Annotated in this window: 62 protein-coding genes (2 of these 62 cut by a window edge); 36 read left to right on the top strand and 26 right to left on the bottom strand. The window is 67.7% G+C overall.

Annotated features, from left to right (window positions below; all coding sequences use genetic code 11):
* The 4 genes from sucC to ACOZ4N_RS03770 form a co-directional block, all read left to right on the top strand.
* Positions 1–766: the 3' portion of an ADP-forming succinate--CoA ligase subunit beta gene (gene sucC / locus ACOZ4N_RS03785; RefSeq protein WP_424018608.1), read on the top strand. It extends 377 nt beyond the left edge of the window; only the last 766 of its 1,143 coding nucleotides appear in the window; its start codon lies off the left edge, out of view; its stop codon occupies positions 764–766.
* Position 767: 1 nt separating this feature from the next.
* The gene (sucD, locus tag ACOZ4N_RS03780) at positions 768–1,637 is read left to right on the top strand and encodes a succinate--CoA ligase subunit alpha (RefSeq protein WP_424018607.1); all 870 of its coding nucleotides are present in this window, start codon (positions 768–770) and stop codon (positions 1,635–1,637) included.
* Between the two features lie 114 nt (positions 1,638–1,751).
* Positions 1,752–3,938, top strand: a complete 2,187-nt coding sequence (locus ACOZ4N_RS03775) for a PAS domain S-box protein (protein WP_424018606.1) — start codon at positions 1,752–1,754, stop codon at positions 3,936–3,938.
* Between the two features lie 194 nt (positions 3,939–4,132).
* Positions 4,133–4,369: an HVO_2901 family zinc finger protein gene (locus ACOZ4N_RS03770; RefSeq protein WP_424018605.1), complete on the top strand. Its 237-nt coding sequence runs from the start codon at positions 4,133–4,135 to the stop codon at positions 4,367–4,369.
* 21 nt (positions 4,370–4,390) lie between these two features.
* On the opposite strand, the gene ACOZ4N_RS03765 is transcribed toward ACOZ4N_RS03770, so the two are convergent.
* The gene (locus ACOZ4N_RS03765) at positions 4,391–4,813 is read right to left on the bottom strand and encodes an SRPBCC family protein (protein WP_424018604.1); all 423 of its coding nucleotides are present in this window, start codon (positions 4,811–4,813) and stop codon (positions 4,391–4,393) included.
* Positions 4,814–4,906: 93 nt separating this feature from the next.
* Between ACOZ4N_RS03765 and ACOZ4N_RS03760 the strand changes: the two genes are divergently transcribed.
* From ACOZ4N_RS03760 to ACOZ4N_RS03750, 3 genes are read left to right on the top strand one after another with little or no spacing between them, the layout of a single operon-like run.
* Positions 4,907–5,782, top strand: coding sequence for an ABC transporter ATP-binding protein (locus ACOZ4N_RS03760; protein WP_424018603.1), 876 nt, complete (start codon positions 4,907–4,909; stop codon positions 5,780–5,782).
* Entirely contained in the window at positions 5,779–7,647 is a 1,869-nt protein-coding gene (locus ACOZ4N_RS03755; protein ID WP_424018602.1) for a PrsW family intramembrane metalloprotease, read from the top strand. The genes ACOZ4N_RS03760 and ACOZ4N_RS03755 overlap by 4 nt, the downstream gene beginning before the upstream one ends.
* Positions 7,634–8,692: an ABC transporter permease gene (locus ACOZ4N_RS03750; protein WP_424018601.1), complete on the top strand. Its 1,059-nt coding sequence runs from the start codon at positions 7,634–7,636 to the stop codon at positions 8,690–8,692. Before ACOZ4N_RS03755 ends, ACOZ4N_RS03750 begins: the two co-directional genes overlap by 14 nt.
* Before the next feature lie 79 nt (positions 8,693–8,771).
* On the opposite strand, the gene hepT is transcribed toward ACOZ4N_RS03750, so the two are convergent.
* On the bottom strand, positions 8,772–9,230 hold the full coding sequence (hepT, locus tag ACOZ4N_RS03745; protein ID WP_424018600.1) for a type VII toxin-antitoxin system HepT family RNase toxin: 459 nt from the start codon (positions 9,228–9,230) through the stop codon (positions 8,772–8,774).
* Positions 9,227–9,715 carry a type VII toxin-antitoxin system MntA family adenylyltransferase antitoxin gene (gene mntA, locus ACOZ4N_RS03740; RefSeq protein WP_424018599.1) on the bottom strand — a complete coding sequence of 163 codons (489 nt, stop codon included), beginning with the start codon at positions 9,713–9,715 and terminating at the stop codon, positions 9,227–9,229. Before mntA ends, hepT begins: the two co-directional genes overlap by 4 nt.
* Before the next feature lie 233 nt (positions 9,716–9,948).
* Here mntA and ACOZ4N_RS03735 point away from each other — a divergent pair, with 233 nt between their 5' ends.
* Both ACOZ4N_RS03735 and ACOZ4N_RS03730 read left to right on the top strand, forming a co-directional pair.
* Positions 9,949–10,923, top strand: a complete 975-nt coding sequence (locus ACOZ4N_RS03735; RefSeq protein WP_424018598.1) for an aldo/keto reductase — start codon at positions 9,949–9,951, stop codon at positions 10,921–10,923.
* Positions 10,923–12,029 (top strand): alpha/beta fold hydrolase, encoded by a 1,107-nt coding sequence (locus tag ACOZ4N_RS03730; protein ID WP_424018597.1) that lies wholly within the window; start codon positions 10,923–10,925, stop codon positions 12,027–12,029. The genes ACOZ4N_RS03735 and ACOZ4N_RS03730 overlap by 1 nt, the downstream gene beginning before the upstream one ends.
* Here ACOZ4N_RS03730 and ACOZ4N_RS03725 read toward each other — a convergent pair.
* The 7 genes from ACOZ4N_RS03725 to ACOZ4N_RS03695 form a co-directional block, all read right to left on the bottom strand.
* Positions 12,012–12,272, bottom strand: a complete 261-nt coding sequence (locus tag ACOZ4N_RS03725; protein WP_424018596.1) for a hypothetical protein — start codon at positions 12,270–12,272, stop codon at positions 12,012–12,014. The genes ACOZ4N_RS03730 and ACOZ4N_RS03725 overlap by 18 nt on opposite strands.
* 25 nt (positions 12,273–12,297) lie before the next feature.
* Positions 12,298–12,882, bottom strand: coding sequence for a hypothetical protein (locus tag ACOZ4N_RS03720; RefSeq protein ID WP_424018595.1), 585 nt, complete (start codon positions 12,880–12,882; stop codon positions 12,298–12,300).
* A 61-nt stretch (positions 12,883–12,943) separates the two neighbouring features.
* On the bottom strand, positions 12,944–13,441 hold the full coding sequence (locus tag ACOZ4N_RS03715; protein ID WP_424018594.1) for a macro domain-containing protein: 498 nt from the start codon (positions 13,439–13,441) through the stop codon (positions 12,944–12,946).
* A gap of 30 nt (positions 13,442–13,471) precedes the next feature.
* Complete coding sequence (locus ACOZ4N_RS03710) at positions 13,472–16,297, bottom strand: DEAD/DEAH box helicase (RefSeq protein WP_424018593.1); 2,826 nt, start codon at positions 16,295–16,297, stop codon at positions 13,472–13,474.
* A gap of 67 nt (positions 16,298–16,364) precedes the next feature.
* Complete coding sequence (locus tag ACOZ4N_RS03705) at positions 16,365–17,111, bottom strand: metallophosphoesterase (protein ID WP_424018592.1); 747 nt, start codon at positions 17,109–17,111, stop codon at positions 16,365–16,367.
* On the bottom strand, positions 17,111–18,784 hold the full coding sequence (locus ACOZ4N_RS03700; RefSeq protein WP_424018591.1) for a hypothetical protein: 1,674 nt from the start codon (positions 18,782–18,784) through the stop codon (positions 17,111–17,113). The genes ACOZ4N_RS03705 and ACOZ4N_RS03700 overlap by 1 nt, the downstream gene beginning before the upstream one ends.
* The gene (locus ACOZ4N_RS03695) at positions 18,781–20,055 is read right to left on the bottom strand and encodes a Single-stranded DNA binding protein (protein WP_424018590.1); all 1,275 of its coding nucleotides are present in this window, start codon (positions 20,053–20,055) and stop codon (positions 18,781–18,783) included. The genes ACOZ4N_RS03700 and ACOZ4N_RS03695 overlap by 4 nt, the downstream gene beginning before the upstream one ends.
* Before the next feature lie 124 nt (positions 20,056–20,179).
* On the opposite strand from ACOZ4N_RS03695, the gene ACOZ4N_RS03690 reads away from it, so the two are divergent.
* The 3 genes from ACOZ4N_RS03690 to ACOZ4N_RS03680 all read left to right on the top strand — a co-directional run bounded on the left by ACOZ4N_RS03690 (position 20,180) and on the right by ACOZ4N_RS03680 (position 22,748).
* Positions 20,180–21,757: a Na+/H+ antiporter NhaC family protein gene (locus tag ACOZ4N_RS03690; protein ID WP_424018589.1), complete on the top strand. Its 1,578-nt coding sequence runs from the start codon at positions 20,180–20,182 to the stop codon at positions 21,755–21,757.
* Complete coding sequence (locus ACOZ4N_RS03685; RefSeq protein WP_424018588.1) at positions 21,754–22,014, top strand: DUF7513 family protein; 261 nt, start codon at positions 21,754–21,756, stop codon at positions 22,012–22,014. Before ACOZ4N_RS03690 ends, ACOZ4N_RS03685 begins: the two co-directional genes overlap by 4 nt.
* Before the next feature lie 71 nt (positions 22,015–22,085).
* Positions 22,086–22,748, top strand: coding sequence for a 2,5-diamino-6-(ribosylamino)-4(3H)-pyrimidinone 5'-phosphate reductase (locus tag ACOZ4N_RS03680; RefSeq protein WP_424018587.1), 663 nt, complete (start codon positions 22,086–22,088; stop codon positions 22,746–22,748).
* A 28-nt stretch (positions 22,749–22,776) separates the two neighbouring features.
* Here ACOZ4N_RS03680 and ACOZ4N_RS03675 read toward each other — a convergent pair whose 3' ends face one another.
* Entirely contained in the window at positions 22,777–23,067 is a 291-nt protein-coding gene (locus ACOZ4N_RS03675; protein WP_424018586.1) for a DUF7545 family protein, read from the bottom strand.
* A gap of 151 nt (positions 23,068–23,218) precedes the next feature.
* Here ACOZ4N_RS03675 and ACOZ4N_RS03670 point away from each other — a divergent pair, with 151 nt between their 5' ends.
* Both ACOZ4N_RS03670 and ACOZ4N_RS03665 read left to right on the top strand, forming a co-directional pair.
* Positions 23,219–23,356 (top strand): hypothetical protein, encoded by a 138-nt coding sequence (locus tag ACOZ4N_RS03670; protein ID WP_424018585.1) that lies wholly within the window; start codon positions 23,219–23,221, stop codon positions 23,354–23,356.
* An 85-nt stretch (positions 23,357–23,441) separates the two neighbouring features.
* Positions 23,442–24,455: a hypothetical protein gene (locus tag ACOZ4N_RS03665; protein WP_424018584.1), complete on the top strand. Its 1,014-nt coding sequence runs from the start codon at positions 23,442–23,444 to the stop codon at positions 24,453–24,455.
* Positions 24,456–24,471: 16 nt separating this feature from the next.
* Here the strand turns inward: ACOZ4N_RS03665 and ACOZ4N_RS03660 are convergent, their stop codons facing one another.
* Entirely contained in the window at positions 24,472–25,524 is a 1,053-nt protein-coding gene (locus tag ACOZ4N_RS03660; RefSeq protein ID WP_424018583.1) for an NAD(P)/FAD-dependent oxidoreductase, read from the bottom strand.
* A 48-nt stretch (positions 25,525–25,572) separates the two neighbouring features.
* Positions 25,573–26,529, bottom strand: coding sequence for a hypothetical protein (locus ACOZ4N_RS03655; protein ID WP_424018582.1), 957 nt, complete (start codon positions 26,527–26,529; stop codon positions 25,573–25,575).
* A gap of 86 nt (positions 26,530–26,615) precedes the next feature.
* On the opposite strand from ACOZ4N_RS03655, the gene ACOZ4N_RS03650 reads away from it, so the two are divergent.
* From ACOZ4N_RS03650 to ACOZ4N_RS03620, 7 genes are all read left to right on the top strand, one after another.
* Positions 26,616–26,900, top strand: coding sequence for a DUF357 domain-containing protein (locus ACOZ4N_RS03650; RefSeq protein WP_424018581.1), 285 nt, complete (start codon positions 26,616–26,618; stop codon positions 26,898–26,900).
* 168 nt (positions 26,901–27,068) lie between these two features.
* The gene (locus ACOZ4N_RS03645) at positions 27,069–27,797 is read left to right on the top strand and encodes a DUF4397 domain-containing protein (RefSeq protein WP_424018580.1); all 729 of its coding nucleotides are present in this window, start codon (positions 27,069–27,071) and stop codon (positions 27,795–27,797) included.
* 80 nt (positions 27,798–27,877) lie between these two features.
* A complete protein-coding gene (locus ACOZ4N_RS03640; RefSeq protein ID WP_424018579.1) occupies positions 27,878–28,153 on the top strand; it encodes an ArsR/SmtB family transcription factor in 276 nt (91 codons plus the stop codon).
* Positions 28,154–28,207: 54 nt separating this feature from the next.
* Positions 28,208–28,510: a hypothetical protein gene (locus tag ACOZ4N_RS03635; RefSeq protein ID WP_424018578.1), complete on the top strand. Its 303-nt coding sequence runs from the start codon at positions 28,208–28,210 to the stop codon at positions 28,508–28,510.
* A gap of 114 nt (positions 28,511–28,624) precedes the next feature.
* The gene (locus ACOZ4N_RS03630; RefSeq protein WP_424018577.1) at positions 28,625–29,431 is read left to right on the top strand and encodes a DUF4397 domain-containing protein; all 807 of its coding nucleotides are present in this window, start codon (positions 28,625–28,627) and stop codon (positions 29,429–29,431) included.
* Positions 29,432–29,671: 240 nt separating this feature from the next.
* The gene (locus ACOZ4N_RS03625) at positions 29,672–30,652 is read left to right on the top strand and encodes a transcription initiation factor IIB (protein ID WP_424018576.1); all 981 of its coding nucleotides are present in this window, start codon (positions 29,672–29,674) and stop codon (positions 30,650–30,652) included.
* An 82-nt stretch (positions 30,653–30,734) separates the two neighbouring features.
* A complete protein-coding gene (locus ACOZ4N_RS03620) occupies positions 30,735–30,914 on the top strand; it encodes a hypothetical protein (protein WP_092693039.1) in 180 nt (59 codons plus the stop codon).
* Here the strand turns inward: ACOZ4N_RS03620 and ACOZ4N_RS03615 are convergent.
* Positions 30,911–31,315 (bottom strand): translation initiation factor IF-2 subunit beta, encoded by a 405-nt coding sequence (locus ACOZ4N_RS03615; RefSeq protein WP_424018575.1) that lies wholly within the window; start codon positions 31,313–31,315, stop codon positions 30,911–30,913. The two genes, ACOZ4N_RS03620 and ACOZ4N_RS03615, sit on opposite strands and share 4 nt — an antisense overlap.
* A gap of 223 nt (positions 31,316–31,538) precedes the next feature.
* On the opposite strand from ACOZ4N_RS03615, the gene ACOZ4N_RS03610 reads away from it, so the two are divergent.
* Complete coding sequence (locus ACOZ4N_RS03610) at positions 31,539–31,775, top strand: UPF0058 family protein (protein ID WP_424018574.1); 237 nt, start codon at positions 31,539–31,541, stop codon at positions 31,773–31,775.
* A 110-nt stretch (positions 31,776–31,885) separates the two neighbouring features.
* Here ACOZ4N_RS03610 and ACOZ4N_RS03605 read toward each other — a convergent pair whose 3' ends face one another.
* Positions 31,886–32,380 (bottom strand): DUF555 domain-containing protein, encoded by a 495-nt coding sequence (locus ACOZ4N_RS03605; protein ID WP_424018573.1) that lies wholly within the window; start codon positions 32,378–32,380, stop codon positions 31,886–31,888.
* A 142-nt stretch (positions 32,381–32,522) separates the two neighbouring features.
* On the opposite strand from ACOZ4N_RS03605, the gene ACOZ4N_RS03600 reads away from it, so the two are divergent.
* The 7 genes from ACOZ4N_RS03600 to ACOZ4N_RS03570 all read left to right on the top strand — a co-directional run bounded on the left by ACOZ4N_RS03600 (position 32,523) and on the right by ACOZ4N_RS03570 (position 37,781).
* Complete coding sequence (locus ACOZ4N_RS03600; RefSeq protein ID WP_424018572.1) at positions 32,523–33,431, top strand: DNA-3-methyladenine glycosylase family protein; 909 nt, start codon at positions 32,523–32,525, stop codon at positions 33,429–33,431.
* 36 nt (positions 33,432–33,467) lie between these two features.
* Complete coding sequence (locus tag ACOZ4N_RS03595; protein ID WP_424018571.1) at positions 33,468–33,746, top strand: acylphosphatase; 279 nt, start codon at positions 33,468–33,470, stop codon at positions 33,744–33,746.
* Between the two features lie 2 nt (positions 33,747–33,748).
* Entirely contained in the window at positions 33,749–35,185 is a 1,437-nt protein-coding gene (locus tag ACOZ4N_RS03590; protein ID WP_424018570.1) for an NAD(P)H-hydrate dehydratase, read from the top strand.
* Entirely contained in the window at positions 35,178–35,729 is a 552-nt protein-coding gene (gene moaC, locus ACOZ4N_RS03585) for a cyclic pyranopterin monophosphate synthase MoaC (RefSeq protein ID WP_424018569.1), read from the top strand. Before ACOZ4N_RS03590 ends, moaC begins: the two co-directional genes overlap by 8 nt.
* Positions 35,730–35,870: 141 nt before the next feature.
* Positions 35,871–36,662: a M48 family metallopeptidase gene (locus tag ACOZ4N_RS03580; RefSeq protein WP_424018568.1), complete on the top strand. Its 792-nt coding sequence runs from the start codon at positions 35,871–35,873 to the stop codon at positions 36,660–36,662.
* Positions 36,662–36,886 carry a hypothetical protein gene (locus ACOZ4N_RS03575; RefSeq protein ID WP_424018567.1) on the top strand — a complete coding sequence of 75 codons (225 nt, stop codon included), beginning with the start codon at positions 36,662–36,664 and terminating at the stop codon, positions 36,884–36,886. Before ACOZ4N_RS03580 ends, ACOZ4N_RS03575 begins: the two co-directional genes overlap by 1 nt.
* A gap of 64 nt (positions 36,887–36,950) precedes the next feature.
* Positions 36,951–37,781 (top strand): M48 family metallopeptidase, encoded by an 831-nt coding sequence (locus ACOZ4N_RS03570; protein WP_424018566.1) that lies wholly within the window; start codon positions 36,951–36,953, stop codon positions 37,779–37,781.
* Here ACOZ4N_RS03570 and hflX read toward each other — a convergent pair.
* Positions 37,773–39,083 carry a GTPase HflX gene (gene hflX, locus ACOZ4N_RS03565; protein WP_424018565.1) on the bottom strand — a complete coding sequence of 437 codons (1,311 nt, stop codon included), beginning with the start codon at positions 39,081–39,083 and terminating at the stop codon, positions 37,773–37,775. The genes ACOZ4N_RS03570 and hflX overlap by 9 nt on opposite strands.
* Positions 39,084–39,251: 168 nt before the next feature.
* Between hflX and ACOZ4N_RS03560 the strand changes: the two genes are divergently transcribed.
* Positions 39,252–39,587: an FUN14 domain-containing protein gene (locus ACOZ4N_RS03560; protein ID WP_424018564.1), complete on the top strand. Its 336-nt coding sequence runs from the start codon at positions 39,252–39,254 to the stop codon at positions 39,585–39,587.
* Positions 39,588–39,596: 9 nt separating this feature from the next.
* Here ACOZ4N_RS03560 and ACOZ4N_RS03555 read toward each other — a convergent pair whose 3' ends face one another.
* From ACOZ4N_RS03555 to ACOZ4N_RS03530, 6 genes are all read right to left on the bottom strand, one after another.
* Entirely contained in the window at positions 39,597–40,658 is a 1,062-nt protein-coding gene (locus ACOZ4N_RS03555; RefSeq protein ID WP_424018563.1) for a DUF4350 domain-containing protein, read from the bottom strand.
* A complete protein-coding gene (locus ACOZ4N_RS03550; RefSeq protein WP_424018562.1) occupies positions 40,651–41,586 on the bottom strand; it encodes a S49 family peptidase in 936 nt (311 codons plus the stop codon). Before ACOZ4N_RS03550 ends, ACOZ4N_RS03555 begins: the two co-directional genes overlap by 8 nt.
* Before the next feature lie 128 nt (positions 41,587–41,714).
* Positions 41,715–42,440: a ribosome assembly factor SBDS gene (locus ACOZ4N_RS03545; RefSeq protein WP_424018561.1), complete on the bottom strand. Its 726-nt coding sequence runs from the start codon at positions 42,438–42,440 to the stop codon at positions 41,715–41,717.
* A gap of 114 nt (positions 42,441–42,554) precedes the next feature.
* A complete protein-coding gene (gene psmA, locus ACOZ4N_RS03540; RefSeq protein WP_424018560.1) occupies positions 42,555–43,343 on the bottom strand; it encodes an archaeal proteasome endopeptidase complex subunit alpha in 789 nt (262 codons plus the stop codon).
* Positions 43,344–43,345: 2 nt separating this feature from the next.
* Complete coding sequence (locus ACOZ4N_RS03535; RefSeq protein ID WP_424018559.1) at positions 43,346–43,822, bottom strand: Rpp14/Pop5 family protein; 477 nt, start codon at positions 43,820–43,822, stop codon at positions 43,346–43,348.
* On the bottom strand, positions 43,819–44,454 hold the full coding sequence (locus ACOZ4N_RS03530) for a class I SAM-dependent methyltransferase (RefSeq protein WP_424018558.1): 636 nt from the start codon (positions 44,452–44,454) through the stop codon (positions 43,819–43,821). Before ACOZ4N_RS03530 ends, ACOZ4N_RS03535 begins: the two co-directional genes overlap by 4 nt.
* 143 nt (positions 44,455–44,597) lie before the next feature.
* Here ACOZ4N_RS03530 and ACOZ4N_RS03525 point away from each other — a divergent pair, with 143 nt between their 5' ends.
* The 3 genes from ACOZ4N_RS03525 to ACOZ4N_RS03515 all read left to right on the top strand — a co-directional run bounded on the left by ACOZ4N_RS03525 (position 44,598) and on the right by ACOZ4N_RS03515 (position 47,792).
* Positions 44,598–45,602 carry a nicotinate-nucleotide--dimethylbenzimidazole phosphoribosyltransferase gene (locus tag ACOZ4N_RS03525; protein ID WP_424019929.1) on the top strand — a complete coding sequence of 335 codons (1,005 nt, stop codon included), beginning with the start codon at positions 44,598–44,600 and terminating at the stop codon, positions 45,600–45,602.
* Complete coding sequence (locus ACOZ4N_RS03520) at positions 45,599–46,903, top strand: cobyrinic acid a,c-diamide synthase (RefSeq protein ID WP_424018557.1); 1,305 nt, start codon at positions 45,599–45,601, stop codon at positions 46,901–46,903. The genes ACOZ4N_RS03525 and ACOZ4N_RS03520 overlap by 4 nt, the downstream gene beginning before the upstream one ends.
* Positions 46,904–46,991: 88 nt before the next feature.
* Positions 46,992–47,792 carry an SDR family NAD(P)-dependent oxidoreductase gene (locus ACOZ4N_RS03515; RefSeq protein WP_424018556.1) on the top strand — a complete coding sequence of 267 codons (801 nt, stop codon included), beginning with the start codon at positions 46,992–46,994 and terminating at the stop codon, positions 47,790–47,792.
* 9 nt (positions 47,793–47,801) lie between these two features.
* Here the strand turns inward: ACOZ4N_RS03515 and ACOZ4N_RS03510 are convergent, their stop codons facing one another.
* A complete protein-coding gene (locus tag ACOZ4N_RS03510) occupies positions 47,802–48,626 on the bottom strand; it encodes an alpha/beta fold hydrolase (RefSeq protein WP_424018555.1) in 825 nt (274 codons plus the stop codon).
* Positions 48,627–48,780: 154 nt separating this feature from the next.
* Between ACOZ4N_RS03510 and dacZ the strand changes: the two genes are divergently transcribed.
* Positions 48,781–49,593, top strand: a complete 813-nt coding sequence (dacZ, locus tag ACOZ4N_RS03505; protein WP_424018554.1) for a diadenylate cyclase DacZ — start codon at positions 48,781–48,783, stop codon at positions 49,591–49,593.
* Complete coding sequence (locus ACOZ4N_RS03500; protein WP_424018553.1) at positions 49,593–50,372, top strand: mechanosensitive ion channel domain-containing protein; 780 nt, start codon at positions 49,593–49,595, stop codon at positions 50,370–50,372. The genes dacZ and ACOZ4N_RS03500 overlap by 1 nt, the downstream gene beginning before the upstream one ends.
* On the opposite strand, the gene ACOZ4N_RS03495 is transcribed toward ACOZ4N_RS03500, so the two are convergent.
* Complete coding sequence (locus ACOZ4N_RS03495; RefSeq protein ID WP_424018552.1) at positions 50,369–50,962, bottom strand: acyltransferase; 594 nt, start codon at positions 50,960–50,962, stop codon at positions 50,369–50,371. The two genes, ACOZ4N_RS03500 and ACOZ4N_RS03495, sit on opposite strands and share 4 nt — an antisense overlap.
* A gap of 56 nt (positions 50,963–51,018) precedes the next feature.
* Here ACOZ4N_RS03495 and ACOZ4N_RS03490 point away from each other — a divergent pair, with 56 nt between their 5' ends.
* Positions 51,019–51,183 carry a hypothetical protein gene (locus ACOZ4N_RS03490; RefSeq protein ID WP_424018551.1) on the top strand — a complete coding sequence of 55 codons (165 nt, stop codon included), beginning with the start codon at positions 51,019–51,021 and terminating at the stop codon, positions 51,181–51,183.
* Positions 51,184–51,288: 105 nt separating this feature from the next.
* On the opposite strand, the gene purD is transcribed toward ACOZ4N_RS03490, so the two are convergent.
* Both purD and ACOZ4N_RS03480 read right to left on the bottom strand, forming a co-directional pair.
* The gene (gene purD, locus ACOZ4N_RS03485; protein WP_424018550.1) at positions 51,289–52,578 is read right to left on the bottom strand and encodes a phosphoribosylamine--glycine ligase; all 1,290 of its coding nucleotides are present in this window, start codon (positions 52,576–52,578) and stop codon (positions 51,289–51,291) included.
* Positions 52,579–52,643: 65 nt separating this feature from the next.
* Positions 52,644–52,672, bottom strand: the final stretch of a protein-coding gene (locus tag ACOZ4N_RS03480; RefSeq protein ID WP_424018549.1) for a hypothetical protein. Its footprint extends 721 nt past the window's final position; the window shows 29 of its 750 coding nt (coding positions 722–750); its start codon lies off the right edge, out of view; the stop codon is at positions 52,644–52,646.

Here is a 52,672-nt window from a genome sequence, read left to right as displayed (position 1 = left end):
GGAAGTCGCGGCCGAGGACCCCGACGCCATCGCCCGCGAACACGTCGACCCGGCCTTCGGCATGCACCCCTACCAGGCACGCAAGGCCGTCTACGACGCCGGCGTCGACCGTGACGTGGCCAACGACGTGGCCTCCGTACTGACCACGCTGTACGACCTCTGGGAGGCCAAGGACGGCTCCGACGCGGAGATCAACCCCCTGATGGTCACCAGCGACGACGAGGTCATCGCCGCCGACGCGGTCATGAACATCGACGGCGACGCGCTGTTCCGCCAGCCCGAACTGGCCGAGATGCAGGAGGAAGCCGCCGAGGACGACCTCGAAGCCAAGGCCAACGACTACGGCTTCGACTACGTCCGGCTGGACGGCAACGTCGGCATCATCGGCAACGGTGCGGGCCTGGTGATGACGACGCTGGACCTGGTCGACCACTACGGCGGCGCGCCCGCCAATTTCCTCGACATCGGCGGCGGCGCGAAGGCCGAACGCGTCACCAACGCCCTGGACATGGTGTTCTCCGACGAGAACGTCGACGCCGTCGTGTTCAACATCTTCGGCGGCATCACCCGCGGTGACGAAGTCGCCCAGGGGATCAACGAGGCCCTGGAACAGTTCGACGAGATCCCCAAGCGGGTCGTCGTCCGACTCGCCGGGACCAACGCCGAGGAAGGCATGGAGATTCTGAACACCGATCTCGTGACCGTCGAGAAGACGCTGGAGGACGCCGTCCAGCGTGCGGTCGAATACGCGGAGGAGGATTCATAACATGAGCGTACTCGTCGACGAAAACACCCGCGTCGTGGTGCAGGGCATCACGGGCGGGGAAGGCAAGTTCCACACCGAACAGATGCTCGACTACGGCACGAACGTCGTCGCCGGTGCGGTGCCGGGCAAGGGCGGCCAGGAGGTCGCCGGCGTGCCCGTCTACGACACCGTCCACCGCGCGGCCCGCGAGGAGGACGCCAACGCGGCCGTCGTGTTCGTCCCGCCCGCGTTCGCGGCCGACGCCTGTTTCGAGGCCCTGGACGCCCCGGTCGATCTGGTCGTCGCCATCACCGAGGGCATCCCGACCCAGGACATGAGCAAGGTCTACCGCAAACTGCAGGAGACCGACACCCACCTCGTCGGCCCGAACTGCCCCGGCGTCATCACCCCCGGCGTCGCCAAACTCGGCATCCTGCCGGGCAACATCTTCTCGTCGGGCAACGTCGGCCTGGTCTCGCGGTCGGGCACCCTGACCTACCAGGTCGTCGACAACCTGACCGAGCGCGGCCTCGGCCAGACCACCGCCATCGGTATCGGCGGCGACCCGATCATCGGGACGGACTTCATCGACGCCCTCGAACTGTTCGAGGCCGACCCCGACACCCACGCGGTCGTCATGTGCGGTGAGATCGGCGGCGAAGACGAGGAGGAGGCCGCCCGGTACATCGGCGCGAACATGGACACGCCGGTCGTCGGCTTCATCGCCGGCCGGACCGCGCCGCCGGGCAAGCGGATGGGCCACGCCGGTGCCATCGTCTCCGGCAGCGGGACCGGGACCGCACAGTCGAAGATCGACGCCCTGGAGAATGCGGGCACGCCCGTCGGTGACACGCCCGAGGAAGTCGCCGACCACGTCGAGGACATCATCTAGACCAGCCGACCCGACCGCCGGGCCCACCGGGCTGGCGGCGTTCCCGGCCGTTCGAGGATGGTTCCGATAGTTTTACGGGATAGATTAAACAATTGCGTTAGCAATCCAAGCACAATGACAGCCTCGTCTGTGGAGCCGCTCTCGATCATCGGTGTCGGGACCGACGGCCGGTTGTTGAACCGGTCTACGTCCCTGGTTTCTGGGTCGGGAGCCGCCGCTGTCGAGACCGTCGCGACCGGTGACGAGGCCCTCTCGCGCGTCTCCGAAGCCGACTGTCTCGTGACGACCTATCGGCTGCCCGACACCGACGGTGTGACGTTGATCGAGGAGGTCCGGGCCGAGTACCCGCAGGTCCCGGTCGTCATGGTCACCGAGCAGTCCGACGACCGGGTCGCCAGCGAGGCCATCAGTGCGGGCGTGACCGACTACGTCAGGCGCGACGGTGACGACCCCGCGGCCGCACTGGCCACCGCCATCGAGGACTGCGTCGACGCCTACGAGAGCGAGCAGGCCCTGCGCGAGAGCGAACAGCGGTACCGGACCCTGGTCGAGCGCAGTCACGACGGCATCTACATCTATCACGACGACAGCTTCCTGTTCGTCAACGAGCGGATCACCGAGATCACCGGCTACGAGCCCGAGGAGCTGTACGAGATGGAGATCTGGGATCTGGTCCACCCGGACGACCGGGAGTGGGTGAAAGAGGTCGGCGCGCGCCGTCGACACCCCGATCAGGAAGCGCCCAACACGTACGAGGCCAAGGTCGTGCGCAAAGACGGGGAGACCCGCCACCTGGAGTTTTCCGTGCAGACGACGACCTACGACGGCGAGGCGGCCGTCCTGGGGTCGGTCCGGGACGTGACCGAACGCCGTCGCCAGGAGCGGGAACTCGCCGAGACCAACGAGTTCATCGAGACGATTCTGGACACGCTCGAAGACGTCATCTTCGTGTTCTCGCTGGAGGGGGAGCTGATGCGCTGGAACGACCAGCTCTGTGCGGTGACCGGCTACACCGACGAGGAACTCGACGAGATGCGCGCGTTCGACCTGCTCCCCGAGGAGTACTACGACGAGGCCGTCCGGAAGGTCCGGGACGCCGTCGCGAGCGGGAGCGCGGTGATCGAAGCCGAGGTCCAGACCAAGGACGGCCGGCGGCTCCCCTTCGAGTTCCGGGGCGCGCCGCTGTCGGACGAGGACGGCGAGGTCGACGCCATCGCTGGGGTCGCCCGGGACATCAGCGAGCGATTGAACCGCGAGGAGGAACTCATCCAGTACCAGACCATCGTCGAGGCGGTCGGGGACGCGGTGTACACGCTCGACGAACAGGGCGAGATCACGTTCGTCAACGACGCCTTGCTGTCGGTGACGGGCTATCAGGAGGAGGAACTGCTCGGGGAGTTCGTCGGGAAGGTGATGCGCCAGCAGGACGTGGAGACGGCCCGGGAACTCATCGGCGAACTGCTGGAGAGCGACGAACGGACCCGGGCGACCTTCGAGATGGAAGCCATCGACAAGGACGGCCGGCACATCCGCTGTGAGGATCACGTCGCCTTGCTCATGTCCGACGGGGAGTTCCGCGGCACCGCGGGCGTCGTCCGTGACATCTCCCAGCGGAAGGCCCGCGAACAGCAGTTGCGCCGGCAGAACGAACGCCTCGACCGGTTCGCCAGCGTCGTCTCTCACGACCTCCGGAACCCGCTGAACGTCATCCTCGGCCGGGTCGACCTCGCTCGCGACCGGCCCGGCGAGGAACACTTAGACGCCATCGAGCGGTCGGCACTCAGGATGGAGCGGATGATCGACGACCTCCTGACCCTGGCCCGGGACGGCCAGACCGTCGGCGAGACCGAACCCATCGACCTGGAGTCGGCGGTCCGGCGCGCCTGGAAGAACGTCGAGACCTACGAGGCGTCACTCCACCTCGAAGACGACCTCGGGACGCTCCCGGCCGACGACGCCAGACTGGCGTCGTTGCTGGAGAACCTCTTTCGGAACGCGGTCGAACACGGCGGCGAGACGGTCACCGTCTCCGTCGGCCCGATCAGTGATCCCGAGAGCGTCGCCGACGGCGGCCACGCGGCGTCGGGCTTCTACGTCGAGGACGACGGGCCGGGCATCCCCGACGCGGAGCGGGACAACGTGTTCGACTCGGGCTACTCCACCTCCGACGAGGGGACCGGTCTCGGCCTGGTGATCGTCGAGGACATCGCCGAGGCCCACGACTGGACGCTCCGGGCGACCGACGGGTCGCTCGGTGGGGCCAGGTTCGAGATCGGCGGGATCGACTGGACCGACCGCTGAGGGACGGAAAGCAGTCCATACCGTTCCGTAGTGTCCCGTTGAACCCCCGCGGCGAGCCCCGTGATCGGCGCTGCTGTCCCCCTCGCCCGGACCGTCCCGGCGCCGTCTGTGGACTGGGACCGGGCCGTCCGTTCGAATCCGGAGGCATGAACGTTCCGGTGCAGATATAAGGTTCGATTTGAATTGTGTCTAGTATGGCTCACACCTGCAGGAACTGCAAGCGGACGTTCGCCACGGAACTCGAGCTCGACCTGCACCGAGACACGTGTTCCGAGGGCCAGTTGTTCTGTGACAGCTGTGGCGAACGCTTTACAGAGCGGTCGGCGACGACGGACGGGTGGCACTATCGCTGCCCGACCGACGAGTGTGACGGCGAAGGTATCGGCGAGGACATCCACAAGGTAGCGAACGCACGCGTCGCGAAACAGTAACTCACTGCTCCCTTCTGCGGTCTACGCCTCGGCTAGCCGCGCCAGGTCCTGCAGGGCCCGCGCACACACCGGCGCGTACCCGCCGGCCAGCACCGGAATCTCGAACACCACCCGACAGGGCCGCCCGCCCTCGACGCGGTGTCCGGTCGCCGGCACCTTCGCAACACGCCAGGTCCATCGCCGGTCCCGGCAACTCGTGATCTCGAACGGGACCCAGACGCCACCCACCGTCTCGATCCGGCCGGTCGTCCCGGTCGCAATCTGCCGGCTGTCGCAGTCGACGGCCCGGACCGACGGCCCCCACTCCGGCCAGCGGTCGGTGTCGGTCAGGAAGTCCCACAGGACATCGGCGGGCGCGTCGATCTCCCGGCTCACACAGAGCCGTCGCCCGTCGGGCGTCCGCTCGATGCCGGCGGTCACGTTCGCGAATTCGCGGCCGAGCATACCGAACCGCGGGCCGCCACGGGCAAAACGCTTTCCAGGCGCTGATAATCGGGTGCCAAGTTATACGGTGTCGGTGTACTTAGCGACAGCAGAATGATCGAGGTCCGGGACCTGCGCAAGGAGTACGGCGGGTTCACCGCCGTCGATGGCAGCACGTTCTCCGTGGACACGGGCGAAGTGTTCGGGATCATCGGCCCGAACGGTGCCGGCAAGACGACGACGCTGAAGATGCTGGCCGGCCTCCTCGAACCGACCGCGGGCGACGTGTCGGTCGCCGGCCACGACGCCGGGACCACCGAGATGCGCCGAAAGCTGGGCTTTCTCCCCGAGGAATCGCCGCTGTACGAGGAGATGACGCCCCTGTCGTACCTGCACTTTTTCGCCGACCTCTACGACGTGGCCGACGGCGTCGCCGACCGGCGCATCCACGACACGCTCGACGAACTGGACCTCGAACACCGCGAGCGCCAGCTGGGCGACATGTCCAAGGGGATGAAACGGAAGGTCGCCATCGCGCGCTCGCTCATCAACGACCCCGACGTGCTGGTCTACGACGAACCCGCCAGCGGCCTGGACCCGCTGACGACCAACTACGTCATCGACTTCACGAGCGACCTGGCCGAACAGGGCAAGACCATCGTCTTCAGCGCCCACAACCTCTATCACGTCGAGAGCATCTGTGACCGCATCGCCATCATGAACGAGGGCCGTGTCGTCGCCCAGGGTGCCCTCGAAGACCTGCGGGCCGAACACGGCGAGACGGAGTATCACGTCTTCACCACCGTCGAAGTGCCCGGCAGTGTGCAGGAGAACGGGCGCTACCGGAGCGTCGTCGAGTCCATGGACGGCGTCGAGCGGATTCGCACCGACGCCCAGGCCGCCGACGGCTCGGTGGTCGACATCCGAACGGAGGAGTCCAGCCTCGAAGAAGTGTTCCTCGATCTGGCCGAGTCGGGGGCCAAGGCGTGAACCTGCGGAAACTCCTGCGGATCGCCCGCTGGGAAGTGACCAAGAACGCGGGCGGCGTCGACCGCCGGACGGTCGTCGTCGGCGCGCTGGCGCTGTTGACCGTGGGAATCGCGGCCCCCTACGCGGCGACCTCCGGCGTCGCCGTCGACAGCGGCATCTACCGCGTCGGCATCACGAACGACAGTCAGTACTATCCGGTCGTCAGCCAGGACCCGACCTTCGCCGTCCGGAACCAGCAGGCCGACCTCGGCGAGGAGATCGAACTCCGGATCGACGGCCAGGATATCGACGCCGCGCCCACGCCGAAAGCCGCGGCGGCACAGACGGAGTTGCGCGCCTCGGTCAGGGCGTACAACAACCGACAGATGCGCCAGGAGAGCAACCAGTCCGCCGCCTTCCCGGTCGTCGTCTCGCTGGGCTACGCCGAGCGCACACAGGTCAGGGAGGTCATCTCCACCAGCGGCGGACCGGAGTCGACGGCCGACGACGATGGCGGGAGTGACGGCACCGGCGGCGACGGTGACGGCGACGGTGGCGGTGCGGACGGCGGTGGGAACACGGGGACTGCCGACGGCAACGGGAGCGACGGGACGGCCAGCGGCGGCGGGGAGAACATCGACGACGTGGCCGGTGGCGCCGGCGGCGTCGGCGGGATCGCGGGCCAACTCGCCGGCGGGAACACCTCCGGAACCCCGGCGGACATCTCGCCACCGTTCCCCTTCCAGTCGCTCGTGCTGGCCTTCCTCTTCGTCCTCCCGCTGAACTTCATCATCCAGGCCTACGGGAGTACGATGCTCTCGGAACGGCTGAACCGGCGCGGGGAACTCCTGCTGGTCGCGCCCGTCTCCCGGTTCGACATCATCGGCGGGAAGACGCTGCCGTACCTGACTGCGGCCGTCGGTATCGCCGCGGTGATCGCCGCCGCACTCGAGTTCCCGGCGGTCGCCCCCGTGTCGGTCGCCATCTCGGTGCTGGCCGTCGTCCCGATCGCCCTGCTGTTCCTGGCGGCGACCTTCCTCGGCGCGATGTTCGCCCGCTCGTTCAAGGAGTTGACGTTCGTGACGGTGACGGTGACGGTGTCGCTGACGACCTACGCGTTCGTGCCGGCGATCTTCACCGACGTGGGCGCGGTCGCGCTCATCTCGCCGCTGACCATCGTCGTCCGCAACCTGCAGGGCCAGGCGATCGGCATCGGTGAGTTCGCGTTCTCGCTCGTGCCGCCTCTGCTCACTGCGGGCGTCCTGTTCGGCCTCGGCGCGGGCATCTACCGCGAGGAGGACATGTTCACCCAGCGGTCGATCCCGCTGAAGGCGCTGGACGCGCTCGCGGCCCGGGTCCACGGCAAGTGGTCGGTCGCCGCGGTCACCGCGATCCTCCTGCCGTTCGTGTTCGTCACGGAACTCGTGGGTGTGGCGACGCTGTTCGCCATCCCGAACGCGCTGTCGATCCCGACGATACTCGTGGTGGTCGTCGTGGTCGAGGAACTCGCCAAATCCCTGCACGTGTACGCCGGCTACGCCCACGACCGGTTCGAGGCCGGCCTCGTCCCCGCGCTCGTCGTCGGCGCGTTCTCGGGACTGGGCTTTTTCGTCGGCGAGAAGCTCACGCTACTGGCCCAGCTCGTCGGGCTCCCCACGTCGGTGGTCGAGGGCCAGGCCGCGCTCGCGACGGGGACTGGCGTTCCGTCGGCACCCGTACTTGTCGGATTGCTACTCGCCCCGCTGCTCTTGCACGTCGTCACCGCCGCCATCTCGGCGGTCGGCGCGAGCCGGAACAAGCGGGCCTACGCCGTGGCGCTCGTGGTCGCCATGGCCATTCACTTCGCCTACAACTACACGGTGGTGATGATCAGTGGACTCGTCTGATCCCCGCGTCGCCATCGCGCGACGTGACCTGGCGTCGCTGTCCCGCGAGAAGACCATCGTCCTCGCCCTGCTCATCCAGCTGTTCGTGGCGGCGTTCTCGTCGTTCCTGGTCGTCGGCCTGACCTCGCTGTACGACCCCGGGGCCACCGCCTCCGGCGAGGTCGACATCGGTATCACCGGCGAGGCGAACGAGAGTCTCCTGCGTGCCATCGAGGAGACCGAGGGCGCGGACGCGGTGGTGTACCGGAGCAACGCCACCGCGTTCCAGGGGTTCCAGAACGGCGCAGTCGACGCGGTGATGATCGCGACCAGACAGCCGGATAGCCGCATCTCCGTCCAGGCCACCGCGCCGGAGGGCAGCATCAGGACGACGCTGATCGTCGTGCAGTTGCGGGAAGTCCTCCAGACCTTCGAGCGCCAGCAACGCGACGTTCGCTCGGCGTTCCTGAACGACCCACCCGTGTCCCTGCCCGCGGAGGTGTCGGCCAGCCCCTACTTCGGGTTCACCTACACCATCCTCCTGCCCCTCCTGTTGTTCCTGCCCCCCTTCATCAGCGGCTCCGTCGCCGTCGACGCGATCACCGAGGAGATCGAGCGCGGCACGCTCGACCTGCTCCGGGTCGCCCCCGTCGATCTCGTGGACATCGTGGACGGCAAGGCCGCAGCCATGGCCGCGCTCGCGCCCGTGCAGGCGCTCCTGTGGATCGTCCTGCTATCCTTCAACGGGATCAACGTCTCGAACGTCCCGCTCTTGCTCGTCACCGTCGGCGCGATGGCCAGCATCGTGGTCGTGGTCGGCGTGACCCTGGGGCTGGTGATGGGCGAACGCCGCTCGGCACAGTTGCTCTACTCCATCGGCGTCCTCGGCCTGTTCGCGTCGGCAGTGTTCCTGCCCGAACATCCCGCGACGACGGTGGCGAAACTGGCCGTCGACAGCGCGACGACGACGACCTACGTGCTGGTCGTAGTGTACGTCGCGGTGGCCGTTGGGCTGTACGGACTGGCGCGGCGGTACACGCGCGGGCTGGACGTGGAGAGTCTGTGAAGCATCGGAACTCGATATCAGCCTCTGAGACAGGCAAAACGAATCAGAGGCAGGTCGTGTCGGAGACTGCTCTGATTTCTCAGTCGTCGAGCGCACCGATCGAATCCAGGTAGACCCGAACAGCCTTCACGAAGTCCCGATATCGCTCCAGATCCTGGAGTGCGTTGTAGACGACATCGTGATCGATGATGTTCCCGTACGTGTGAGCCAGCACGTTTCGGAACCGTGCACCCTGTGCCATCTCTTCGGCCAGTGACGCCGAGAGCACGTCCAGTTCACCGAGCATCCGCATGGACTCGGGATTACTCCTCGGCGGCTGTTCGCGCTCGTGTTTCACGAGTTCCTCGGCGATATCGATGGCCGCTTCGGTCATTTTGACGAACCGACGTTCGACGATGTCCTGGGTATCCGAGTCGTTCTCGTACTCGCTGCGGGAGAGGCGCTGTTTGCGAGCGAGGACACCGAGACTCGCCTCTATGGTCTCGACGGCAGTCAGAATCCTGCTGAGACGGTCTGCTGGCAACCCGTTCTCGGTCATCGCTCCTCCGCGGATCCCCCAGTAGCAGACACCTCCGTGTCGTCCGTATCGAGATGGTCGTCGATTCGAGCTACTGCCGCGTCCAGTCGTTCACGGGGGGATCGCGCATCCGATTCGGACTGCGTGACCTGCCGACGAAGTTCGACAGCGTGCTCGTGCTCACCGACGAGTAGGACGCCGTTCTCGAAGATCGCCGTCGCCAGGTCCGGAGACACCGTCCGTACGTCGACGAGATCGACGGCATCGGTCTCCAGCGTCTCGCTGAGGTCGGCGCTCAACCCGAAGAACGTGTCGTTGTAGTTCGGGTCTGCTGGCCGCTGATCGCTGAATTCAACCGCGATATCGATATCACTCGCTTCGTGTGCCGTGCCAGTGGCGTGTGAGCCGAAGAGAATTGCCAGCTTGACCGGATGCGCTCGGAGAACCGCCCGGAGCGTATCGAGATCCAGAGACGTATCGACGGAAGCTGACTCGACGGTCCTCATTGTCCCTTTCTAGACGGGCGGAGAATATAAAAAGCGGGTGCCGGATCGTCCCTTCGACCCGGAGGAAGCGTCCACACACTCGCGTCACCGTCTCTCCACAGGAGCTGTGGATCAGTCGATAACCGAGCAGAACGTCGCCACGGGAGCGAGGTACGTGTCGGGATCGCGAAACTGATGCTCTTCTTCCAGGGGGGAGCCCGACCCTTTTTGACGCCACCACCCGACCGCCCGCCATGGAGTACACGACCCTCGGATCGACGGGGATGGAGGTCAGCCGGCTCTGTCTGGGCTGTATGAGTTTCGGCGATCCGGACTGGCGTGAGTGGGTGCTGGAAGACGACGAGGCTCACGAGATTATCGACCGCGCCATCGACCTCGGGATCAACTTCTTCGACACGGCCAACATGTACTCGACGGGCGAGTCCGAGCGCGTCCTCGGCGACGCGCTGGAGGGCCGCCGCGAGGAGAACGTGGTCGCCACGAAGGTTTTCTTCCAGATGGACGAGGACGACCCCAACTCGGGCGGGCTCTCCCGGAAGACCGTCGAGCAGGAACTGGACGCGAGCCTCGACCGGTTGGGCATGGACACGGTGGACCTCTACCAGATCCACCGCTGGGACTACGACACGCCCATCGAGGAGACGCTGCGCGCGCTCGACGACGCCGTGCGGCGCGGGAAGACCCGCTACGTCGGCGGGAGTTCGATGTGGGTCCACCAGTTCGCCGACGCTCTGCACACGAGCGACCGGCTGGGCCTGGACCGGTTCGCCACGATGCAGAACCACTACAACCTCGTCTACCGGGAGGAAGAACGGGAGATGCTCCCCTACTGCGAGAAAGAGGACATCGGCGTCATCCCGTGGAGTCCGATGGCGCGGGGCTACCTCACGCGACCCCACGAGGACGTGGACGCCACGGCCCGCGGGGAGAGCGAGGAGTACCTGTACGAACACCCCTACATGGAGGGGGGTGGCCCGGAGATCAACCGCCGGGTGCAGGAACTGGCCGACGAGTACGACGCCACGATGGCCCAGATTTCGCTGGCCTGGGTGCTTTCCAAGGACGTGGTGGACGCGCCGATCATCGGCACGACGAGTATCGAACACCTCGAACAGGCCGTCGAGGCGCTCGACATCGACCTCGCCGAGAGCGACGTCGAGTGGCTGGAGGAACCCTACGAACCGGTGCCGGTGTCGGGCCACGAGTGATGTCGGTCTGGTACGATCAGCCCGGGGATACGCCGGTCGCGGACGTGCCGGCCGACTACTACCCCACCGACTGTGGCTCGTGGTTCGAGCTTCCCGAGGGTCGGGACACGGGCAAGCGGCTGTTCGTCCGGGACAGCGTCCACGGCGACGGGCGCATCGAACCGGGCCGGAGCGCCGACGCCGACCCGGACCACACCGTCGTCTTCGTCCACGGGAATCCCGAGTGTAGCTACACCTACCGGCACGTGATCACGAATCTGCTGAACGAGACGGACGAGACGGTGCGAGTCGTGGCGATGGATCACGTGGGCTTCGGCCTCTCGGACACCGCCGACTACGAGCTGGTCTGTATGGACCACGCCGAGAACCTCGCCAGTCTCGTGCCGGCGCTCGACCTCGAAGACGTGACGCTCGTGATCCACGACTGGGGCGGCCCCATCGGCGTCGGCGCGTTCCTCCAGTACCCGGATCTGGTCTCGAATCTCGTGATCTGCAACAGCACCGTGCTCCCGATGCCGGCCGACGAACCGACGTACACGAACTACCCCGCACGCTGGCTGCCCTGGGCGCGGACGCCGGACGTGATCCCCGACGCGCTCTGGGGCGATCTGGCGGCGTACGTCCTCTTTCACGCGTCGCCGACGCATCCGGCCCGGCTCTACGCCGAGTGGGCGCGCTACGCCGCGGCCCGGCGACTCGGCCTCTCGCCCGCGCGAGACCCCGACGCACACCGCGTCTTCCGACAGCAGTTCCGCGACCCGGTGAACGTCCGCAGTTCCAAGCGACTCGTGCGGCAGACGCCCTACTGGGGCCACGGGAACGTCTACGAGGAGCCCGAACTGGGCCAGCGGGATACCGCCCCCTTCTACGAGCGCATCCGGCGCTCGCTCGGCAAGACCTGGGGGCCACGCGGGCGGGAGATCGGCGTCCGGGCGGTCGTCGGCCGCTGGGACCCCTGCGGGAAACCCTCCGTGCTGGGCCGCTGGCAGGAGGCACTCCCGCAACTGGCGGGCAACGTCACCGCCTTCGACGACGTGGGCCACTTCGTCGAGGAGGAACGGCCGCGCGCGGTGGCGGCGGCTATCCGGTCAGCCGCCGGGCTCTGAGTCGGCCGTCGCGTCCGCCTGCGAGCCGTCGGTCCGCTCTCCGTCGGCGTCGGTCTGTTCGTGCGTGTGGTGGTAGAATCGCATCACCGAGCGGCCGCCCCGAGTCGTCGGCTCGAAGCAGACCCGGCGGTACCGGTCGTTGTCGAGCAGGTTGACCATCACGCCCTCCTCGTGGACCGACACCGAGTCGTAGGCCGTCTCACAGACGGGGCACTCGACGGGCGGGTCGTCCGGAACGTCCATCGTCAGAAGTGGGGTCGCCGACCACTCAGGCGTTTTGCTCGAACCGGTGTTCGAAGGCCCCGGTCGCGCTGAACTGCCCCACGCCGAACCCGGAGAACGTGGCCAGGGCGTCCACGGCGAGGTCGAATCCCTCGACCTCCGCGGCGGTGTCGGCCAGGAAGTCGAGCGTGACCGTCCCGATCCCCTGTCGGCCCAGGTCGTCGACCGAGACGAGCGTCCGCGATGGGCCGTCGTCCCGCCGGAACGTGATCGGCGGCCACGGGTCCCCCGACGGGCGCTGCAGGTAGAGGTCGACGGCCGTCTCCAGATCACCCGCCGGCGCACGGAGCCGATACCGGAGCCGTTCGGCCCGCAGATCGCCGTCGTGCGAGACCGACAGCCGAAACCGTCCCTGCCCGTCCTCGCGGTCGAACCCACGCCCCAGGAAGCTCATCGTCGCGACCGGCTCGCCGCCACGGTCGAACTTCAGGTGTGTCTCCGCGCCCTCGCTGGTCCGTCTCGGCCCGGAAAGTGCCGTCGTCCCCACGACCGGTTCGCCACCGACGACACACCCCGCGAGCGGGAGCGAGAGTGCGCTCCCGACGGTGGCGAGTGCCCTCCGTCTGTCCATACCACCTCGTATCGGCGGCACCGTCAAGACCTTATTGGCGAGTGATCGACGACCGGCACCGTCACCGCACCGACTCGGCGACCGACTGGATCGTCTCGTAGTCCTCCTCGCTGTACGCGATGACGCGCACGTCGCGCAGACTCGACGGCGCGAACGCTGCGATCTCCTCACAGATGATCTCGGCACCCTGTCGGAGCGAGAACCCGGCGACGCCGGTCCCCAGCGCCGGGATCACCAGCGTCTCGCAGTCCAGCAGGTCGGCCTCTTCGAGCGTGTTCCGGGTGGCGGCCCGGATTGATTCCGCGGTGGCCTGCCCGCCGGCCGGCATCGCCGCGGCGTGGATCACGTACTCGGCGTCCAGGTCGTAGGCGTCGGTCGTCGCCACCCCACCGAGATCGACCGGCCCCTTCGAGACGGCCTCGTCGTTCAACGCGTCGCCGGCGGCCCGGCGGAGCGCGCCCGCGACGCCCGATCCCATCCGCAGGCCCGTGTTCGCCGCGTTGACGAGGGCGTCTGCCTCCTGTGCCGCGATGTCTCCCTGCACGACCTCGAAGTCCATGTGCGGAGTGTCGGGTGCCAGCCCGAAAAATCAATCCCAGAACGACTGGGTGCGCGCGTACTGCCGTTCCTGGGCCAAAATGTCCCGGTAGAACTCCTGTTCGTCCTCCCGCAGTTTGCTGATGATCCGGGCGGCGTTGTGCGGCCCGACGCCGCGGGCCGCCAGCGCGATCACCGCCTGCTTCCCGTGACTCTGGACGAGATTCGCCGCCTTGTACGCCCGCTGGGTCCGTTTCTCCTCCTCGTCGTCTTTCTCGGACTGTTTGACCGCCGACACCACCTCGTCGGCCCAGGGGTTCAGCGCGGCGATGCGGGTCGAGCCACACTGTGGACACTTCGGCTGGTCGGACACCCGGGAGACCTGCCGCTTGGTCTCCCAGTCCTGGCAGTGCAGGCAAAAGAGGAGGACGCGGTCGTTCTGGATGCGCTCGCGCACGGTCTGAATGACGCTGGCGTCGGCGTTCTCCGGCGCGAGCAACTCCTGGCCCGACGAGCGCCCGCCCAGGCCGACCGGCGTGCGCTCGGCGACGGTCGCGATCTCGATCTCCCCGGCCTGGATCGCCGCCAGCACGTCGCTGGCCCCCTCGACGGCCAGTTCCTCGTGGAGCAACTCCCGCAGGGCCTCGTCGTAGATCGGCGTGTCCTCCAGGGCCTCCAGCAGACGGCGCTTCCCGAACCCGCCGCTGGACCCGCGCTGGTAGCTCTTGAGCGCGCCGAACTTCGCGGCGACCTGTGCGAGTTTGAACTTCAGCGCGTCGGCGTTCTTCAGCGAGAGTTCGACGATGCCGGCGACGTGTTCGGGGTCGGTCTCCCGGAGCGTCGCCAGCACGTCGTTGACGGTGATCCCGCCGGGGACTTCGAGTTCGATCCGATACGGGTCGATCTCCATGCCGACCGACGAGCCGGTGCGCTGGCCCAGCAGGGCCGAGAGGACGCGCCCGAGCGTCTCGTTGATCGTGTGCCCGAAGTGGGCGTTCAGGACGACCTCGCGCCCGTGAGACTCGACGAGGATGCGGTCGCCCGAGGGAACGGGCGCGTCGTGGCGAGCCAGCTGGTCGAGCGCTTCCCCGATGGTGTACTCGTCCGCCGGATACCGGCGCGTGAGATCGCGGGCCACCGCGTCGGTCCCGACCGCGCCGTCGAGTTGGCTCCCGCCGACCTCGCGAACCTCGCCGACCTCCTGGGCGACCTCGTAGGGGACGGGAATCTCCTGGCCGATCCAGGACGGGACCTCGCCGGCCGGGTCCTCGACGGGCGTGACGAGGACTTCCTCCTCGTCCTCGTCGACCTCGGTGATGCGCCACATCTCGCCGCGCTGGATGAAGATCTCGCCGGGCTGGGCGAAGTTGACCACGAACCGCTCGTCGAGGGTCCCGACCTGGTTGCCGCTGGCCATGTCTTTGACCTCGAAGGTCGCCTCGTCGGGGATCATCGAGAGGTTGTGGTAGAAGTACTGCCAGGTCCCGCGGCGCTTCTCGATGCGGTCCTCGCCCTCTTCGAGCCAGACCACGCGGTTCTCGGCCAGTTCGCGGACGACCGACTTGAACTGCTCCGCATCGAGGTCCCGGAACGGATACGCCTGGGTGACGATCTCGAAGGCTTCCATCGCCGAGATCTCGCCGAAGTCCATGACGAGACCGGCGATCTGGTTGGCGACGGTATCGAGACTGCCGTGGTGGATGTTCGCTGGTTCCACGTCCCCGTCCTGTGCCTGCCGGGCGATGGCCAGCGCCTCGAAGGTGTCGTCCGGTCTGGTCGTGATCACCGTCCCCGAGGAGACCTCGTCGCGGCTGTGGCCCGCCCGCCCCACGCGCTGGAGGAGCCGCGAGACCTGCCGCGGGCTCTGGTACTGGACGACGTGGTCGATGCTCCCCACGTCGATCCCCAGTTCCATCGAGGAAGTACAGAGCAGACCCGACAGCTCGCCGGCCTTGAACCGGTCTTCGACCTCGATCCGCGCCTCCTTCGAGAGCGACCCGTGGTGAACCTCGATGTCCGTCCCTAGCTCCTTGAACCGCGAGCCGAGCGCCTCGGCGGTCTGGCGGGTGTTGACGAACACGAGCGTCGACTCGTGGGACTCCACGATCTCGTCGATGGCCCGGACGTGACTCGCCACGTCCACGTCGGTCATCAACTCGCTGGCCAGTCGCTCGTCTTGGTCGGTCACTCGCGGTTCCCGCACCGCGATATCGAGTTCACTCCCCACCTCGACCTCGACGACCGTACAGCCCCGGTCGCCCGTGAGGAACTTCCCGACCTCGCCGGGGTCACCGACGGTCGCGGACAGCCCGATCCGCTGGAACGGTCCCGAGACCTCCCGCAACCGCTCCAGTCCGAGCGTCAACTGCGCGCCGCGTTTCGAGGCCGCGAGTTCGTGCACCTCGTCGACGACGACGTGGTCCACGTCCTCCAGTGCGATCCGCAACTTCTCGCCGGTGAGCATCGCCTGCAGCGTCTCCGGCGTCGTCACCAGCACGTCCGGCGGGTTCTCGGCCTGCTTCTGTCGCTGGTAGTCCGTCGTGTCCCCGTGGCGCACGTCCACGTCGAGGTCGAGGGTCTCGCCCCACCACTCCAGCCGGTCGCGCATGTCGCGGTTCAGCGCCCGCAACGGCGTGACGTACAGCGCGCCGATACCGAACCGTTCCGTGCCTTCGAGGGCATCGAAAACGGGAAGCATCGCGGTCTCGGTCTTGCCGGTCCCCGTCGGCGCGACGATGAGGCCGTGGTCGCCCGCGACGAGCGGCGGGATCGCGCGGCGCTGTGGCTCCGTCGGTGTCGCAAAGCCCCGTTCGGAGAGTGCCGCGCGGACCGCCGACCCGAGTTCGGCGAAGGCCGCCGCCGACCCCGATTCTGCCATCGACCGCGCTAGCGGTTTCAACCGATTAAGCACACCGCTTTCGTTCACCTGCGCCGGCGTGGACCCCTCAGACCCGACGGTACGCACCCAGCCGCGTCCCGTCCAGCAGGTACGCCTGGCCGTCCGCGAGTCCCGCCGGCAGGAACGGTGCGAGAAAGTCCTGCCCGGCGACGTTGATCCAGGTGCCGCCCGTCAGGTCGTTGACCGACGGGAACACGACGAGTTCGCCGTCGATGGCGAGGTCGGCGTCGTGAAAGTCCGCGAACGGTTCCGGGTCGAGCGAGCCGCGCAACCAGGCACGCTCGGCCCGTGCGCCGCCGACCTCGTCCTCCAGTCGGACCATCGGGTGTTCGTGGCCCATGCAGACCACGTCCGCGGCCAGCACGTCCGGCGACGGCCAGGTGTGCCCGTGGACGAACCCCACGTCGCCCAGCCGGACGCCGTGGCCCGGCGTGAGGTCGACGCCGTCGCGGTCGTCCAGCAGGCCCCCGAGGTCGCCGTCGTGGTTGCCCTTGACCACCGTGACGGGAACCGAGAGCGCGTCCAGCAGGGTCTCGATCTCCTCGCGCTCCTCGCCGCCGGGGTCGCCGATGGCGTGGCCGAAGTCACCGAGGACGACCAGCCGGTCGGCGTCGGTCCGGCCGAGCAGGTCGCGGACGGTCTCGCGGCGGTCGTCGGCGCGGCTCCGGAGTTCCACCCCGTCGTAGCGCAGGCCCACTTCGAGGCCGGCGTGGTAGTCGGCGATCACCAGCGCCTGCCCGTCGGGGAGATCGGCGACGGCGGCGGGCTCGCCGGGCACCGGTTCGACCGCCATCAGATGGGTTTCAGCGTCGCCTCGTCGGGCTCGTAACAGCGCCCGTCCATCAGCGCGTCCTGCACGGCGTCCTCGACCTCGTCGGGGTCGGCCCCCGTGCGGTCGGCGACCTGCTCGATCAGGGTCTCGCGGTCGGCCCCGTCGCCGTCGTCGAGGTCGTTCATCGCGTCCATCACGGCGTCTTCGAGGTCCACGTCCTCGGCGGGTTCGGCGGCGGTCTCCGCGTCCGTTTCGTCGGCTTCGCTCGTCTCGTCCGCATCGACGGTATCGGCGGACTCCGTGTCGGTCTCGGTCGCGGCGGCGGACTCCTCGGTCGCCTCGGCTGCGCTGTCCTCGGTCGCGGTCGCCGTCCCGCCGGCCGCTTCCGCCGGTTCTGCCTCGGGCTCGGCCGGTTCCGCCTCGGCCGGGTCCGGGTCCGGCGTCTCGATGTCGGCTTCGCCCGGCTCGCTCACTTCGGTTCCCGTCGAGAAGTCGGTGCCGTACTCCTCCTCGATCTCCTCGCGTTCCTCGTCGTCGAGTTCGAACTCCCCGGGGTCGAAGTCACCCACGTCGTCCTCGGCATCGCCGTCGTCGGCGTCTCCGACACCGCCGGTCGGCTCGAAGTCGCCGATGTCGTCGTCGGCCGGCTCGGCGGATTCGGTCGATACGGGTTCGGAGTCGACGGAGTCCGTGGCCGGCTCGTCGGTCGTCTCGACCGGTTCGGCCGGTTCCTCGTCGGTCTCCACGCCGGCCGTCTCGGTACCGGCGTCGCCGGTGACGGGCTCCGGTTCGGGCTCGTCGGCCGCCGCAGTCTCTGTGTCGACGGTCCCGGACTCAGCAGTCGACGGTTCGGCATCGTCGGTCGTCGACGCGGCCCCACCAGAATCGGCCGTCGCGGTCGCCGTCTCCGCCTCCGGTTCTGCCGTCTCGGTCGGGTCGGCGGTCGTGCCGGCCGCGATCTCCAGGCCGTCGAGGTCGGCGACCGTGACGCTGCCCTGATCGCCGGGGTCGGTCACCAGACGGTCCACCTCGTCGACATCACCGGAGACCACGCGGGCGGCGTCCAGCGCGGTCTCCCGGAGGGCGTCGAGGTACGTCGGCGTCGTCCCGTAGTGTTCCAGCGCGAGCGCGGTGCCAGCGGCCAGCCCCTCGTCGACGCCGCTTTCGATCAGGGCGTCACTGAGGGCGTCGCCGCGTTCCTCGCGGGAGAGTGCGCCCGCCATCGTGGCGATTCGGTCCAGCGTCCGCTCGGCCGTCGCGACGGTCCAGCGGTCCCGCGTCTCGGCGTCGACCTCGTTGATGCTCTCGGGCCTGACCGAGGTGTACACCGTGTCGGAGTCGTCGGGCTGGAAGGTCCGGGCCTTCCCGGTGAGCGCGACGAACGTCGGTGGCTCCGCACGGTCGAGGAAGGCCATCTCGTCGGGCTGGTACTGCCCGGCGTAGGCCACGAACGCGCCCGTCGGGTCGACGATACGGGCGCGCAGTACGTCTTCGTTGACCTGCTCGACCTCGGTGAGGACGCCGACGACGAACAGTCTGTTGACGCGCGCGCCGCTGGGCGTGACGACGTAGTTCGGGGCGCGCTCCTCGTCGCTCTCGGAGTACGAGAAGTCGGCGTCGTCGTACTCGGCGGCGAAGATGCGGTAGGCGACCTCGCGGCGGCCCGCACCGCCCTGGTCCTCCGATTCGCTCATCCGTCCACCTCCGCGAGCAGGTCGCGCGCACGCTCGGCGGGATCGTCGGCGCTCTGTGCGAACGCGGTCGCGTCGAGGTTCGCGCCGTACTCGTCGACCGACAGCGAGCCACGCACGGCGTACTCGTGGCCGACGACGCGCTCGGCGATTGTCTCGGCGACCACCGACTGGTCCATCGCGTCGCGGGCGTGTTCTTTCGCGTCGTCCAGCCCGCCGCCGTAGACCTGGGCGGTGAGTTCGTCGTCCAGCACGACGGTCACGGTCCCGGTCCCGTCGTCGAGGATGGCCTTCGTCCGCAGGTCGTCCTCGCCCTCGACCGCGCCGTGGCTCCGGCACTGGCCCTTCTGGATGACGCGCCCGCAGTCGGGACAGCGTTCGATGAGCCCCGACCCGTCGCGGATCGAGATGACGTTGCCGACGAGTTCCACGTCGTAGGCCCCACCCCGCTCGACGGCCTCGCGGATCGGCAGGCGTTCGGGGTCGTCCCGGGCGTCGACGCCGCCGTCCATCGGCGCGGCCGTCGAGAACTCCGAGAGGTTCACCGAGGGGACGCCGCGGAACTCGCGAACGTAGACGTTTTCGAGGCGGAGTGAAGCCCCCGCTTCGAGTTCCGGTCGGGGTTCCCAGTCGGTGAAGGGGAGGCGGGCGCTCTCGTCGGCGAGCGTCCCGCTGAGGATCTCGGTCTCGCCGTCGCGGCCGTCGATGGTCTTGCGCTCGCACTCGACGACCTGCACTTCGACGTTGACGCCGCGGTCGCCGGGCGAGAGGTCGGCGAGGTCGGCGTCGCCGCCGACGGGGTAGGCCACGTCGAGATCCTCGTCGACCCGGGAGAGGGTCGTACTCTCGCCGAGGTTCAGTTCGGGGTTACCCTCCCACTCGCGGACGCCGGCGTTGCCCATCTCGACGACTTCGCCGGCTTCGAGGCCGAAGTCCTCCCACGCGGTGTAGGAGATCTTCCCCGTCTCGTCGGCGAGTTCGCCCTCGAAGATGACGTGGTCCTCGCCGCGGTAGTGGATTGGCCGTTTCCCCACGGTGAGGACGCGGGCCGTCACCGTGACGTTCGAGTCCTCGGGTGACACGTCGGCCACGTCGACGGCGCTGGGTGCGCCGGTCGAGCCCGTGGAGCCGTCGCCGTACTTCCGGCGGAGGCTCTGTTTGGCCTCGTCGACGGGCACGCTGTAGCTCACCAGGTTCTCAAGGTCGGATTTGACCTCCTCTTTGTCGACGCCGAGGTCGGAGGCGAGGTCCTCGGCATGGTCGTCTAACTCCATGCCCGCCCGTTCGGGAGGGTGGGATAAAAATCGTGGCGTGCCCGGGCGCGTGCTGGCGTCGACCCACCGTTCCAGGGTCGGACCGACCGCCAAGCTTGTATCGGTGGTCCGAGAACGACCCCCGATGGCACGGAGCGACGACGACGGCGACACCGGTGAGGAACCGTTCGAAGCCGAGCTGGCGGAGCTGGCCCAGCAGGACGAACCCGCCATCGAGTTCTACGGCGGGAAAGGTATCAGTGCCCTCCCCATCGGCCTGTTCATCGTGTGGGCAATCGTCCAGAGCGGCCTGTTCGGGATCTCCGACACGACCGGACTCGTGATCGGGATGCTCCTCTCGCTCATCGTGGGCATGCTGTTCGTCCGCGGTGACTGGAAGGGCTACGCCAACACCATCTTCGAGGGGATGACACAGCGCGTCGCCGCGACGGCCATCGTCGCGTGGCTGTGGGCGGGCATGTTCGCCTCGACTCTGCAGGCCGGCGGCTTCGTCGACGGGCTCGTGTGGGCCGCCACCGCGCTCGACGTGGGGGCCGCCCTGTTCCCCGCCGCGACCTTCATCCTCGCCGCCTTGCTGGCGACCGGCATCGGGACCGGCTACGGCACCGCCGTCGCCTTCACGACCCTCTTTTTCCCCGCGGGGGTCCTGCTCGGCGCGAACCCCGTCCTCGTGTTCGGCGCGATCCTCTCGGGCGCGGTGTTCGGCGACAATCTCGCGCCGGTCAGCGACACCACCATCGTCAGCGCCGTCACGCAGGACGCCGACATCGGCGGCGTCGTCGCCTCCCGGTTCAAGTACGCTATCGTCCCGGCGATGATCGCGTTCGTCGCCTACGTCGTCGCCGGCAACCTGATGCCCGGCATCGAAGTGGCCGGACAGGCCCGCGAGATCTTCGTCGAGAGCGCCAACCCCGCCGGCCTCCTCCACCTCGTCTCGATGGGCGTCGTGATCGCCACCGCGGTCCGGGGCCGCCACATCGTCGAAGCGATATCGTGGGGGCTGATCGTCGCCGTCGCGTTCAACCTCCTGTTCGACCTGGCCGCTCCAGCGGACATGCTCCTGTTCCGCGCACCCGCTCGCTCGGGCGTGGCCGAGGCGGTCTCCTGGCTCCCCATCGTCGAGATCGCGGGGCCGGGTGCGTCGCCGGGCGTCGCCGGTAGCCTCTACAGCGGGGCCGCCGGCTTCTTCCCGCTGATCGTCCTCACCCTGCTGATCGTCGCCGGCGCGCGCATCATGATCCGTGGCGGCGGGTTCGCCGCCCTCCAGAAGTGGTTGCTCTCGAAGGTCGCCACGACGGTCACCCGCGCAGAGACGACGATGGTGCTGGGGACCGCCGCGGTCAACGCGATGATCACGATCAACACCGCCGCCGAGATCGCCATCGCGCCGTACATCTCGACCATCGGCCGCCGGTTCAACCTCAACGGCTACCGCCGGGCGAACATCTTGGACGCCAACACCTCCGCGCTGGGCTACATCTTCCCGTGGGCCGGGGGCGTGCTGGTCGGCGTCGCCGCCATGCAGGGCCTGCCCGAGCAGTACGCCTGGTTCGAGCCCAGCATGATGGTCAACCCGGTCGCGGTCGTGCCCTACGTGTTCCACGGCTGGCTCCTGGTAGGCATGTTCCTGTTCGCCGCCTGGACCGGCTTCGGGCGTGAATACGTCTCCGACCGCGAGGCCGGGGAGGTGGGTCGCGTATGAGTTCCCTCGGCAAATTCCTGGCCGGCTGGCGGTTCCGGTCCCGGACGCCGACCTTCGAACCGGGCGCGGAACTCGTCGCCTACGTCACCGACGCCGACGGCGGGACCAGCGTCCTCAGGATCGGTGACTCACGAATCGAACTCGACGACCACGTCCCCGAGGACACGCAGGTTCGCGTCCGGGTCACCGCCTTCGACGACGCGACCAACCGGGGCGAGGCGGAACTGCTGGACGTACTGGGGACCGCGACGTTCTGAGCGGGAGCGGCCCGCTCGCGAACGCCCTGCTGTTCCGTAAGAGGGTTGTCTCCCGCCTCGGAACGGGAGGTATGCGCGTGGTCGTCAATGCGGCGATGAGTGCCGACGGCAAGCTCTCCTCGCGGGAGCGGACGCAGATCGAGATCAGCGGCCCCGACGACTTCGACCGGGTCGACCAGTTGCGGGCCGACAGCGACGCCGTCATGGTCGGCGTCGGGACGGTGCTGGCCGACGACCCGTCGCTGACCATCGATAGCGACGAACGCAAGCAGGCCCGCCGGGACCGCGGCGACCCGGAGAACCCCGCCCGCGTCGTGGCCGACTCGCGCGTCCGGACGCCGCCGGACGCAACGGTGCTGAACGAAGCGGCCCACACCTACCTGCTCGTCAGCCAGGCCGCACCGACGGACTTCGTCGAGCAGATGGAGGAGGCTGGCGCGACCGTCCTCGCGACCGGTGAGGACCGCGTGAACCTCACGACCGCGCTGGGCAAACTGGAGGGCGAGGGCGTCGAGCAACTGATGGTCGAGGGCGGCGGCGAACTCATCTTCTCGCTGTTCCAGGAGGGTCTGGTGGACGAACTCTCGGTGTTCGTCGGCCCGAAGGTGATCGGCGGCCGGGACGCCCCGACGCTGGCCGACGGCGACGGCTTCACCGAGGACTTTCCCGAACTGGACCTCCAGTCGGTCGAGCGACTGGACGCGGGCGCGCTGCTGGAGTGGGACGTGTCCTGAACAAAGAGCGGGGTCGATTGGTCGCCGTTCAGTGATCGTGGCCGGTCATGTCGGCGAAGGTCTGGCCGAAGCGCTCCTCGAACAGGTCCATCGTCACGTCTTCTGCGGCCTCGACTTCCGGGCCGGGGTCGCCCTGGGCGTGATGGATCGCGCCGTGGATGCGCTGGGCCATCCCGATCATGGCGATGTCGCCGACGATCTGGGGGTCGGACTCGTCGCCCTCGCGGAGCATGTTCAACAGTCCCGTCGGGACTTCGAGTTCGTCGCTGGTTCCGTCCTCGGTCTGGATGGTGAGCGTCGCAGTGTCCTGTTCTGCCATGGACCTCCTTGGCAGACCGGCCTAAAGCATCTGTTGGGTTCGGCAGGCCAGGCCGGTCACCCCAGAGAACCCTACTGACGGCTCTGATGCCTCCATAGTCCTCAATATCCCTGTTAGCGAGCTATTTACCGCGGGCTCGGAATACTCACCTATGATCGGGTCCGGCATCCTGCTCGTGCTGACGCTCGCGATCACCGTGGGCTGGCTCTACGTCGAGATTACGGACGCGCTGGGGACAGGTGACGGCGAAGCGAGTCCCCGGGACGGCGACACGGACGTCGAGGTGTAGACCGACCCCGTACCGCCGCGCCGAAATCTACTTCACCGCCGCCGACGTGTCACCGCCCGTACCAGTGGTTCGCCCGCCCCGCGCGATGGCCCTCCTCCTCGCGCTCGCCGCCCTGGCGGTCGTCCCCGCCACCGCGGCCCCGCCGCCGGAGTCGGTCTGTGCCCCCTGCCAGGAGGGGCTGGAGTGGAACGCCCATCGCCACGACATCGCCCTCGACGTGACGCACAGCAACGCGACCATCCAGGTTCACCGGAACGGCAGCGCCACCTGGACCGTCACCAGTCAGTTCGTGCACCGAGTGCCCGACAGGTACGCGACCGGCCCGAACGAGTCCCTCAGTGACCCGTCCGTCCTCGCGCGCGACGAGGGGCTCGCCCGGACCATCGCCGACGGCGCGGCCGACCACACCGACGACAGCGTCCCGGAGGAGATCCGGCACCAGTCGGTCAGCGTCGAGAACGACACGATCAGGTTCCAGTTTCTGGAGCCGACGGTCGCGAGACAGGCCCCGGGCGGCGTCGTCCTCGTCGACGAGTTCCGCCCGGACGGCCCCCACACCGGCTGGTTCGTCGACGTGGACCGACTCCGGATCGTCGGCCCGCCCGGCACGACGCTGGTCAACGATGTCGAGAGCGCGGTCGGCGACCACGGCACGGTCGACGGCCGGACGCTCACGCTCACTGGGAACGCGACCGATCCACCCACCTTGCCGGCGGACCGGTTCTTCCTCGCGTTCGCGCCGCCGGGACAGTGGGACGAGGCGATGGGGACTGTCGCCATCGCCTCGGTGACGGTGCCGCAATTCCTCGGCGGACTGGTCGCGACGCAACTCGTCGGTGCCGTCGCGCTGGCACTGTCGCTAGGGGCGGTCCTCTGGCTCCGGCGTCGGCGCGGTGAGTCGCTCGATCGGAAGTCACTCGTGATCTGGCTCGGCGTCGCGGTCTCGATGTACCTGCTCCCCACACTCTCGCTGTTCGGGTGGGTCTACCGGCCGGTCGGTCTCTACCTGGGACCGATCCCCGACCTCGTCCGGATCGCGGTCGCCGTCGCCGTCGGTATCGGTGCCTGGTACGGCTTCGGCGTCCTGCACGGTTCCTGAAATCAGCGGCGGAACGTCAGTCGTCGGCCTCGGCGCTGACTTCCTCACCCTCCGCGGCTTCGGCGGTCACGGCGTCTTCGAGGTAGTCGTCGGCGTCCAGCGCGGCCTTCACGCCCATCCCGCCGGCCGTCGCCGCCTGCTGGTAGTGGTGGTCGACCACGTCGCCGGCCCCGAAGATGCCTTCGACGGCAGTTTTCGTCTGGCCGCCGCCGTCGCCGCCCTGCGTTTCGAGGTAGCCCGCGTCGTCCATCTCGACGCCCGTGCCTTCGAGGTAGTCGGTGTTGGGCGTGTGGCCGATGGCGAGGAACACGGCACCCACGTCGAGTTGCATCTGCTCGGTATCGGGGTCGTCGAGTTTGTCCGTGGGGTGGCCCTCGGGGTGACGGACCAGATCCACGTGGTCCACACCATCTTCCTCGGAGCCGTGGATCTCGACGGCCTCGGTGTTTTTCATGATCTTCACGTCGCCGGCCTCGACTTTCTCCTCGATGCGGTCGATCCAGTAGTCCTCGGCGCGGAACTGTTCGCGGCGGTGGGCGATGTAGACCGTATCGGCGAACTTCGTGAGGAAGTTTGCCTCCTCCATCGCGGCGTCGCCGCCGCCGATCACGAGCATGTCCTCGCCGCGGAAGAACGCGCCGTCGCAGGTCGCACAGGTCGAGACGCCGAATCCCATCAGTTCGTCCTCGCCGGGGATGCCCAGCGTGCGGGCGCTCGCACCCGAGGCGACGATGAGTCCGTCGCAGGTGTAGACCGTCCCGTCGCGGAGTTCGACGCGGAAGGGGCGGTCGTCCGTTTCCACCGACTCGACGATTCCGTGGTCGATTTCGGCCCCGAACTGCGTGGCCTGCTCTTTCATGTTGTTCACCAGTTCGGTCCCGCCGATCCCGTCGGGGAAGCCGGGGTAGTTGGCCACGTCGGTCGTCAGCGTGAGCTGGCCGCCCGGCTCGTCGCCCTCCAGGACGAGCGGATCGTTGTTCGAGCGAGCGGCGTAGATCGCGGCGCTCAGGCCCGCGATCCCCGAGCCAGCGATGATGAGCCTCCGGTGTTCGACGGCCTCGTCAGTCATGTGATAGGCTAGTCGGGGGCGGCGTATTAAGCCTACGCTGTCCACTACTCACCACGTCGCGTACCGGCGATACACCTCGACGAGGGCCCAGACGGCCAGCACCGGTGCGCCGACGACGACCACCAGAAACAGGATGCCGGGGACGACGAGCCCCCATCCGTACAGACCGTTGCGCTCGCAGTCCTCGTCCGGGTGGACGGACGCGGTGTCGCCGGTCCGCTCCCAGCCGTCGGTGAACTCGACAACGCGTTCAGCGCCGGTCAGGACCCACCAGGACCCGTCGCTCGCTCGTTCGACATCCAGCACCGTCGCCTCGACGGCCGCGGTCGACCGGTTTCGGACCCGAACGGTCCCGTTCCGGCGACGGTCGTAGGTCACGAGGTCACCGTTCGCTCCGATCACCGTGAGCGTCTCGTCCGTTCCGGCGAGGCCAGTGGGGTCCCTCGGTGTCGTGCGCCGGATGGTGTCGGGCACCGAATCGTCGTGACCCCAGTCGGCGCCGCCCGGAGCGTCACTGTCGGCTCGGATGGCGACGAGTTCGCTCTCCCAGACGGCCCACCACCGACCGAGTGCGTACTCGATATCCGCTCCACGGTCCTCGGTCGGGTCGAGAGTGGTCTCGGTCCACTCCGCCTCGACCGTCGCGTTCCGGTCCAGCGGCGCGACGTGCCCGTCGTCGAACAGGATCCAGGCCCGACCCCCCGGCCCCCAGTCGATTCCGACGGCAGTCGCGCGGATTTCGTCGGCCCGTCGCCACTCCCCGGGGAGGAGTTCGCTCAATTCAGTCTCGTTCGTTCGCTCCCACGCGTCGTCGAACGCGACGAGCGACTCGTCCCTACCGCCGACGAGCCACCGCTGTTCACCGCCGGCCTCGGACCCCGTGAACCCGAACACGTCGGTCGTCTCTACACAGGGCGAGTTGCCACCGACCGGCTGGACGGCTATCTGGGCCACCACGACGAACGCGAGCAGCGTGACGATGGTCCACCGCCGTCCGACCGCCATGTATCACTGGTTCTAGAGGTAGTCCGTAAATACCGGTCCCGTTTCGACGCGCAACACTCAGGCATCTGCCGGACACACTCGACACCATGCCCGCCGACCTGGCCGAGAAGACCGACCGCTACGAGGACCTGCTCGCCGAAGCGCTCGACGCCGCGGAGGTGGCCGTCCCCCCGGACTCGCCGCTGGGCGACGCCGCCGCCGAGTGCGAGGAGATGGCCCGCTCGTATCTGGAGGACGGCCGCCACTTTCGGGCCGACGACGACCCGGTCAACGCACTCGCCGCGTTCTCCTACGGCCACGCCTGGCTCGACGCCGGCGCGCGCATCGGCCTGTTCGACGTACCCGACGAGGGGCACCTTTTCACGGTCTGACACCCCACCGCACCCGTCGCGTGCGACGCCTGCGCCGCTTTCGAGACAGTTTTCCGATCCAACCGGGTGGAATTTGGGTGAGAACCGGGAAAGTGATTATTATTCGACATTCGAGAGCAACGACCGGGGATACAGATGGAAAAGACTCGACGCGAGACGATACGGTGGATGGGAACAGGAACGGCGGCAGTCGCGGGCCTCAGCGGGACCGCGAGCGCGCGGTTCGGCGACGACGAAGACGAGGACGACCCCGCCGAGGTGCGCGTGATCCACGCCTCACCGGACGCGCCGGCCGTCGACGTGTTCGTCGGTGGGAACCCGGTGCTAGAGGACGTTCCGTTCAAGACGGTGAGCGACTACCTTGAACTCGACCCCGGGAGTTACGACGTGGCGGTGGCCCCCGCCGGCGCGGGCGCGGGGTCCGCGGTCATCGACACCGAAGTGACCGTCGAGGCGGACACGGACTACACGGTGGCTGCGACGGGGCGACTCGCCGACATCCAGGCGACGGTGCTTGTCGACGACAACGACGACGACTTCCCGCCGCTCCCGCGGGTCCGGGTCGTCCACCTCTCGCCGGACGCGCCGGCCGTAGACGTGGTAAAGGACACCTTCTTCGGCGACCTGGACCTCGTGGAGGACCTCGAATTCCGAGGGCAGAGCGAATACCTCGACCTGCCGCCCCTGGAGTACGACCTGTCGATCCTCCCGGCGGGCGGCGACGAGAGCGTCTTCGACTTCTCGGCGGACACGGACGTAGGGGCGACCTACACTGCCTTCGCAGTCGGGTTGCTGGAACCGCCCGAGGACGCCGACGACCAGGCGTTCGACGTGGTGCTGGCCGAGGACGTGGCCCCGCTGTCCGAGCGGTTCGGTCGAAAGAAGCGCGGCCGGTAGGTCCCGGTCCGAGATTCTTTCTCTGGAGTCCGACGCGTGTCGGTATTATTAACTGGCGTGGGGGTGCTTTCTCCGTGGGAATGGAGGGTGTCCTGTGGTACGTGCTGACTGGGACGCGTGGCGGTGCGAACCGGGCACGCATCCTCCAGACGATAGAGGCGCGTCCGCGGAACGCGAATCAGTTGGCCGAGGAGCTGGATCTGGACTACAAGACGGTTCGCCATCACCTCGACGTGTTGACCGACAACGGCGTCGTCGAGAAAAGCGGGGACGACTACGGTGCAGTGTATCTCCTGACCGACCGGGCACGACACCACTGGGACACCATCGAAGAAATCATCGCGGAGGTCGATTAGTATGGCCGAATTTGGGAAAGACTATATTCGCGGACACGACGAACGGAGGGACAGATGGGAGTCTGGTTGACGGCGGCGGGCGCTGCGACCGCGGTGAACGTGGTCCTGCTCGTGGCCTTGCTCGGCATCTGGGGCCGGAACTATCGGCAGTTCCGCTCGAAGCACGCCCTGGCGCTCTCGCTGTTCGCCCTCCTCTTGCTCGCGGAGAACGTTCTGGCGTTCTACTACTACGTCCTCGATCCGCAGGTCGCGACGCTCCTGAACAGCGCCGCGCCTATCGCCGGCCGCGCGATGATGTTCGTCCAGGTGCTTGAACTCGGTGCCCTGCTCGTTCTCACCTGGTCGGCGTTCGACTGACTGTCCGTATCGACCACCGCCGTCCGATTCTCGACGGTTTCTGCACGAATTTGGGTGAGAGTGCGGTCGATTTCCGGCAAATCCACTTTTGGGTGTCCTCGCTCTACCCTGGTGATGGCAGACAGAACACGGCGACGCGTACTCGCAGCACTGGGTGGAACAGTCGCGGTCGGCCTGGCAGGGTGTAGCCAGGGCGGCGACTCCGGGGCCACGCCCACGGAGACGGACGCGATGACCGAAGGCGAGATGACCGAGGGGATGGACGACGAGATGACCGAGGGCGACATGGACGGTGAGATGGACGGCAACGCGTACGTCCGGGTGGCACATCTCTCGCCGGACGCGCCCAACGTCGACGTGTACGTGGACGGGTCGGCCGTCCTCGAAGACGTGGCGTTCACCGACGTGAGCGGTTACCTCGAACTCTCGCCGGGGACCCACACCGTCGAGATAACCGCCGCGGGCGACATGAGTACGTCCGTCTTCGAGCAGGATCTCGAACTCGCCGCCGCCGACTACACCATCGCGGCGGCCGGCGAACTGGCCGAGGACGGGAAGGCATTCTCGCCGCTGGTACTCGAAGACAACCGCGAGAGCCCCGGGGGCAACATGTCCCGCGTCCGGCTGGTCCACGCCGCGCCTGACGCGCCCGCGGTCGACGTGACGGTGAACGCGACCGGGGCCGCCATCTTCGACGACGTGGCCTACGGCGAGACCAGCTCCACGACCGTCGAAGCCAACGACTACACGATCCAGGTCCGGGCGGCCAACGAGGAAAACGACGGCCAGATCGTTCTGGATCAGGACCTCTCGCTCAACGGCGGGACCGGCTACACGGTCTTCGCCGCCGGGTACCTGTCGCCCGACGACGAGCCGGCCGACGAAGCCCTCCAGCTCGTCGTCGCACAGGACACCCAGTAACGCACTCGGGCTCCCGGCCCGTCCCCGCTGGCCTGGCCCCGACGAACCGTCGGTGGTGGCTGACTGCGACGGTAAGCCGGTGTAAATCACCCGACTGCACCACGTCAACGTGCCCCACAGTGGTCGTGGGGGACCCTCAAATTAGCGAAACATTTATATGCTTTTCGCACTTACTAACAGTTAGGAAGTCGCCGGTAATTTCTTATGGCTTTCGCCGCCGGCAACCCAGGATACACCCCCATGAGCGACACCACAACCCGGACGATATCGACCGAACGTACAGAGAAAGAGATCACAGAGGAGACGGGCGAGACGGAATCGACCACGACCTGCCCCGAGTGTGGCGGGAATCTGGTGACGGACACGGAACACGGCGAGACGGTCTGTGGAGACTGCGGACTGGTCGTCGAAGAAGACGAGATCGACCGCGGGCCGGAGTGGCGCGCGTTCGACGCCAGCGAACGCGACGAGAAGTCCCGGGTCGGTGCCCCGACCACCAACATGATGCACGACAAGGGGCTCTCGACCAACATCGGCTGGCAGGACAAGGACGCCTACGGGCGGTCGCTGAACTCCAGCCAGCGCCAGAAGATGCAGCGGCTCCGCACCTGGAACGAGCGGTTCCGCACCCGTGACTCCAAGGAACGCAACCTCAAGCAGGCGCTGGGCGAGATCGACCGCATGGCCTCCGCGCTCGGCCTCCCGAAGAACGTCCGCGAAACGGCGTCTGTCATCTACCGCCGCGCGCTCGACGAGGACCTCCTCCCGGGCCGCTCCATCGAGGGCGTCGCGACGGCCTCGCTGTACGCCGCGGCCCGACAGGCGAACACGCCCCGGAGCATCGACGAGATGATCACCGTCTCCCGCGTCGGCGAGATGGAGATGACCCGGACGTACCGCTACATCGTCCGCGAGTTGAACCTCGAAATTCAGCCCGCCGACCCCGAGAGCTACGTCCCCCGCTTCGCCTCCGACCTCGACCTGTCGGACGAGACCGAGCGCCGCGCCCGCGAACTGCTCGACAGCGCCCGCGAGACGGGCCTGCTCTCGGGCAAGTCCCCGGTCGGCCTCGCCGCGGCCGCCGTCTACGCGGCCTCGCTGCTCACCAACGAGAAGGTCACCCAGTCGGAGGTCTCCGAGGTCGCGAGCATCTCCGAGGTCACCATCCGCAACCGGTACAAGGAACTCCTGGAAGCGGAACACGACCTGACGGCGGCCTGAACGGCCGTCTCGCTCCTGGGCCGTCACGGCAGGCGAGCCAGCGACAACCTTTTTCACCCTGCCGCTTGTCAACAGGCCACACATGACCGAGACCTACGTCCGGTTGCTCTGTCCGGAGTGCAAGAAAGGGTGGGAGTCCTCGCCGAACGACCTACCTTCGCACAAGCGGACCTTTCACTGCCCGAACTGTCACGCGAGCCGGCGGCTCGCGGAGTTCACGCGCACTGAACACGACCTGGAGACACTGAAGACGCTGAGTTAGCCGCTCGTCGAGGAGATCGCACCGCACGCCTCACACCGTAGCACCAGCGCCCCGCGCTCGCGTTCGAGTTTCGTATCGGGCAGCCCACACTCCGAACAGAGGACGAACTCGTCGACGTACTCGTCGAGTGCGTCCTGGATGCGGCGCTGCCTGAACTCCCCGGTCAGACGCGCGCGCCCGCTCTCGTCGATGTGACCGCTCGTCCCGAGTTCGTTCTGCAGGAACTTCACGACGTGATCGTCCTCGCGGCCGAGACGTTTGGTCGTGTCCTGGAAGTTCTCGTAGACGGTCGTGTTCCCTTCCTGGCGGACCTCCGGCTCCGGCACGTCGAACCGGTCGCTGCTGCCCTCGATGTCGGGAGTCTGTTCCATCGCCCGGTCGAGTTGGTCCTCGTAGTCCATATCGGGTCATGCCGTGCGCGAGCCAAAAACCTTTCAACCGAGCGCGCGCCAGCGTCGAACCCCGAAAATACACGGATTGTCGGGGAGTAAACAACTCGTTGCCAGTTCCTGCCCGATTGCGAATCACTTGAAAACCCGTGTATGGACGGCGCTACGCCAGGGCCGTGTGTTAACGGGCCTCAGAGTAGTACTATAACCCTTCAGTTGTAACGCATGGGTGACCATGAAAAAGCAGGAGCTCATCCATCTTCACGGCCTGCTTGCACAGGTGCAGAACCACTACGAAGAAACGACAGGTAACGAGGTCGAACACGACGAGTACGAGCGTGTCAACGTTCGACCGACCTCGATCCACATGTCGAAGGACGACCACAAGGACGCCGTCTTCGCGCTCGCCGGAGGTATCACCTCGGAGATGGGCGACGACAAGTCCGAACAGGTTCCGGCCGCTGCCGACTGAGCCGTCTCTCTCCGTTCTCGCGACGTTACCGACCCCGGAGCGACGGCTTCGTCCGGATGGCCGTGGCTACAGACGTGGCTTCGATGTCGTACGCTCCGGTGAAAACGGCGCTATTCGTCGATGAGCTCCTCGAACTCCGGTAGCACTTCGCCGTCTTCCCCCCCGCGCTCGCCGATGTCCGTGTCCGACGTGATCTCGTCCATCGTGGTTTCGGTCTCGGTCTCCGTCTCTGCCTCGGCGTCCTCGGTCTCGTCCTCGTCTGACTCCTCGTCGATGGGTTCGATCTCGAGGACGTCCAGCGGGATGTTCTCCAGTCGCTGTCCGATCTCTTTGCGAGCGATCCGGGCGGCGTGTTCCTCGCGCTCGACGTTGAAGACCGTCATCTCCAGTTCGAGTGCGACCAGACTCTCGTCGGCGGCGATGAAGGCGGGCTCTTGCTCCTCGCCGCAGTGCGGACAGGACCGCTGTCCCATGTTGATCTCGACGTAGTTGAGATCCGGGTTGAGCATCTCACCGGTTTTCGAGATGGCGATCCGGACCGCCTCGTCCGGTGTTTCGACGTCGTAGACCGGAACTGCGGCCTCTACGACAACTCTGCAGTTCATAGTTTGCTGTTAGCTGTCCAACGGTAAGAAGATTGGTGTCCGTTCACGCGGTATTCAGTGCCTTCTCACGGGAGTCGCTCCCGTCGCGTCGGTGGATTCGAACTCGAAACCCCCAAGCCGCTCCGATCCCTCCCGACCGACGATGCAACGGGGTCGAATCGACGCGACGACACTCGCCGGCGGCGTCGATCTCCAGTCGACCGTCGAGAGCGGCCAGTCGTACCTGTGGGCCCGCGAGGACGGCACCACATACGAGGACGACCGGGCACACGGCGGCGACGCCTGGTACTGGACCACGATCCGCCCCGAGGACCGGAGCGATCCCGCCGTCGTGCGCGTCCGACAGGTCGAGGGCGCGCTGGAGTGGGAATCACACGTCGACGCCGACCCCCACCTCCGGCACCTGCTCCGACTCGACGACGACCTCGACGCCATCCGCACCGCGACCCCGGACGACCGCCTGCTTCGCGAAGCCTTCGAGACCTACCGCGGCATGCGACTGGTCCGGGACCCGCCATTCGGCGCGCTGATCTCGTTTATCTGTTCGGCCCAGATGCGAGTGCGCCGCATCCACGACATGCAGATGGCGCTCCGGCGCGAGTTCGGCGACCCCGTCGAGTTCGACGGCGAGACTTACCACGCCTATCCCACGCCCGAGGCTCTGGCCGACGCGACGGAGTCCCAGCTCCGCGAGGTAGGCCTGGGTTACCGCGCGCCCTACGTCCAGCGCAGTGCGGAGATGGTCGCCGACGGTGTGGCCAACCCCGCCGAGGCGCGTGACCTGCCCTACGAGGCGGCCCGCGAGTACCTCACACAGTTCGTCGGCGTCGGCGAGAAAGTCGCCGACTGCGTCCTGCTGTTCTCGCTCGACTTTCTGGAGGCAGTCCCGCTGGACACGTGGATCAGGACGACCATCGAGGACTACTACCCCGACTGTGATCGGGGGTCCTACGCCGAGACCTCGCGGGCGATCCGCGAGGCCTTCGGCGACGAGTACGCCGGCTACGTGCAAACCTACGTCTTCCACTACCTCCGCAACGGCGGCGAGTGACCAAGGTTTTCGTCGGCGGCGAGAGAAGGGTGGGCTATGAGCGAGCGCGTCCGTGCACACGTCTACGTCACCGGCAAAGTCCAGGGGGTATATTACCGCGCCAACACGCGCGATACCGCCCGCGAGCAGGGCCTCGACGGCTGGGTCCGAAACCTGGACGACGGCCGCGTCGAAGCCGTCTTCGAGGGCACCGAGGCGGACGTGGAGACACTGGTCGAGTGGTGTCACGACGGGAGTCCCCGAGCGCGGGTCGACGAGGTCGCGGTCGAGTACGAGGACCCGGAGGGGCTGGACGGATTCGAGGTGAAGTGGTGATGATGGGCGTCCAGGACCAGGCCGTCCTCGACGAGAACGCCGAAGCGCTGGGCGTCCCCCGAAAACAGCTGATGGAGTCCAGCGGCAACGCGGTCGCGCGGGTCGTCCGCGACGTGGCCGACCCCGGGAGCGAAGTCGCAGTCGTCGCCGGCCGCGGGAACAACGGCGGCGACGCGTTCGTCACCGCTCGCTTTCTGAAGGGCTACGACGTGACCGTCCACCTGCTGGGCCGCGCCGAGACCATCACGACCGACATCGCCCGGGAGAACTGGGACGCTCTCCAGCGCGCCGAGGTCGACGCCCACGAGGTCCGTGACTCGACCGGACTCGACCTGGGCGACCCGGACGTGGTGATCGACGCGATGCTCGGCACCGGCGTCACCGGCGCGCTCCGCGAACCCGAGGCGACCGCGGCCGAGCGAATCGCCGAGACCGGCGCCACCGTCGTCGCCGTCGACGTGCCCTCGGGGATCGACGCCGACACCGGCGAGGCCGCCGGCGCGGCCGTCGACGCCGACCACGTCGTCACCTTCCACGACCAGAAGCCGGGCCTCGTCGATCTGGACGCCGACGTGACGGTCGCAGACATCGGCATCCCGGACGCGGCCGAACGGTTCGTCGAACGCGGCGACCTTCTCAGGCTCTCCCGGGACCCACAGAGCCACAAGGGCGATCACGGCGAAGTGCTGGTGATCGGCGGCGGCCCCTACACCGGCGCGCCGGCGCTCACCGCCCAAGCCGCATTCCGGGCCGGAGCCGACCTGGTTCGGGTCGCCTGTCCCTCATCGGTCGCCCGCGAAGTCCAGAGCTTCTCCGAGGGGATCATCGTCCGGCCGTTCACCGGCGATCTGCTCGAACCGGGCCACGTCGACCAGTTGCTGGACCGGGCCGTCGAACACGACGTGGTGGTGATCGGCCCCGGACTCGGCAACGCGACGGGCACACTGGAAGCGGTGCGGGAGTTCCTCGCCGAGTTCGACGGGCGGGCCGTGATCGACGCCGACGCGCTGGAAGTCGTCCCCGGCACCGAGACCGACGCCACCCTCCTCTGTACGCCCCACCAGGGCGAACTCCGGAAGATGGGTGGCGAGACGGACGACGACTGGGAGACGCGCGCGGAACTCGTCGAGTCCTTCGCCGCCGACCTCGGGGAGACCATGCTCGTCAAGGGTGCCTACGACGTGATCAGCGACGGCGAGCGGACGCGGATCAACCGGACGGGCAACCCCGGGATGACAGTCGGCGGCACCGGCGACGTGCTGGCTGGCGCGTCGGCCGCACTGATGGCCACCCAGGAGCCGATCCACGCCGGTGCCATCGCCGCCTACGCGAACGGTCGGGCCGGTGACCTCGCGGTCGAGGAGTACGGCCACGGCCTCGTCGCTCCCGACCTCGTGGACGCCCTCCCGACGGCGCTGTGGGGTGACGACGATGAGTGAGGACTCGGCGGGTGAGAGCGGCGAGAACGACGACCCCCTCGACGAGGTCGGGGCGACCGCCGTCGAGGGCAGCGAGGAGTTGACCCACACGGACGAGGAGGGCGACGTGCAGATGGTCGACGTGGGCGACAAGCCGGACACGGAGCGTCGGGCGGTCGCTCGCGGGGAGATCGGACTCCAGCCCTCGACCATCGAGGCGATCCGGGACGATCAGGTCGAGAAGGGCGACGTGCTGGCGACGGCCCGGATCGGCGCGATCCAGGCGGTCAAACACACCTGGGAGACGATCCCGATGTGTCACCAGATCCCGATCACGAACGTCGACTGCGAGTTCGACGTGCGCGAGGACCGGGTGATCGCGACCGTGGCCGTCGAGACCACGGGGAAGACGGGCTGTGAGATGGAGGCCCTGGAAGGGGTGACGACGGGGCTGAACGTCGTCTGGGACATGGTGAAGGCCGCCGAAAAGGACGCCGACGGACAGTACCCCGACACGGCGATCCGGGACGTGCGCGTGCTGGACAAGCAGAAACGGGAGCTGTAACGACGACCGGCCCGCGAGCCGACCGCTCGGCCCCGTTCCGGGCCTTCGAGTACTTTTTGGTTGTGCCCCGACCACGAAACATAAGTTCGAGAGCGACGAACCATCTGCACAGCAATGCGCAACCTCGGACTCAAAGTGCGAATGGCGATCGTCGGCTCGATCCTGTTCGCCTTCTACACCATCGCGATATCGTTCTTTTACCTGGTGTTCCAGGTACCGATCCCGTTACTGATCGGGCTGAGCGTCCTGTTCGTGGCCGCCCAGTACAAGATCAGCAAGTGGTTCACGCTCCGGTCGCTCAAGGGACAGGAACTCCCGGAAGACCAGTTCCAGGACCTCCACCGGTTCGTCGAGCGTACCAGCGAGGACATGGGCATCGAAAAGCCCGACCTCTACCTCGTCGAGATGGGCGTGCCAAACGCCTTCGCGCTGGGTCGGCAGGGCAGTGGCACCGTCGCGGTGTCGCGTGAACTCCTCCAGTTGCTCGAACAGGACGAGGTGGAAGGCGTCGTCGCACACGAACTGGCCCACCTCAAGAACCGCGACTCGATCATCATGCAACTCGGGCAGGGGATCGCCTCGATCATCGGCTTCGCCGCCTACTTCGCGGTGATCCTGACCGGCGACAACGAACTCGTCGACATCTTCCTGGGCATCATCGTGAGCAACATCGCCCAGTTGCTCGTCATGCTGTTCGTGTTCGCCATCTCCCGGCACCGCGAGTACGTCGCCGACCGCACCGCCGCAGAGACGCTGGGTCGTGGCGACCCGCTGGCGCGGGCCCTCGAAAAGATCTCCGCGGGCGCACAGCGCAGTGAGCCGACCGCCGAGGCAAAGGAGGTCAGCGCGCTCTGTATCTTCGGCGGCGGCATGAGCTTGCTCTCGACCCACCCCGACACCGAGAAACGCATCGAACGACTCCGCAGTTACTGATGGTCACCCGAGAACTGCTCGCGGCAGTGCTCGGCGTCGCGCTCGGCCTCGGCTTCCTGGCCTTCCCCCAGGCCGTCGTCCGGATGTACACCGCCGGCTGGACGGGTGACAGACACGGGAAGTACGGCGAGACCGGCGCGCCCGAGACCTGGCAGTGGGTCGTCCGCGGCGTGGGCGTCCTGTTGCTGGTGGGTGGCGGCTACTTCGCCTACACACTGGTGTAGCGCCGGGAATCGTCCGCCAAAGCGGGCGAAGATTTTTTATCAATTCAGTATACAGTCAGACGGTATGAGACATCCTGGACTGAAGATCCGGATGGCCGTCTCCGGCGTGGTGCTGTTCGCGTTCTACGCCGCACTGGTAACGTTTCTGGAACCGCTGGCCGACCTGCCGATACTGGTCGGACTGACCCTCCTGTTCGTCGCCGGCCAGTACAAGTTCGCCAAGTGGATGGCGATCCGTAGCGTCGACGGCGAGGCGTTCCCCGCCGAGGAGTACCCCGAGGTCCAGGAGCGATTCGACCGCCTCTGTGCGGACATGGGCGTCGAAGGGACCCGGTTGCTCGTCGGCGAGATGGGCGTGCCGAACGCCTTCGCCGTCGGCCGGAAGGGTGGCGGCGTGGTCGTGGTCTCGGATACCCTGCTCCAGTTGCTCGACACTGACGAACTGGAAGGGGTGCTGGCCCACGAACTCGCCCACGTCAAGAACCGCGACTCCATCGTGATGTTGCTGGGCCAGTCCATCGCCACGCTGGTCTCGATGACGGTCTTTTTCGTCGTCGCGCTGGCCGACGACAGCATCGTCGGAACGCTCGTCGGCTGGCTGTTGAGTATCGTCGTCAACGCGATCGTGATGATCTTCGTGCTGGCCATCTCGCGGTATCGCGAGTACGTCGCCGACAGCGACGCCGCCGAGTACACGGACGACCCCGAAGCGCTGGCGCGTGCGCTGGTCAAGATCGACGAGGTCGGCCACCACGAGGACGCGCCGGACGTGGACGACAGCGTCGGGGCGCTCTGTATCTTCGGCGGGAAGCGGGGCCTGCTCTCGATCCTGTTCGCGACGCACCCACCGATGGAGAAACGCGTCGCGAAACTCGCGCCGTCGCTGCTAGACTGACTCGGCGGCCACGAGGTCGCCAGCCTTGGCCCGTGACTGCTCGACGATCTTCGGCCGGGCCTCGAACTCGATGACGACCTGATCGCCGTAGTCGACGGTGTCGACGTGGGCGTGGTCGTGAATCCACGAGACGACGCTCATCGTCTCGTCGGTCATCGGCATCACGAGGCGTTCGCGCTCGAACGGGGGGAGTTCGTGGTCGATGCGATCCCTGAGCGCGTCGACGTTCGCGCCCTCCTTCGCGCTGATCGCCACCGGATTCGGGGCCAGCGCCGACAGCGCCTCCCGCTTGCGTTCCAGTTCCTCGTCGTCCACGCGGTCGATCTTGTTCAGGACCGTGACGATGGGCGCCTGATTGCGTTCCGAGAGTGTGTCGTGGCAGGTGACGAGTTTCTCCCGGATCTCCTCGACGGGTTCGCTCACGTCCACGACGAGGAGGACGAGATCCGCGCGGTAGACGGCGTCCAGCGTCGACTTGAACGACTCGACCAGCCAGTGAGGGAGGTCGGTGATGAACCCCACCGTGTCGGTCACCAGCACGTCCCGGCGGTCCATCTCGGCCTTCCGGGTGGTGGTGTCGAGCGTCGTGAACAGGCGGTCCTCGCTCTCGGCGGTCGTGTCGAGATCGGGGTGTAGCTCCTCGTTCTCGTCGATGTCGAGGTCCTCGGCCAGGCGGCGCAACAGCGTCGACTTGCCGGCGTTGGTGTAGCCGGCCATCGCCACGAGGTCGAAGCCGGACTCGCGGCGCTGTTCGCGCCGGTGCTGCTCGGTCTGCTCGATGTCCTCGAGTTCGTCCCGGATGCGGGAGATGCGGGCCTTGATGTCGCGTTCCCGGCTCTCGTCGTACTCACCGAGCCCCATGAACCCGGGCCGCTCCTCGCGTTTGGCGAGGCTGGCCTTGGCCTCCGCCCTTGGCAGTTCGTAGCGCAACTCCGCGAGTTCGACCTGTAGCTGTGCCTTCCGGGTCTGTGCCCGCTGGCCGAAGATCTCGAGGATGAGCCGAAATCGGTCGATGACCCGTGTCTCCTCCGGGAGTTCGTTCCCGAGGTTGTACGTCTGGTAGGGACCGAGCTGGTTGTCGAAGATGACGACCGTGGCGTCCTCGCGAACGGCCGTCGTCGCGATGGTCTCGGCTTTCCCCTCCCCGACGTGCATCGCGGGGTCTTCCGTCCGGGTCTGGGTCACCTCACCCACGACCTCGTACCCGGCCGCGCGAGCCAACTCGCGGATCTCGCTGGTGTCGGGCGTTCCGGAGTCCACGCGCTTGGCGATGACCGCTCGCTCTGTCTGTGTCGCCGTCACTCGTCCGAACCTACGGCGCGATGCTATTTAAACACAGGGCCACCACCCCAGAAGACGTCCTGTCGCCGCAGGAGAGTCTGTCTCCCGGTGATTGCGTCTGACGGGCGTCAGCGGGTCGGAGACGGGCACAAAAGCCTTATACTGCCGTACTCAGTTAGCTGATGTGACATGGTAGACCCAACGTTGCTTCAGGTCGCCGGGCTGGACCCCCAGCAGATCGGCCTCGAGATCGGGGGCGGCGCGGTCATCGGTGGCGTCATCGGCTTCGCCGCCAAGAAGATCGCCAAGATCATCGCCATCATCGTCGGCCTCGAACTGGCGCTGTTCAAGTTCCTCGAAACCAAGGGCGTCCTCCAGGTCAACTGGGGTGCGATCACCGGTGCGGCGAGCGACGGCGCGGATCAGGCGGCCGAAGCTCCGGGCTGGATCATGAGCCTGCTCGCGGCGCTCCCCGTGACTGCGGGCTTCGCCGGCGGCTTCATGGTCGGCTTCAAAAAAGGATAACGCGGTTCTTCAGGGCGCTGCCGGCGTCGCCGTCGTCGGCGGTGTCGAACCGTTCGTCGGCGGACGCGGCTGGCCCGGTCTGGGCGGGACGCCCGGACGCTCCGTCGTCGGCTTCGGTTTCGGCTCTTTCTCACCGGACACGAGGAACTCGGCGAGGTTGCCGATCAGTTCCTCGTTGTCCGCGTACTGGTAGTTCGCGGGCGTCAGGAACGACGTGTCGCCGACGAGAGCGACGTTGCCGTTGACCGCCGCGACCGGATACCCGCCCTGCTGGCGGGTCGTCGACAGTGCGGTGCGGTCGGTGGCCGACAGCGCCACCGAGGCGTCGCCGCCGACGGCGACCTCCGTCGCCCGGTCGAACAGCACTCTGTCCACGCCCTCGGTGAGCGGGCCGTCACCGGACGCGGTGGCGTAGACGTTCTGGAAGTTGTTCCCGTTCTCGTGCATGTTGTACAGGTAGCCCGTCGACAGGCTCATGCCGAACCGGGAGGACAGCGGCGTCATCTGGCTCGTCGCGGTCGACCGCGGTGCGGGACCGAAGATGCTGATGACGGACGGACTCGCCGACGTGGGCTCGCCCAGCAGGGCGACGCGCCCGCCGCGCTCGGCGAAGTCCGCGATGCCACGTTGGGCCGCGTCCGTGAAGGGACGGTCCGGCGAGATCACGACGAACGCGTCCGCGTCGCGGAGCGACTTGTTGAGCGGACTGCTCGACCCGGGCCCGGCCGAGCGCGGTGCGCCGCCCGGCCCGCTACCGCCGTGGAACCGAACCTCGTAGCCCTGCGCGACCAGCGCGTCGACCATCGGTTCGATCTCCTCGCGGTCGAAGTCGTTGTCGTGTGCCCGGTCGATCAGAACGACCTTCCCGCTACTGTCGGCGTCGATACTGACCGACCCGTTCTGCCCGAGCTCCTGTGGCACGATGTTCTCGGGCTGGAACGAGGCGGGGTTCTGCGGTCTCGGGTTCGCGTCCCCGCCCGGCGACGCGAGCAGCGGGATAGCTGCTGCGACGACCAGCACGAGCGCCAGGACGAGGGCGAAGACACCGACGAGTCTGGGAACGTTAGCCATCGGTTCTCACCTCCCCCTGCTCGGGCATCCCGTACAGGGCGAGATAGTGCGGCGTCTCGACCCCGTTGTAGTCGAACGGCGACTGCTCGACGACGACCGTCCGGGTCCCGGAGTTGTTGCCGGCGCCAGCCTCCTGACTGCCCAGGATGATCCCGAGGCCGGGCTGTTCCGGCGGGTCCATCCGGGTGACGGCGTAGTCGTCGAGGTCGGCATTGTCCGCGGCCCGCTGGATCGCCGCGTCGATGCCGCCGATCTCGTCGGCGACGCCGTTGCGCTTGGCGACCGACCCGGCGTACACCTTCGCGTAGGACAGTTCCTCGCGGCTCAGTTCGAGGCGGTCGCCGCGTTCGTTCATCACGGTGCTGACGAACTGCTGTCTGAGCATCTCGACCCGGTCACGGAACTCGGCCTCGGTGCCGCCGGCGCCTTTGTCCGGACCGGTGATGATCTGACTCCCGGCCGCGCCGCCGGCGGGCTTGGTACCGATGACGCCCACGCTCCCGACGATGGAGCCGGGCGTCACGTAGATGCGGCTGGCGGGCATCATCGCCCAGTACGCGCCCGAGGCACCCTGGCCGTTGACGCTCGCGACCACGGGAATGCCGGCCGCTGTCGTTCTGTTCACCGCGAGGTAGAGTGACTCGCTCGCGGGGACTGTGCCACCGGGGCTGTTCACGTCGAGGACGACAGCCTCGATCGAGTCGTTCCGGCGGGCTTCGCGCAGGTTCGCGCTGATCTGATCCGCCGTGGAACTCGTGATGGGCCCCTCGACTGGGACCACTGCGACCGAATCCGGTGTGTCCTGGCCGGCCCCCTGCGTGAGGCGCATCGCCTGGGGTGCCAGGACGAGACCAATCAGGACGGCGGCGACCGCGACCGCCACGTACAGCCACGTGGCAGTCCCGCCCGCCCCATTTTCTGCTGACATGATGCAGGCCCAGCGTCGATACACTCACGTAGAAAGTTTTCTAAACCAACAACAAGTTCCCGAGCGTTTCCGGATACCGAACCGGTTCACCCGCAGTGATACCTCAGAATCGTTGTCAGCTCACGCTCTCAGCGCGTCGGGATGTCGTCCTCGTCGGAGATGATCCGGGTCTCGGCTTCCCCGCTCGTGTGTTCGTTGACCACGTCGTAGAACTCGTTTTGCATGCCGGCGGGGAAGGTGATGACGCCGACCCAGGAGCCGTCGGACTGCCACTCCTCGCGTTCGAGGTCGCCGAACTGGCGGATCTGGGCCTGTGCCGAGCCGGCGTAGTCCGGAGGGACCTGCACCGCGACAGTCATCTCGTCGAACCGGATGGGGATCACCGGGCGCAGGAGATCGAGGGCCTCGTCGACCTGGTTCTCGACGGGTTCCATCGGGTCGATCTTGAACCCCGCTTCCTCGAGGGCGTTCTCGATGCGTTCGGGCGGATGGGGGGCGTCGTCCATCTGCGGGTTGACCGCGTTGCGCGTGATGTGCTGGACGAGCTGTTTGTGCTTCTGTTCCTGCATCTCCTTGCGCTGTTCGGCCGTGATCTGGATCTCCCCGTCTTCGACCACCTGCGGGATGATCTCCAGGGGATCGGTAGTGTCGAAGACTTCTTCGAGGGCGTTCTCCGGCGGGCGGTCGCCGCGGGAGGCGTCCTCGAACACGTCTTCGGCGGCGATGACGTCCTCCAGATCGCCGTCGAACTCGCCGCGCTTGATAGCGAGAGCCGCGTCCGGATCGATCAACACCTCGAATCGCTCCCCGTGGGACTCCAGTCGGGCCGTCACCGCCTCGTCGAGCGAAATCATACCTGGGGGTTGTGTGGCCCGGCTAAAAGGTGTTTCCCGGCTCCCGACCGGAGTTTTCGCCACCCCGCGGGGAGAAATCGTGATCGACCGGTTCGCCGACGGCCCGCGACGGCGCTACTCCTCGGTAGTCTCGTCGTCGGTCGTCTCGTCGCCCTCGACGGCGTCCTCGTCGGCCAGCAGGTCCAGCTCGACGAGGTAGTCCTCGACCTCGTCGTCGGTCAGTTGGCCGAACTCCCGGTCGTCGACGCCGACGGTCGCCAGCCCGACGGCCTCGGGCCGGAGCGCGTCGTCGTTGACCGATCCGAGTGCCGAAAGCGCCAGCCCGACGGCCTCGTCCAGGCCGATCCCCTCGTCGTAGTGTTCTTCCAGGTAGTCCCGGACCTCGCCGCGGTCGGCACCCACGGCCAGGGCCTTCCACTCGTAGGGCGTCCCCGAGGGATCGGTCTCGAACAGGCGCGGTTCGCCGTCGGCGTCGATGCCGCCGATGATGAGCGCGACGCCGAACGGGCGTGCGCCGCCGATCTGGGTGTACTGCTGGATGTGGTCGGTGACGTCTTTGGTCAGCGTCTCGACCCCGATGGGCTCGCCGAAGCGCAACTGATTGACCTGGGCGTTGCGGCGCGCGAAGTCGATCAACTGGCGGGCGTCAGCGACGTGGCCGGCACTGGCGATCCCGATGTGGTCGTCGGCTTTGTGCAACTTCTCGACGCTCGACCGTTCCATCAGCGGCGACCGGATACGCTTGTCCACCGCGAGGACGACGCCGTCGTCGGCACGGATGCCGATGGACGCGGTCCCACGCTTGACGGCTTCGCGTGCGTACTCGACCTGATAGAGGCGGCCGTCCGGGGAGAAGATGGTGATCCCCCGGTCGTAGGCCTGCTGTTGTGATTGTCCCTGCATGGTTACAAATCGAGTGTGGTCGCGCCCGCGAACGCCGATTCGAGCCGGACCTCGGCGCGGCCATCCCGCACCACTGCCGTCCGCTCGGCGCCCTCGAAGCCGACCGTTCTCTCTGTGCTGACTTCCGGAGCGCTTCGTATATACTTTTCTTCACAGGCACGGACGGTCCCGCTCACGCCCGCCACTCGCAGCCCCACGGGCTGGCCGTCGACCGACTCGACCGCCGCGACCGCGGCCCGTGCCCGGTCGACCTCGTCCCGGCGCGTCCGCACCGCCGCCCAGCCGTCGCCGTCCGCGAACGAAAACCGAACCACCGTCAGGTCCACGTCCGCACTCGCCGCGTCGCCCAGCAGGTTCTGGGCCGCGTACCAGAGGTGGCGCTGGAAGTCCCCGCGGTCGAAGTCCGCGTCGGGCCACCCCTCGATGCGTACCGCCAGGTACCGCCACCGCGGCCGGAGGTGTTTCGGGAGGTGTTTCATCGGTCCTGCGGCACGACGGCGCGTTCGGCCGGGACCCGTTCGGCGACCAGCACGCCGACCTGCTCGTGGACTCGCTCGACGCGCGTCAGCGCGAACCCGGCGTCCGTCAGGGCGTCGGCCAGCGTGCCGACCGTCGCCGGATCGTCGACATCGGGGCTGTAGAACGGTTCCTCGGGGTCTGGCTCACCGAAGAACATCACGTCACCGAGGACGAACCGGTCCGGGTCCAGCTCCGCGATCACCTCGATGGCCTCGCGCTTCTCCGCGTCGCTGAGGTGGTGCATCGCGAAGTTCGTCGTCACTACGTCGACCGGTTCGTCGACGTTCGGTTCGCGGAACCGACCCGTGCCGAAGGAGACGTTCTCGACCCCGCGCTCCGCTGCTTTCTCTCGGGCCCGGTCGAGCATCCCGTCGCTGATGTCACGACCGATCACCCGCCCCGCGTCGGGCGCGATCTGCAGTGCGATAGCGCCGGTTCCGGTCCCCAGGTCCAGCACCGTATCGTCCGCCTCGGGCGCGGCGAGTTCGACGACCAGCCCCGCACAGGCGCGGTACTCCGGGGTCTCGTCCTCGTCGTACGCCTCGGCCTTCTCGTCGAAGCGAGCGGCGTGTTCTTCGAGACTCTTCTTCATACTCCCGCCACGGTGGGGCCGTCAAAAAGTCTGCTGACGACGGCCCGACGCCGCGCCCGCCCGCCACGGCGACCGAACGAATTAAATCTGACTTGGGGTAATCACACTGGCATGGAACTTCGGGTGCGTCGGCCGTGCGTCTGATGCTCGTCGCGGGATCGACGCGGACGGCCCAGATCGAGGGAATCAGCGCGGCTGGCGCGGATTCGGACCTGCTGGTCCACACGCCGAGTGCGGACGCCGAGATCCTCACGTACGGCGAACCGATCCGCGCGCCGGTCGTCCCGGTGAGTCCGACCGGCTGTCCGACGCCGGCGGTCGTCACGCGCGCCGTCAGGGAACTGCTGGGACTGGACGTGACCGTGGTCGACGGTGGACTCGCGGAGCCGACGGGCGCGCCGACCGTGACCGTCGGTGCCCGTCCCGGGGACGACGTTCGAGAGCAGGACCCCGTATCGACCGCGCCGGGCGTCCTCGCGGCGGCCCGGGAGTTCGGTCGGGCCGTCCCGGACGACGAGGTGTACCTGGCCGAGACCATCCCCGGCGGGACGACGACGGCGCTGGGCGTCCTCCGCGCGCTCGGTGAGACGCCCGCCGTCTCGTCGTCGCTCCCGGAGAACCCGCTGGACCTCAAGCGGAGCGTCGTTCGCGACGGCCTGGAAGCGAGTTCGCTCGACCCCGGCGACGCGGGTGGCGAGCCCGCCGTCGCGCTCCGCCGGATGGGCGACCCCGTGCTGGCGACGATCACCGGCCTGCTGGTGGGGCTGGTCGAGGGCGACACCGCGGTCACGCTCGCCGGCGGAACGCAACTGCTGACCGCCGCGGCGCTGGCCCGCCACGCCGGAATCGAGACGCCCCTCAGGCTCGCGACAACCTCGTTCGTCGCCGACGACGAGAGCGTCGACCTGGGGGCGGCGGCCCGGAATCTCGACGTCGACCTGACCGTCACCGATCCCGGATTCGAGAACCGGGATCACCCGGCGATGGACGCCTACGTCGCCGGCGAGGCCAAGGAGGGCGTCGGCATGGGCGGCGCGCTGGCGCTGGCCGACGCCGCCGGCGTCCCGATGGAAGACGTTCGCGACCGGATCGTGGCCGTCTACGACCGACTGCTCGACGCCCGGGAACCGGCCGAGCCAGAGACATGAGAGGGCTCGTCCTCGGCGGCACGAGTTCCGGCGTCGGCAAGACCGTCGCGACGCTGGCGCTCCTCCGGGCCGCAGAGGAGGCCGGGCACGCCGTCCAGCCCGCCAAGGCCGGCCCGGACTTCATCGACCCGAGTCACCACGCCGTCGTCGCGGACCAGCCCTCCCGCACGCTCGACGCGTGGCTCGAAGGCACTGACGGCCTCCGACGGAACTACCACCGCGGCGAGGGCGACTGCTGTGTCGTCGAGGGCGTCATGGGCCTGTACGACGGCGACGGTTCCAGCACGGCGATGGTCGCCGAGGCACTCGACCTGCCCGTCGTCCTCGTCGTCGACGCCACGGCCGGCATGGAGAGCGTGGCGGCGACGGCGCTCGGGTTCGAGGAGTACGCCGCCCGCGCGAACCGCGACATCGACGTGGCCGGCGTGATCGCCCAGCGGGCCCACGGCGGCCGCCACGCCGACGGCATCCGCGACGCACTCCCCGACGAACTCACGTACTTCGGCCGGATTCCGCCGACGCCCGACCTGGAGATTCCGGACCGCCACCTCGGGCTGGAGATGGGCGAGGAGTCACCCGTCGACGACGACGCGCTCGCGGCCGCCGCCGAACACCTGCGCGTCGACGCCCTGCTCGACGTGGCGCGGGAACCGCCCGAACCCGAATCCGAGCGTGGCGCTCCCGCCGACCCGACCGACGCCCGGATCGCCGTCGCCGACGACGCCGCCTTCTGTTTCCGCTACCCGGCGACGCTCGAACGACTGCGCGAGCGTGCGGAGGTGGTGACGTTCGCACCGACGGCGGGCGACGACCTGCCCGACTGCGACGGGGTCTACCTCCCCGGCGGGTACCCCGAACTCCACGTCGACGCGCTGGCAGGGAGCCCCGCACTCGCAACCATCGGCGAGCGCGCCAGCGAGGGTCTGCCGATCCTCGGGGAGTGTGGCGGCCTGATGGCGCTCGCGGAGTCGCTGACGACGGCCGACGGCGAGACGGGGGCGATGGCGGGCGTCCTCCCCGCCGAGATCGAGATGCGCGACCGGTACCAGGCACTGGATCACGTCGAGATGCGGGCCACGGACCGGACGCTCACGGCCGACTCCGGCCAGTGCCTTCGAGGGCACGAATTCCACTACAGCGAGGCGTCGGTCGGCCGGGACGCCAACTTCGCCTTCGAGATGGAACGGGGCGACGGCATCGACGGCGAGCGCGACGGCCTGACGGAGTACCGGACGCTGGGGACCTACGGCCACGTCCACGCCGAGAGCGGCGCGTTCGACCGGTTTCTGGATCGGGTCTGACTGTCTGATCCGTACGCTTAACCGGGGCCGATTCGCGACGGCTACTCGTGAGCTATCGTATTCGTCGCGGACGGGCGGAGGGACAGCGATGACGGTACTCGATCAGTTCCGGGTGGACGGCGACGTGGCACTCGTCACGGGCGGGGCCAGCGGGATTGGCGAGGCCTACGCCGAGGCGATGGCCGAGGGCGGTGCCGACGTGGCCATCGCCGACATCGACGAATCGGGGCTGGCCGACACCGCCGACCGCCTCCGGACCGAGACGGACGCGGAAGTTCTGCCAATCGAGGCCGACGTGACCGACGAGGGCGACGCCGAGCGGATGGTCGAGCGGACCGTCGACGAACTCGGCGGCCTCGACATCTGCTTCGCCAACGCCGGCATCTCCGGCCTCGGCAACAAGATCACGAACGTCTCGCTCTCGGACTGGCGGGAGATCAACGGCGTGAACCTCGACGGCGTCTTCCTGACGACCAGAGAGGCGGGCTCGGTCATGGAGGAACAGGGCCACGGTCGACTGATCGTCACCGCCTCGATGCTCAGTTTCGTCGCCGAACCCGCCATCGGCATCGGTCCCTACGTGGCCTCGAAGGGCGGAGCGAAACAACTCACGAAGCAGTTAGCCGCGGAACTCGCCCCCGACGTGCGGGTCAACGCCGTCTGTCCGGGGTACGTCCGGACCAGCATCGGACACGGACTCCTGACCGAGACGGCCGCCGAGTCCCCAGCCGTCGAGGACCTCCACGACGAGATCGAGGGCCGGACGCCACTCGGGCGGTTCGCCGAGCCGTCGGAACTCAAAGGGATCGCGCTCTATCTCGCCTCGGAGGCGTCCTCGTACTGCACGGGGTCGACGTTCGTCGTCGACGGCGGCTGGACCGCGATCTGAGCGCCGCCCTCAGTACACGTCGTCGAGGAACTCCCGGATCGCGGCGTTGGCGGCCTCGGGGTTCTCGGTGTTCGAGGAGTGGCCGGCCTCGGGGATCAGCTCCATCCGGGCGTCGGGGAGCTGGTCGACCATCGGCTCGGCGCGTTCCGGTTCGATGGACACGTCCTCCGCGCCGTGGGTGATGAGGACGGGCACGTCGATCTCGTCCAGTCGGTCCTCGACGCCCGGCCGGTGGAGCCAGGATTTCACCTCGTCGTGGACGGCCTCGCCGGGGTAGGTCAGCCAGCGGTCCTTCCAGTGTTCGACCAGCTCGGTGCGTTCCTCGATGGAGGTCTGGCCGAACAGCATGTGCGAGACGGCCTCGGCCATCGGGTCGGGTACGTCCCCCTCCGCTTTCGCCGTCTCGACCATGTCGCCGTACTGTTCCTGTTCGGCCTCGTCGTGAGGCGTCGCCATGCTGTCGATCAGGACGATCCCGTCGAGCATGTCGGGGTACTCCAGCGCGAAGCGCAGGGCCATGAATCCGCCCATCGACATCCCCGCGAGGACACAGGAGTCCACGTCCTTGGCGTCCATGAGGACGCGACAGTCCTCGGCCAGGTCGTCCAGGTCGTAGGGACCCTGGAAGCGGTCGGTGCGGGCGCGGAGGTTGTAGGCGATGGTCCGGTAGTCGTCGGAGAGGGCCTCCAGTTGCGGTTCGAACATCGTCCAGTCCATCAGGGTGCCGTGGGCGAACACGACGGCCGGACCCGACCCGCGTTCCTCGGAGACGGTCTCGGTGCGGTGTCGGTACAGCTGTGTCGCGGGGCCTGGATCCTCGGGCAGGTCTGACATGCCACGGTCCACGGAGGCCGGGGGTATAAGCGCTGTCTCCGAACACTGGGGGTCCCCGTCGGGTGGCCGAACCGGCCCGGCGAGTCTGACGGACGCAGGACGGGCGCACGACGAGGCCACAAAACTTAATCGGGTAAGGTGGGTCGATACAGCAATGAGCGACTTGCGTGAGTTACTCGGGGATCTCGTGTCCGAAGTGGACGCTGTCTTCCTGTTTTCCCCGAGTGCCTCGTTCTACGAGTCCTTCGAAGACGTGGACGACGCGCTGGTCGTGGTCGTCGCACCGGACAACTCCGTCGGCGCCGAGGAGTTCGTCGAACTCCCGCTGGAGTTCAACGACGTGGCGAGCCGCGTCCGGTTCGGGGTCGAAGGCGCGATGGATCAGGACCTCGTGGACGACGGCGCGGAGATCGCCTGTGCCGTCAAGACCTTCGACGAAGACATCGATACGGTGATGCGGGTCAAGGCAAGCAACTTCTCGCCGTCGGGCGTCTACGGTCTGTTCGTCAACTCCCGGGCCGAACCCTCCGTGATCCGTGACGTGCTGGAGGTCGCCGTCGAACTCGGCAAGAAGGGCCAGAAGGGCAAACCCGTCGGCGCGCTGTTCGTCGTCGGCGACGCCGGCAAAGTGATGAACAAGTCCCGGCCGCTCTCGTACAATCCCTTCGAGAAGTCCCACGTCCACGTCGGTGATCCCATCGTGAACGTGATGCTCAAGGAGTTCTCCCGGCTGGACGGCGCGTTCGTCATCTCCGACTCCGGGAAGATCGTCTCCGCGTATCGCTATCTCGAACCCTCCGCCGAGGGTGTCGACATCCCCAAGGGACTGGGTGCGCGCCACATGGCGGCCGGGGCGATCACCCGGGACAGCAACGCCGTCGCAATCGTCCTGAGCGAGAGCGACGGCCTCGTGCGAGCGTTCAAAGGCGGCGAACTGATCCTCGAACTCGATCCGGAGGAGTACTGATGTCACTGCACGAGGCGGTCCTGCGGTACCTGACGAGTTCACCCTTTCTCGCTGCCAGCGCGATCTTCGTCGTCGGACTGATCTCGGGGTACCTGCTTGGCCAGTTCGTCAAACGCGCCCTGCGGGCCATCGGCCTGCCCAACGTGGTCGAAGGGACGGCCTTCGAACGCAGCGCGCGTGGGCTGGGCACCTCCACGGTCGGCCTGCTCTCACAGCTCGTCGCCTTCTCGGTCTATCTAGGGACGACCATCGCCGCGCTGGACGTGGCCGGGGTGCTGGTGATGGCGGCCGTCCTGCCCTTCTTCGCCGCCTTCCTCCCGCAGGTGTTCATCGCCGTCCTCGCCGTCATCGCGGGCCTGGTCGTGGGTGACAAGGCGGCCCTGCTCGTCAGCGAACACCTCCGGGGTGTCAAGCTCCCCGAGGCCGGCCTGATCCCCACCCTGGTCAAGTACAGCATCTTCTACATCGCCGGGCTGATCGCGTTGAACCAGCTCAACGTCTCCACGCAGGCACTGCTCATCCTGCTCGCCGCCTACGTCTTCGGGATCATCTTCCTCGGCGGACTGGCCTTCCGCGATCTCCTCTCTGCCGGCGCGGCCGGCGTCTACCTCCTCCTGAACGAACCGTACAGCATCGGCGACGAGATCCGCGTCGGCGACCGGACCGGCATCGTCCAGGAGGTGGACCTGTTCGTCACCCACGTCGAGAACGACGGCACCGAGTACATCATCCCCAATCAGCAGATCCTGCGTGAAGGGATCGTCCGGATTCGGAACTAGACTTCCTCGGCCGGCACACCGGCGACGGTCGTGTCCGGTGGCACGTCTTCGGTCACCAGCGAGTTCGCCGCGACCTGTGCCCCGGCACCGATCTCGACGCCCGGCAGGACGATGGCCCCCGCGCCGATCATCGCCCGCTCGCCGACGACGACCTCGCCGGTGCGGTACTCCTCCTGCAAGAACTCGTGACACAACAGGGTCGCGTCGTAGCCGACGATGGCGTGGTCCTCGACGGTGATCAGTTCGGGCCAGAACACGTCCGGCGTCGCTTCGAGTCCCCAGGAGACCCCCTCGCCGACGGTGACGCCGATGCGGCGCAACAGCCAGCTTTTGAGCCGCAGACTCGGCGCGATCCGCGCGAGGACGATCACGGCGTAGTTGAGACAGACCCTGAAGAAACTGCGCGCCTCCAGCCAGTGCTGGAGGGAGTTCTTCGGCCCTCGCGTGGCGTGGACGGTCGTCGCCCCGTGTCGCTCCGGCCGTGCCGACTCGCCGTCGGCGTCGCCCGCGTCGCCCCCCGACCCGGTCGCCGCCCCGGTTCCGTCGTCTGGATCGTCGGTCACGGCCACTCGTTCGACGGCGACCGACATGAATGGTACCCATCGTCCGCTCGTAGCCGGCCCCTATCGGAGGTATCCAATTCCCTGTGACCCGTCAGTTCACGGTCGGTGACGCGGACCGACCCCGTGATCTGTACGGGACGGTCTGCGGCCACGAGCGCACCGCCGAGTGGTTCGACCCGCGGTTCCGAGCGAACCCCGCCGCCGACCGCGTCCGGTGCCCCGACCCGTCCCCACGACGACCCACGTAACGAGTTCGTTACCTTCGACGGAACCGGCGGGCGACTGGCGGGTCTGCGGTCGGCCTGTCGACGACGGGAAAACTGGATCCTCTCGCTGTCCGATCAGGACATCGCCTAGTCGCGCAACTCGGCCATGTGGTCGATCCGGCGCTGGACGAGATCGGGTTTGCCGATGTCGTGGCGGACGCGCAGGCCGTCGGTGCCGGCCCGCTGGAGGGCGTCCTCGGCGACTTCCTCGGCCTCGGTGATCGAGTCGGCGACGCCGACGACCGCGAACGAGCGGGAGGTCGTCGTGTAGATCCCGTCGTCACGCTCGTCGACGGAGGCGTAGAAGAGGATGGCCTCGCCCGCCGAATCCGCGTCGATCTGGACCTTCGCGCCGGCCTCGGGGTCCGTGGGGTACCCGTCGGGGACGGCGTACTTACAGACGGTGGCCTGGCGCTGGAACTCCAGTTTCGGGAGTTTCTCGCCGTCACGGGCGGCCGTCAGCACGTCGAGGAAGTCCGTGTTCAGGACCGGCAGGGTGTTCATCGCCTCGGGGTCGCCGAATCGGGCGTTGAACTCGACCACCTTGATGCCGTCGGCGGTGAGCATGAACTGACCGTACAGCACGCCCTTGTAGCCGTCCAGTGCGTCGACGACGGCCCGGAGCACGTCCACGGCGTCGTGGTACTCGTCCTCGGTCATGAAGGGGAGCTCCAGCGAGCCGTCGCTGTAACTGCCCATGCCGCCGGTGTTGGGGCCCTCGTCGCCCTCGTAGGCGCGCTTGTGGTCCTGCACGGCGGGCGTGACGCGCAACTCGCCGTTGGCCACGAACGCCTGGATCGTGAACTCCTCGCCGATCAGGCGCTCCTCCAGGACGATCCGGTCGTAGTCCGAATCGCGGATGTACGCCTTGGCTTCCTCGGCGTCGACCTGGTCGCCCATGACGCGGACGCCCTTGCCGCCGGTGAGGCCGGCGGGCTTGATCGCGAGGTCGCCGTCGTACTCGTCGATGTACTCGCAGGCGGCCTCGGTGTCCCGGAACTCCTCGAAGTCGGGACAGCCCGGCACGTCGTGTTTCTCCATGAAGCGGCGCTGGAAGCCCTTGTCCGTCTCGATGCGGGCTTCCTCCTCCTGCGGGCCGAACGTGTAGATACCCGCGTCGTCGAGCGCGTCGGCGACGCCGGCTTCCAGCGCCGCCTCCGGGCCGATGACCGCGAGGTCCGCGCCCACGTCCTCGGCGTAGGAGACGACCGCGGGCGGCGTCGTCGTGTCCAGGGTCTCGAATCCAACGGCGATCTCCGCGATCCCCGGATTGCGGTTCCCGGCACAGGCGTACAGGTCGGCGTCGGAGTCGGCGAGCGCGCGAGCGATGGCGTGCTCGCGACCGCCACCGCCCACCAGCAGCACGGTCTCTGTCATACGAAAACCCGCGAACTACGCTCACGTAAGCGTTGCCATAGCCCGCTCTCGACCGCCTCCGTCACTCAGTCCAGGAGTTCGACCGCGAGAAACG

It is taken from the genome of Halorientalis pallida (assembly GCF_049605515.1).
GTDB classification, from domain to species: domain Archaea; phylum Halobacteriota; class Halobacteria; order Halobacteriales; family Haloarculaceae; genus Halorientalis; species Halorientalis pallida_A.
This window is presented reverse-complemented; position numbering and strand designations above follow the sequence as displayed.

Excerpts from the sequence above, each read along its gene's own strand:
- purD (WP_424018550.1), bottom strand. The coding sequence starts at position 52,578 with ATGACAGAGACCGTGCTGCTGGTGGGCGGTGGCGGTCGCGAGCACGCC.
- ACOZ4N_RS03580 (WP_424018568.1), top strand. The coding sequence starts at position 35,871 with ATGGCGATCGTCGGCTCGATCCTGTTCGCCTTCTACACCATCGCGATA.
- ACOZ4N_RS03495 (WP_424018552.1), bottom strand. The coding sequence starts at position 50,962 with ATGTCGGTCGCCGTCGAACGAGTGGCCGTGACCGACGATCCAGACGAC.
- ACOZ4N_RS03640 (WP_424018579.1), top strand. The coding sequence starts at position 27,878 with ATGGAGGGTGTCCTGTGGTACGTGCTGACTGGGACGCGTGGCGGTGCG.
- ACOZ4N_RS03570 (WP_424018566.1), top strand. The coding sequence starts at position 36,951 with ATGAGACATCCTGGACTGAAGATCCGGATGGCCGTCTCCGGCGTGGTG.
- ACOZ4N_RS03715 (WP_424018594.1), bottom strand. The coding sequence starts at position 13,441 with ATGGACTTCGAGGTCGTGCAGGGAGACATCGCGGCACAGGAGGCAGAC.
- hepT (WP_424018600.1), bottom strand. The coding sequence starts at position 9,230 with ATGACCGAGAACGGGTTGCCAGCAGACCGTCTCAGCAGGATTCTGACT.
- ACOZ4N_RS03635 (WP_424018578.1), top strand. The coding sequence starts at position 28,208 with ATGGGAGTCTGGTTGACGGCGGCGGGCGCTGCGACCGCGGTGAACGTG.
- ACOZ4N_RS03605 (WP_424018573.1), bottom strand. The coding sequence starts at position 32,380 with ATGAACTGCAGAGTTGTCGTAGAGGCCGCAGTTCCGGTCTACGACGTC.
- ACOZ4N_RS03520 (WP_424018557.1), top strand. The coding sequence starts at position 45,599 with ATGAGAGGGCTCGTCCTCGGCGGCACGAGTTCCGGCGTCGGCAAGACC.
- ACOZ4N_RS03560 (WP_424018564.1), top strand. The coding sequence starts at position 39,252 with ATGGTAGACCCAACGTTGCTTCAGGTCGCCGGGCTGGACCCCCAGCAG.
- ACOZ4N_RS03710 (WP_424018593.1), bottom strand. The coding sequence starts at position 16,297 with ATGGCAGAATCGGGGTCGGCGGCGGCCTTCGCCGAACTCGGGTCGGCG.
- ACOZ4N_RS03555 (WP_424018563.1), bottom strand. The coding sequence starts at position 40,658 with ATGGCTAACGTTCCCAGACTCGTCGGTGTCTTCGCCCTCGTCCTGGCG.
- ACOZ4N_RS03695 (WP_424018590.1), bottom strand. The coding sequence starts at position 20,055 with ATGGAGTTAGACGACCATGCCGAGGACCTCGCCTCCGACCTCGGCGTC.
- moaC (WP_424018569.1), top strand. The coding sequence starts at position 35,178 with ATGAGTGAGGACTCGGCGGGTGAGAGCGGCGAGAACGACGACCCCCTC.
- ACOZ4N_RS03630 (WP_424018577.1), top strand. The coding sequence starts at position 28,625 with ATGGCAGACAGAACACGGCGACGCGTACTCGCAGCACTGGGTGGAACA.
- ACOZ4N_RS03620 (WP_092693039.1), top strand. The coding sequence starts at position 30,735 with ATGACCGAGACCTACGTCCGGTTGCTCTGTCCGGAGTGCAAGAAAGGG.
- ACOZ4N_RS03660 (WP_424018583.1), bottom strand. The coding sequence starts at position 25,524 with ATGACTGACGAGGCCGTCGAACACCGGAGGCTCATCATCGCTGGCTCG.
- ACOZ4N_RS03575 (WP_424018567.1), top strand. The coding sequence starts at position 36,662 with ATGGTCACCCGAGAACTGCTCGCGGCAGTGCTCGGCGTCGCGCTCGGC.
- ACOZ4N_RS03625 (WP_424018576.1), top strand. The coding sequence starts at position 29,672 with ATGAGCGACACCACAACCCGGACGATATCGACCGAACGTACAGAGAAA.
- ACOZ4N_RS03525 (WP_424019929.1), top strand. The coding sequence starts at position 44,598 with ATGCTCGTCGCGGGATCGACGCGGACGGCCCAGATCGAGGGAATCAGC.
- ACOZ4N_RS03760 (WP_424018603.1), top strand. The coding sequence starts at position 4,907 with ATGATCGAGGTCCGGGACCTGCGCAAGGAGTACGGCGGGTTCACCGCC.
- ACOZ4N_RS03680 (WP_424018587.1), top strand. The coding sequence starts at position 22,086 with ATGCGCGTGGTCGTCAATGCGGCGATGAGTGCCGACGGCAAGCTCTCC.
- ACOZ4N_RS03765 (WP_424018604.1), bottom strand. The coding sequence starts at position 4,813 with ATGCTCGGCCGCGAATTCGCGAACGTGACCGCCGGCATCGAGCGGACG.
- ACOZ4N_RS03500 (WP_424018553.1), top strand. The coding sequence starts at position 49,593 with ATGTCACTGCACGAGGCGGTCCTGCGGTACCTGACGAGTTCACCCTTT.
- mntA (WP_424018599.1), bottom strand. The coding sequence starts at position 9,715 with ATGAGGACCGTCGAGTCAGCTTCCGTCGATACGTCTCTGGATCTCGAT.
- ACOZ4N_RS03610 (WP_424018574.1), top strand. The coding sequence starts at position 31,539 with ATGAAAAAGCAGGAGCTCATCCATCTTCACGGCCTGCTTGCACAGGTG.
- ACOZ4N_RS03725 (WP_424018596.1), bottom strand. The coding sequence starts at position 12,272 with ATGGACGTTCCGGACGACCCGCCCGTCGAGTGCCCCGTCTGTGAGACG.
- ACOZ4N_RS03535 (WP_424018559.1), bottom strand. The coding sequence starts at position 43,822 with ATGAAACACCTCCCGAAACACCTCCGGCCGCGGTGGCGGTACCTGGCG.
- psmA (WP_424018560.1), bottom strand. The coding sequence starts at position 43,343 with ATGCAGGGACAATCACAACAGCAGGCCTACGACCGGGGGATCACCATC.
- ACOZ4N_RS03645 (WP_424018580.1), top strand. The coding sequence starts at position 27,069 with ATGGGAACAGGAACGGCGGCAGTCGCGGGCCTCAGCGGGACCGCGAGC.
- ACOZ4N_RS03675 (WP_424018586.1), bottom strand. The coding sequence starts at position 23,067 with ATGGCAGAACAGGACACTGCGACGCTCACCATCCAGACCGAGGACGGA.
- ACOZ4N_RS03600 (WP_424018572.1), top strand. The coding sequence starts at position 32,523 with ATGCAACGGGGTCGAATCGACGCGACGACACTCGCCGGCGGCGTCGAT.
- ACOZ4N_RS03510 (WP_424018555.1), bottom strand. The coding sequence starts at position 48,626 with ATGTCAGACCTGCCCGAGGATCCAGGCCCCGCGACACAGCTGTACCGA.
- ACOZ4N_RS03705 (WP_424018592.1), bottom strand. The coding sequence starts at position 17,111 with ATGGCGGTCGAACCGGTGCCCGGCGAGCCCGCCGCCGTCGCCGATCTC.
- ACOZ4N_RS03690 (WP_424018589.1), top strand. The coding sequence starts at position 20,180 with ATGGCACGGAGCGACGACGACGGCGACACCGGTGAGGAACCGTTCGAA.
- ACOZ4N_RS03550 (WP_424018562.1), bottom strand. The coding sequence starts at position 41,586 with ATGTCAGCAGAAAATGGGGCGGGCGGGACTGCCACGTGGCTGTACGTG.
- ACOZ4N_RS03700 (WP_424018591.1), bottom strand. The coding sequence starts at position 18,784 with ATGAGCGAATCGGAGGACCAGGGCGGTGCGGGCCGCCGCGAGGTCGCC.
- ACOZ4N_RS03590 (WP_424018570.1), top strand. The coding sequence starts at position 33,749 with ATGGGCGTCCAGGACCAGGCCGTCCTCGACGAGAACGCCGAAGCGCTG.
- ACOZ4N_RS03730 (WP_424018597.1), top strand. The coding sequence starts at position 10,923 with ATGTCGGTCTGGTACGATCAGCCCGGGGATACGCCGGTCGCGGACGTG.
- ACOZ4N_RS03775 (WP_424018606.1), top strand. The coding sequence starts at position 1,752 with ATGACAGCCTCGTCTGTGGAGCCGCTCTCGATCATCGGTGTCGGGACC.
- ACOZ4N_RS03595 (WP_424018571.1), top strand. The coding sequence starts at position 33,468 with ATGAGCGAGCGCGTCCGTGCACACGTCTACGTCACCGGCAAAGTCCAG.
- ACOZ4N_RS03735 (WP_424018598.1), top strand. The coding sequence starts at position 9,949 with ATGGAGTACACGACCCTCGGATCGACGGGGATGGAGGTCAGCCGGCTC.
- ACOZ4N_RS03665 (WP_424018584.1), top strand. The coding sequence starts at position 23,442 with ATGGCCCTCCTCCTCGCGCTCGCCGCCCTGGCGGTCGTCCCCGCCACC.
- sucD (WP_424018607.1), top strand. The coding sequence starts at position 768 with ATGAGCGTACTCGTCGACGAAAACACCCGCGTCGTGGTGCAGGGCATC.
- ACOZ4N_RS03515 (WP_424018556.1), top strand. The coding sequence starts at position 46,992 with ATGACGGTACTCGATCAGTTCCGGGTGGACGGCGACGTGGCACTCGTC.
- ACOZ4N_RS03770 (WP_424018605.1), top strand. The coding sequence starts at position 4,133 with ATGGCTCACACCTGCAGGAACTGCAAGCGGACGTTCGCCACGGAACTC.
- ACOZ4N_RS03685 (WP_424018588.1), top strand. The coding sequence starts at position 21,754 with ATGAGTTCCCTCGGCAAATTCCTGGCCGGCTGGCGGTTCCGGTCCCGG.
- ACOZ4N_RS03545 (WP_424018561.1), bottom strand. The coding sequence starts at position 42,440 with ATGATTTCGCTCGACGAGGCGGTGACGGCCCGACTGGAGTCCCACGGG.
- ACOZ4N_RS03720 (WP_424018595.1), bottom strand. The coding sequence starts at position 12,882 with ATGGACAGACGGAGGGCACTCGCCACCGTCGGGAGCGCACTCTCGCTC.
- ACOZ4N_RS03655 (WP_424018582.1), bottom strand. The coding sequence starts at position 26,529 with ATGGCGGTCGGACGGCGGTGGACCATCGTCACGCTGCTCGCGTTCGTC.
- ACOZ4N_RS03615 (WP_424018575.1), bottom strand. The coding sequence starts at position 31,315 with ATGGACTACGAGGACCAACTCGACCGGGCGATGGAACAGACTCCCGAC.
- dacZ (WP_424018554.1), top strand. The coding sequence starts at position 48,781 with ATGAGCGACTTGCGTGAGTTACTCGGGGATCTCGTGTCCGAAGTGGAC.
- ACOZ4N_RS03670 (WP_424018585.1), top strand. The coding sequence starts at position 23,219 with ATGATCGGGTCCGGCATCCTGCTCGTGCTGACGCTCGCGATCACCGTG.
- ACOZ4N_RS03530 (WP_424018558.1), bottom strand. The coding sequence starts at position 44,454 with ATGAAGAAGAGTCTCGAAGAACACGCCGCTCGCTTCGACGAGAAGGCC.
- ACOZ4N_RS03650 (WP_424018581.1), top strand. The coding sequence starts at position 26,616 with ATGCCCGCCGACCTGGCCGAGAAGACCGACCGCTACGAGGACCTGCTC.